This is a genomic window from Prevotella sp. FD3004 (assembly GCF_000746155.1).
In the GTDB taxonomy this organism is placed as follows: Bacteria; Bacteroidota; Bacteroidia; order Bacteroidales; family Bacteroidaceae; genus Prevotella.
In genome coordinates, this window is sequence record NZ_JQKR01000015.1 from 1 (window position 1) to 57,671 (window position 57,671).

Sequence of the window (57,671 nt, forward strand, 5' to 3'; positions counted from 1 at the left end):
GCCGTTATGTTCGAGCACGCTGGTAAGTACCTGTGGGAGGTTCTCAAGTACATGGGTATCCCCGTTGAGGAGATCGACTACAACTTCCCCAAGGGTGATTACTACCCAACAGAGAATCCATTCGCTTAATGCTTTGGAAACTATAAAAGAAAAGGCGCGGCCATTGGGCTGCGCCTTTATCTTTCCTTTAAATATTTAAATCTGGTCTAGAGCCTGTGACAGGTCGGCAATGATATCGTCAATATGTTCCGTTCCTATGCTGAGGCGAACCGTTGACGGAGTAATGTGCTGCTCTGCCAGTTCCTCAGGCGAGAGCTGAGAGTGTGTGGTGGTGTAGGGATGAATCACCAGGCTTTTCACGTCGGCCACGTTTGCCAGTAGTGAGAAGATCTGGAGCGCATCGATAAACTTCCAGGCCTCTTCCTGTCCGCCCTTGATCTCGAAGGTGAAGATGCTGGCGCCGCCATTGGGGAAGTACTTTTGGTAGAGTGCGTGATCGTGGTGACTCTCCAGGGCAGGGTGGTTTACTTTGGCCACTTTCGGGTGCTTGGCAAGGAAGTCGACCACCTTCAGGGCGTTCTCAACATGACGCTCTACACGCAGGCTCAGTGTCTCTACACCCTGCAACAGGATGAAGGCGTTGAATGGTGAGATGGCTGCGCCAGTATCACGCAGAATGACGGCACGGATACGAGTAACATAAGCGGCGGCACCAACTGCATCGGCGAATACGATGCCATGATAAGATGGGTCGGGTTTTGCCAATGTCGGGAACTTGTCGGGGTTGGCTTTCCAGTTGAACTTGCCACCGTCTACGATGACACCGCCGAGCGAGCTTCCGTGTCCTCCGAGGAACTTGGTGGCTGAGTGCACCACGATATCAGCGCCGTGCTCAAGGGGCCTAATTAAATAAGGTGTACCGAATGTGTTGTCAACGATGAAGGGGATGCCGTGCTTGTGGGCTACGGCAGCCACACCTTCAAGGTCGAGTACATCAGAATTCGGATTACCGAAGGTCTCAGCATATACAACCTTCGTGTTGGGTTTGATGGCTGCTTCCAGAGCTGCAAGGTCGTTCACGTTGATGATGGTGTTTGTGATGCCTTGAGTTGCTAAGGTGTGGGTAATCAAGTTATAAGAGCCGCCATAAAGATTGTCGGCTGCCACGATGTGGTCACCAGCCTGTACGATGTTTTGCAGGGCATAAGTGATGGCAGCTGCGCCGCTGGCTACAGCCAGTCCTGCTACACCACCCTCGAGGGCTGCCACACGATCCTCGAATACACCCTGAGTAGAGTTTGTCAGTCGTCCATAGATGTTGCCGGCGTCGCGCAGTCCGAAGCGGTCGGCTGCATGCTGTGAGTTATGGAATACATAGCTTGTTGTCTGATAGATGGGCACGGCGCGGGCATCGGTAGCGGGGTCGGCCTGTTCCTGACCTACATGAAGTTGCAATGTCTCAAAACGATAATTCTTTGTACTCATAATCTTTTCCTTTCTTTTAATTATTATTATTGATTTCTGGGTGCAAAGGTACGGCGTTTGGAATGAATAACCAAATTTCTTCTAAAATTCAGAATATATAGCTTTTTATTGGAATACGGTGGAGTATTATTCCGAAGATAGGGTCATAAGGGTGCCTTAACAGAATATTTCTCCAAAAAGGCCGCTATTATGACAGGAAATGCTTACCTTTGTCAGCGATTACAATAACTAATAATACATTATATATAATATGAGAAGACTTCTAACAATCGTTCTGAGCGTCTGCGCTCTTATGTTGACGGTTCATGTGCAAGGGCAGCCGCTCTTGAAAACCCATGTAGAGACAGGTGACGTTGAGGGTGTGCTTGACGGAACGCTGGCTGTGTACAAGGCTATTCCTTATGCAGCTCCCCCTGTTGGCAACCTCCGTTGGCGCGCTCCACAGCCTGCCAAGGCCTGGGAGGGTGTGCTGAAAGCCGATAAGTTCGGTCCTTGGCCTCCTCAGCCTACACGTCCTGGACGTACGGCAGATATGATGAGCGAGGACTGCCTGTATCTGGGCATTGCCACTCCGGCTACTTCTGTCGACGACCGTCTGCCTGTGATGGTGTGGATTCACGGTGGCGGATTCCAGACGGAACATTATGGTGGCGACCTTTGGAAGCATCTCGCCCTGCGTGGCGTAGTCATTGTGAGCATCGAGTATCGTACGGGAGCCTTAGGCTTCATGGCGCATCCTGAGCTGACCAAGGAATCGAAAGACGGCCATTCGGGTAACTATGGCCTGCTCGATCAGATTTTTGCCCTTCAGTGGGTGCAGCGTAACATTGCCAACTTCGGTGGCGATCCCTCGAAGGTCACCATTTTCGGCGAGAGTGCCGGTGCCATCAGCTGTAGCATGCTGTGTGCTTCTCCGCTGGCTAAGGGTCTCTTCCGTGCAGCCATCAGTCAGAGCGGAGGTTCGTTTGCCCCTTGGAGCGATAAACCGCGCGCCTTGGGCCTGGATGCCTCACAGAAAGGGGCAGAACAGCAGGGACTGGCATTCCAGAAGCATCTTGGGAAGAAGTCGCTGAAGGAGTTGCGCAAGATGGATGCTATGTCGCTCTGCGACGGCAACGTAGGCTTCTCGGGCTTCTGGCCTTGTGTGGACGGCTACGTGATCTGTGACGACCAGTATCGCCTCTATGAGCGTGGTGAGTATAACGATGTGCCAGTCATCGTGATGACCAACTCCGACGAGGGCGCTCTCTTTGCTCCTGGCAATATGACGGCAGAGAACTATCAGAAGTCTATTAAAGGCATCTTCGGTTCGTGGGCCGACGAGGCGCTGAAGTTCTACCCTGGCACTACCGACGATGAGGCTTGGCACGGCTTTGGCGACGCCTTCCGCGATATGGGCTTCGCATGGCCCTCATATGCTTGGGTAAGTCTGCAGAGCAAGACGGGCAAGAGTCCTGCCTATGCTGCCTTCCTCGCACAGCCCTCAGAGCGTAGCTTCTCTGGCGATCCCCGTCGTGTGGGCGTGGCTCATGCTGATGATATCATGTATCTGAATGGCGAGTTCCTCACCCAGCCCGACAAGTATCCCGCTGAGGCTGCTGTGGCTGAGATTATCCAGCAATACTGGGTGAACTTTGCCAAGACCTGTAATCCCAATGGCAAGGGCCTGCCTTACTGGCCTGCGTTCGACGAGTCGAAACCCACCACGATGCAGTTCTCAAACGGTGCCTCGCTCATCATGCGCCCCAATCGTGAACAGATTGATTTCATCGACCGCTACTATAAAGCTAAGCGCGAGGAGACGGAAGGTCAGCGCAGATAGTTAAAGCGTATAAAAGAAAGAATATTACAAATCGGCTCTCAAAACTCACGTCTTTGTCAGCAAGCCGCCCTTTGGCCGCAAATACGCGAGTTTTGAGCCGTTTTTGTAAGTTGTTGAGAACGTGAGCGTTATAGAAAAGCTCCATTTCCACCCCTCGTTCAGACGTCATCTTTCGGAACAAAACAACTTGTTTTGTTCCCGAAGAGACTATCTCCATCCCTTGTGGAGACTACTTGAGCGCGCATAAAACAACTTGTTTTACACAAAAAGGGGTAGACTTTACGCCGAGTAAACCCTAAGTTTACTACCGACAAACCCCAAGTTTCATTACGATAAACCCATAGTTAGTCGTAATGAAACTCTAAAAGCGCTTTCCGCTGCTCTAGATTGAGCTGGTGGAGAGGTGTTTTTTTAGGCATGTTTTCTTTACAATGCGAAAGTCGGTGGAATGTTGGTAATGGGCGTTTTATATCCTTAATGCCAGCATGAGGAGATTTTTTTTCTGTTGTTCTTGCATATTTCGCAAGAAAGTCCTAACTTTGCAGCATGTAAACAGAAATAATGACTAAGTTATGGCAGACGTATTAGATGAAACCGACTTGCAGATACTGAAGACGCTGCAAAGGAATGCAAAACTGACGACCAAGGAACTGGCCGACACCGTGCATCTGACACCAACCCCCGTGTTTGAGCGCCAGAAGCGGTTGGAGCGCCAAGGGTATATCAAGAAGTATGTGGCCATTCTCGACCCAGAGAAACTAGACCAGGGGCTGCTCGTGTTCTGCAAAGTGAAACTGCAGCAGATTAACCACGACATGGCTAATGCCTTCACCCGCAGAATCATGCGCCTCCCAGAGGTGACGGAGTGCTATAACACCTCGGGTTCGTACGACTATCTGTTGAAGGTAAGGGCTCGCGACATGAAGCAGTATCAGGAGTTTGTGCTTAACAAGTTGGGTGACGTGGGTAACATCAGCGCCATCGAGAGCACTTTCGTGATGAGTGAAGTGAAGCAGAACTACGGCATCAATATCTGACGCCAGCACGTCATCGTTTTCGTGGAATAAGGCATCTTTTCCACAATATAATTTGGCTATCTAAGCTATTTTACGTAATTTTGCACCGAATTAGAGAAGATGATTATGCAGACAAGAAGTCATTTATCACGATTGATTCACGATCAGGCCATGAAGTATGGCAACCGTGAGGCGCTGATCTATAAGGATTTTGGCGGCACACAATGGAAGTCGATGTCGTGGAATCAGTTCTCAGCCACGGTCAAGCAAGTGTCTAATGCCATGCTCAACCTGGGCGTCAAGGTGCAGGAGAACATTGGTGTGTTCTCGCAGAACTCTGTGCAGTACCTGTTCTGCGACTTCGGTGCATGGGGCATCAGGGCTGTCACTATACCTTTCTATGCCACAAGCTCTGAACAGCAGATACAGTTCATGGTCAGCGATGCCAAGATCCGTTTCCTCTTCGTGGGTGAGCAGGAGCAGTATGACAAGGCCCTTCGTGTGGCAACGATGTGCCAGACGCTGGAGCGTATCATCGTGTTCGACAGAACCGTCAGGATATCGGAGCACGACGTGAACGCCGTTTACTTCGATGACTTCCTGAAGCTGGGCGAGAACAATCCCCGTCAGTCGGAGGTAGAGCAGTTGCAGGCCTCGGCTTCGATGGATGATATTGCCAACATCCTTTATACCAGTGGAACCACCGGTGACTCTAAGGGCGTTATCCTGACCTGTGGTCAGTATCATGCCGCTATGATTGCTAATGACAAATGCGTGCCGGTAGGAGAGGAAGACCGTGTGCTGAACTTCCTGCCATTTACCCATATCTTCGAGAAGGGCTGGAAAATCCTGTGTCTGACGGAAGGTGCCACGCTGATAGTGAATACCTATCCGCAGGAGGTGCAGCAGTCGATGAAGGAGACACATCCCACCTGTATGTCGAGCGTTCCCCGTTTCTGGGAGAAGGTGTATATGGGTGTGCAGGAGCAGATCGAGAAGGCCAACCCTGCTAAGCGCAAGTTGTTCCGCCATGCCGAGAAGGTAGGTAAGAGACATAATATCGACTATATCTCAAAGGGTAAGCGCCCGCCTTTGGCGCTTCATCTGGAGTATGAGATGCTCAATAAGACGGTGTTCTCTCTGGTTCGCAAGGAGCTGGGACTTGAGAACGCCCACTTCTTCCCCACGGCAGGCGCCACGGTGAATCCCAAAGTCGAGGAGTTCGTACATGCCATCGGTATCAATATGATTGTGGGCTACGGCTTGACAGAGAGTCTGGCTACCGTTAGCTGTAATCATCTTGGCGAGCCGTATACCGTAGGTGGAGTAGGAATCCCCATCGAGGGCATCGACATCAAAATCAGTGATGAGGGTGAAGTGCTCTTGAAGGGCCCCACCATTACTCGTGGCTATTATAACCGCGACGACCTGACAAAGGCTGCCTTTACAGACGACGGATACTTCAAGACAGGCGACTCTGGCTATCTGAAAGGAGGCGAACTGTTCCTGAAGGAACGTATCAAGGACCTTTATAAGACGTCAAACGGTAAGTATATTGCGCCTCAGATGATTGAGTCGAAACTGCTTGTTGATAAGTATATCGACCAGATCGCTATCATCGCCGACCAGCGGAAGTTCGTGTCGGCTCTGATTATCCCAGTCTATCCGTTGCTGGAGGAGTATGCTCGTGAGCATCGTATCGCTTTTGAGAACCGTGAGCAGTTGTGTGCCAATCCCCAGATTTACGAGATGATGAAGGAACGCATAGACACTTTACAGCAGCAGCTGGCTCATTACGAGCAGGTGAAGCGTTTCACTTTGCTGCCTCATCACTTCTCAATGGAGAGGGGCGAACTCACGAATACACTGAAGATTAAGCGCCGAGTGCTGAACGTAAATTATGCGAAGGAAATCGACGCTATGTATGCTGAATAGAATATGATTACACAAGACCAACTGAAAGATGTATTAGAACGTGCAGATGCACTGCACCGTTATCTTGAGATAGATAAGAAGAAGATAGAGTACGAGGAGGAAGATCTTCGTACGCAGGCTCCTGACTTCTGGGAAGACCGTCAGCGAGCAGAAGAACAGATGAAGAAAGTGAAGGGTATCAAGAAGTGGCTTGATGGCTATAAAGAGGTTCGCACCTTTGCCGACGAGCTGCAGTTGGCCTTCGACTTCTATAAAGACGAGATGGTGACTGAGGAGGAGGTGGATGAGAACTACGCCAAAGCCATTAAGGCCATTGAGGAACTTGAATTGAAGAACATGCTCCGTCAGAAAGAAGACCCTATGGACGCAGTGCTGAAGATTAATTCTGGTGCTGGTGGTACCGAGGCTCAGGACTGGGCTTCGATGCTGATGCGTATGTATATGCGCTGGGCTGAGGCTCATGGCTATAAGGTGTCGATCTCGAACATCCTTGATGGCGATGATGCCGGCATCAAGAGTGTCACTATGCAGATAGAGGGTGGCGATTATGCCTACGGCTATCTTAAGAGCGAGAATGGTGTGCATCGTTTGGTGCGTGTCAGTCCGTTTAATGCTCAGGGCAAGCGTATGACGTCGTTCGCTTCTGTCTTTGTATCTCCCCTGGTCGACGATACCATCGAGGTCTATGTCGATCCTGCCAAGCTTTCATGGGATACGTTCCGTAGCTCTGGCGCTGGTGGTCAGAATGTTAATAAGGTGGAGTCGGGTGTCCGTTTGCGCTATTGGTATACCGACCCTGATACTGGTGAAGAAGAGGAAATCCTGATTGAGAATACTGAAACCCGCGACCAGCCGAAGAATAAGGAGCGCGCTCTGACTTTGCTTCGCTCACAGCTCTACGACCGCGCCATGCAGAAACGCCTGGAAGCTCAAGCGAAGATTGAGGCAGGTAAGAAGAAGATCGAGTGGGGTAGTCAGATTCGAAGCTACGTGTTCGATGACCGTCGTGTCAAAGACCACCGCACCAACTATCAGACAACAGATGTTGATGGCGTGATGGATGGTAAGATTGATGATTTCATCAAGGCTTATCTGATGGAGTTCCCCGTCAATGATGATGAACAATAGAAAACAAACAACAAGAATAACAATAAAAACATTTTGAATTATGGCACAGATTGCAAAAGCATCAAAGAGCACCCAGAAAAAGGTGGCTTATCAGAAGAAGCAGGAACAAGGCGGTAAGAAAGTACTCGAATGGATTTTCGGTGTATTGGTAGTTCTCGCCGTTCTGTTTGTCGTCTACTCTATCTTCATCGTATCTTAATGAGCGGACTGGAGATAGAACGAAAGTTTCTGGTTCGTAACGATGATTACAAGCGACAGGCTTTCAGTAGCAGTCGCATCTGTCAAGGTTATATCTGTAGTGGTCACGGTCGTACCGTTAGGGTGCGTATCCGTGACAACCGCGGATATCTGACTATTAAGGGACCTTCGAATGCCGATGGACTGAGTCGCTATGAGTTCGAGAAGGAGATAACCCTCGAGGAGGCAACCCAGTTGATGAAACTCTGCGAACCCGGCAGCATCGATAAGACCCGCTATCTCGTAAAAAGTGGCTCGCATACTTTCGAGGTTGATGAGTTCTATGGCGAGAATGAGGGACTGGTGATGGCTGAGGTAGAACTGCAGTCAGAAGATGAACCCTTCGAAAAGCCAGACTTCATTGGTCGTGAGGTGACTGGCGACCGCCGTTACTATAACGCACACCTGTTGAAGAACCCTTTCACCGCTTGGGGGAAAGGCGAAGAATCAGCAGACCGATAAGCGCGGCAATAGTTACCCCAGTGGCGTTGGCGGCAAAGTCAAGCCAGTCGCCGCTGCGGTGTCCGCCCGTGCAATATTCCTGTAATAGTTCTATGATGCCACTCATGATGATAGGCATCAGCCATGCCCAGAAGAATAGTTTCTCATAATCAGGCTTATTGTGCTTGACAGTATACTCTATCCATAAAATGGTGAAGGTCCCGCCGTACATGACGAAGTGTACCCATTTATCAATGAACCTAACGTTATCGAGTGGTGTCTCCGGGAAAAACGGAACGAGCGAAAGAATCCAGATTGCCAGAATAAACACATCCGAAAAGGGGTATCTCTTTACTAAATGAAACAAAAAACTCATATTTACTTGCGATTTAGGTGCAAAATTAAGAAATAATTTATACTTTTGCAAACGAAAGATGAGAAAAGTTAATATGTCAAAGTTAGAAAGGGCCAGTTTCGGTAGCAAACTTGGCGTTATTCTGGCAACTGCAGGTTCGGCTGTGGGGTTAGGGAATATTTGGCGCTTCCCCTATATGACAGGTCAGAATGGCGGTGCTGTGTTTATCATTATATATATCTTCTGTATTTTGCTCCTTGGCATCCCTTGCATGATTAGTGAGTTTATCATCGGTCGTCACGGGCAGGCAAACACGGCTAGGGCGTTCCGCAAGATGTCAGGAGGTTCCATATGGTCGGTTATCGGCTATATGGGCGTTTTAACGGGATTCCTCATCTCCAGTTATTATGCAGTGGTTTCGGGCTGGTGCTTAGAGTATATATGGGCATCGCTGATGGGTAAGTTGCAGGGTGATCCTGAATATATCAGCAACTATTTTGTGACTTTTTCGCAAGACCCGGTAAAGCCAGTATTCTGGACGTTTCTTATTCTGTTTGCCACTTATATGATTATCGCCCATGGTGTGCGTGATGGTATTGAGCGGGCTTCAAAGCTCATGATGCCCACCTTATTTATACTATTATTGATTATCGTGGCTGCCTCATGCATGCTGCCTGATGCCCAGAAAGGTATCGAATTTCTGTTCAAGCCTGATATGTCAAAGGTAAATGGTGATGTGTTCTTAGCGGCTCTTGGCCAATCGTTCTATTCTCTGAGTATTGCTATGGGCTGTATCTGTACGTATGCCAGCTACTTCTCAAAGCAAACCAATCTGGCTGGTTCGGCTATACAGATAGGAATCATCGACTTCTTGGTAGCTCTGCTCGCGGGATTGGTTATCTTTCCTGCTGCGTTTTCTGTTGGCGTCAATCCAGACAGTGGCCCTTCGCTGATATTCATCACCCTGCCTAATGTGTTTCAGCAGGCTTTCGGTGGCATCTCCAGCCTTGGCTATATCATTGCCGTATTGTTCTATATCCTTCTGTCGATGGCAGCCCTAACTTCACTGATGTCGCTTCATGAAGTGAGCACGGCATTCCTTGAAGAGGAGATGGGAACTACTCGTAAGCGCGCAGCGCTGGCTGTGACGGTGTGCTGTATCCTCCTTGGAATATTCTGTTCATTGTCGTTAGGCTCGCTGAGTGGGTTCCGTTTGTTTGGCATGACGCTCTTCGATTTGTTTGATTTCGTCACAGGACAGTTGTTCTTGCCAATGGTGGGCTTCCTTACCTGCATATTCCTTGGTTGGTTTGTGCCCCATAAGATTGTTCGCGATGAGTTCACTAACATGGGAACGCTTGATAATGGCCGGCTGTTTCATCTCTATCTTTTCTTGGTGAAGTATGTATGTCCTATCTGCATTCTCTTTATCTTCCTACATCAATTCGGACTGCTGTAAATGACGAAGAGAGGTACATTTGGTAGTAGGCTTGCCATCGTTTTGGCAACTGCTGGTTCGGCGGTAGGGTTAGGCAACATCTGGCGATTCCCGTTTATGACGGGACAGAATGGCGGTGCTGCTTTTATTCTTGTTTATTTTGCCTGTGTGCTGCTTTTGGGTATCCCAGGCATGGTGAGTGAGTTCGTTGTAGGTCGTCATGCCCAGACCAATGCCGCACGTGCCTATGCTACTATGGGAGGTCGGCCATGGCGATTTGTTGGCTATCTGGGTATTCTTACCTCAACCATAATTCTGGGTTTCTATGCCGTGGTGGCGGGCTGGTGCCTTCAGTATTTGTATGCATCCATTGCTGGACAACTGGTTGGCGATCCTGCCTATGTGGTAGATTACTTTAAACAGTTCAGTGGCTCCCCTGTTAAACCATGTCTTTGGGCAGTAGCCTTTGTCTTGATTACCCATCTGGTGGTGGCTCAGGGGGTGGAGAAGGGGATTGAACGCGCTTCTAAGCTTCTCATGCCCTTGCTTCTGGTGCTTCTGCTCATTCTGGTGGTGGCCTCCTGCTTGTTGCCTGGTGCCTCTGCGGGTATTGAGTTCTTGTTGAAACCGGATTTCTCGAAGGTGAGCAGTGATGTGTTTCTGGAAGCTTTAGGGCAGGCATTCTTCTCATTAAGTCTTGGAACTGCCTGCCTTTGCACCTATGCTTCATACTTTAAGCGTGATACTAATCTGCTGCACTCGGCTACACAGATTGCTTTACTCGATTCTGGCATCGCTATCCTGGCTGGTCTCATGATTTTCCCTGCAGCTTTCTCTGTCGGTGTGCAACCTGATAGTGGTCCTTCGCTGATTTTTATTACCTTGCCTAATGTATTTCAGCAAGCCTTTGCTTCTATGCCTGTGGTTGGTTACGTCATTGCTATTCTGTTTTATGCCCTGTTGGTATTTGCTGCTCTGACGTCTACCATTTCCATGCATGAGATAGGTACGGCCTTCTTTCATGAAGAACTTCATCTGCCTCGTCGGCGAGCTGCTTGGGTGTTAACTGTAGTTTGTTCGCTGATTGCTGTATTCTGTTCACTGTCAGTGGGAGCTTATAGCCAGTTACGACTCTTCGGTATGTCACTACTTGACTTCTGCGATTTTCTGACCGCCCAGTTGATGCTGCCGTCTGGCGCTTTCCTCACGAGTATTATGCTAGGTTGGTTCGTAAATCGTAAGTTGGTGCAGGATGAGTTCACCAATGGCGGCGTGCTTAAGGAAACATTCTTCAGGGCGTGGTATTTCTCCATCCGATATGTCGTACCCGTTTGTATAGTCCTGATATTCCTCCATCAGTTTGGCGTGTTATGATTCGTGAGTTCTTCTATCTGCAGAAGTCTGATCGTAAAGTTATTCTTTCCGCGCTTTGCGTCATGCTGATTGCTTTTGGAATCATTATTTTCACGGGTAGGGCCGAGAAGGATACCAATACCTTTTCTTCCGCTGACACCATCAGAAAAGAAAAAGAACATCAGGCTTACAAACAACGGTATAAGCAGCATCCACAGATGGTTTATGTATGTACCAAGGTGGTTTATCGCGATACGGCTTTCCGTCGTGGGCATGCGCTGAGCAACCGAGAACATGACTCGCTAGTAGCCCGTTATCAGATAAAGATCAGCGAGGGCGAACATGTTATTTTAAATACAGCCGACACTGCCGCACTCAAGACTGTTCCTGGCATTGGGCCATATTTTGCCCGCAAGATTGTACAATACGGACAACGTCTGGGTGGTTATGTCAGTGTCGACCAACTCGATGAAATCGAGGATTTTCCTTTAGATGCCAAAGACTATCTGGTTGTCCAAAATGCTTCGCCGCATAAACTGAACATCAACCAGCTGAGCCTGAACGAACTCAAGCGCCACCCCTATATCAACTTCTATCAGGCACGAGCTATCACAGACTACCGTCGTCTGCATGGCCCCATTAAATCACTCTACGATTTGAAATTGTCGAAAGACTTTCCTCAGGAGGCCATCAACCGTCTGTTGCCCTATGTTGCGTACTGATTTGTTAATAAATCATAGCGAATGCTTGATTTACCGAGATTTCTTTGTATATTTGCAGAATAAACTAAAAAACTAAAGGAATATGTTTGGATTAGGTATGCAAGAGATTCTTATTATCGCTCTTATCTTTTTGTTATTCTTTGGTGGCAAGAAGATTCCCGAACTCATGAAAGGTCTTGGCAAAGGCGTGAAGAGTTTTAAAGAGGGCTTGAACGAGGTGACGGATCTTAAAGAGGATATAAAGGAAGAGAAGAAAGATGAGTAAGGAGGTGATGACCTTCTGGGATCATCTCGATGAGTTACGCTCGGTCATTATAAGGGTTCTCGTCGTAACGGTGATTGCTGCTGTGGTGGCATTTTGTCTGAAGGATGAGATGTTTGCCATTGTGTTGGCACCGCGATCGAGTGATTTCATTACCTATAGACTGATGGGCGTTGAGCCATTCAATGTCAGTCTGATGAATACGGGTTTGACGGAGCAGTTCTTGATTCACATGAAGACTGCGATGTATGCTGGAGTGCTCGTGGCTTCACCTTATATTATATATATGCTCTTCCGTTTTGTTTCGCCAGCGCTCTATGACAATGAAAGGCGTTATGCCACCTTGCTCTGTGGGAGTGGATATTTGATGTTCATGCTGGGAACAGCCATTAATTACTTCCTGATCTTCCCCCTGACTGTGAAGTTCCTGGGCACTTATCAGGTAAGTCCTGATGTGGTGAATATGCTGACCCTTCAGTCGTATATGGATACGTTGCTGATGATGAGTCTGGTGATGGGCATCGTCTTCGAGTTGCCAGTAGTCAGCTGGATATTGGGGCGGATGGGGTTGGTAAATGCCCAGATGATGCAATCGATGCGAAGACACGCCATTGTGGCGATTCTAGTTGTCGCAGCCATCATTACCCCAACTACCGATGCTTTCACGCTTCTTGTGGTAGCTCTGCCTATATGGTTGCTTTATGAACTCAGCATCGTGATTGTGAAGATTACTAAATAAACAAATGCTTTATAGACTTATGTTACGTAAAATCAGAACGATTCTTGCAGCGGTGTTCTTTGTGCTGATAACCCTGCTCTTCCTCGATTTCACGGGGACGCTTCATCATTGGCTCAGCTGGATGGCGAAGATCCAGTTTCTGCCAGCAGTGATGGCACTCAACCTCGTATTGGTCTTAACACTTATTGCCCTGACGCTTATCTTCGGGCGTATTTACTGTTCTATTATCTGTCCGTTGGGTGTGTTCCAGGATATCCTGGCGCGTTTCCATCGCAAGAAGAATAAGTATTCCTATTCCAAGGAAGTGCGTTGGTTGCGTTATCCCGTGCTGGTAGTATTTGTCATTGCTGGTGTAGCTGGTATAGGTTCTTTGTTCCAGCTGTTAGCACCTTATAGCAGCTATGGTCGTATCGCTACGATGATCTTCCAGCCCTTATGGAAGTTGGGTAATAACCTTCTGGCTATGGTGGCAGAACATTACGAGAGTTATGCTTTCTATAGCGTTGATACATGGATGCGCTCACTACCTGTACTGATCATTGCTGCTGTGACGCTGGTGGCTCTCTTTATTTTAGCTTGGCGAGGCGGACGTACTTATTGTAACACCATCTGCCCTGTAGGTACTATCCTGTCGTTTTTTGCCCGTTTCTCGTGGTTGAAGATTAGCTTCGATGAAGACAAGTGTAGAAACTGCTCACTCTGTTCCAAGAATTGTAAGGCTGCTTGTATCGACTACAAGACACACACTGTTGACTATAGCCGTTGCGTGGTCTGTGGAAATTGCATTGATAATTGTAAGTTTGGAGCACTGAAGTATAAAGCAGGGAAACCAGTGTCAAAGGAAAAATCCAATGATGCTGTCGATGCCTCGAAGCGTTCGTTTTTGCTAGCGTCAGTCTTGGTCTCTAGTGCTGCCCTTGCTCAGAAGAAAGAGAAACTTATGGATGGAGGATTGGCTGAAATCGAGGATAAAGTGGCTCCTAAGCGCCAGACGCCGCTTACACCTCCAGGCTCACTTTCTTTCGATAACTTGGCCAAACGTTGTACAGGTTGCCAACTCTGTATTTCCGAGTGTCCCAACCAGGTGCTTCGCCCGAGTAGTGACTTAATTCACCTCATGCAACCCACTATGTCGTACGAACATGGTTATTGCCGTCCAGAGTGTACCCGTTGCTCTGAGGTTTGCCCAGCTGGTGCCATCCAAAAGATCGACAAACCCGAGAAGACTTCTATTCAGATTGGTCATGCAGTGTGGATTAAGAAAAACTGTGTGGTGCTCACCGACGAGGTGGAGTGCGGCAACTGTGCCCGCCATTGTCCATCTGGTGCTATCGAGATGGTTCAGCTCGATCCTAATGATGACGAATCACCTATGGTGCCTGCTATCAACGAAGCAGCCTGCATAGGCTGTGGTGCTTGTGAGTATGTTTGTCCGTCGCGTCCGTTCTCGGCTATTTATGTCGAGGGACATGAGGTACATCGTAAGATTTAAAAAAGAAGGAAGTTATTTATGGAAAAGAAAAATATATCGCGCCGTTCGTTTCTGAAGATCTTTGGAGCAGGCAGTGTGACCGCAGTAGCTACCTTAGCTGGCTGTAAGGGTGGCAACAAAGCAGGCGTACAGGCCGCTGAGGAATATAAAAACCAGGTGGAGCCTCCCATTGGTAAGATGACATACCGTGAGAATCCCAAGACAAAAGAGAAGGTGTCGGTCTTGGGCTATGGCATGATGCGCCTTCCGACAAAGGTCAACAACAGTGATGAGTTCGATCAGGAGATGATCAACAAGCAGATAGACTATGCCATCGAGCATGGCATGAACTACTTCGACACCTCTCCTGTTTATTGTCAGGGTAAATCAGAGCGCTGTACGGGAATAGCTCTCCATCGTCATAAGCGCAGTGAGTATTTTGTGGCTACAAAACTATCCAACTTCAACCGCGACTACTGGGCTGCTGACAAGGCTAAGGAGATGTATCATAACTCGATGAAGGAGCTTCAGGTCGAGTATCTCGATTATTATCTGCTCCATGCTGTTGGAGGAAGCATGGAGGAGTTCAAGGGCCGCTATGTGGATAATGGTATGATGGATTATCTGCTAAAGGAACGCGAGGCAGGTCGTATCCGCAACCTCGGTTTTTCGTTTCATGGTAAGCAAGAGGTGTTCGACGAGGTCATCGCCTTACACGATAAGTATCATTGGGACTTTGTTCAGATAGAGCTTAACTACCTTGATTGGGATTATGCCAACGAAATCAGTAATAATAACGTTGATGCTAGCTACCTCTATGCCGAACTTTATAAGCGAGGCATTCCTGCTGTCATCATGGAACCCCTATTGGGTGGTCGTCTGGCTAATCTCCCGCAATATCTGGCTGCTGAGTTGAAGAGCCATGCTCCAGAGCGTAGTGTGGCCTCGTGGGCCTTTCGTTATGCAGGAACCCCTGAAGGGGTGCTTACTGTTCTTTCTGGTATGACTTATATGGAGCATCTCAAGGACAATCTCTTGAGCTATTGTCCACTTGTTCCATTATCTGATGATGAGATGCGCTACCTTGATAAGGAGATTGCCCAGAAGATTGTGGGTTTGGAAAACATCCCCTGCAATGATTGTAAGTACTGCATGCCTTGTCCTTATGGTATTGATATTCCTGCCATTTTTGTACATTATAATAAGTGCAAGAACGAAGGTTCGTTACCTATGGGCGTGGGTGATGCAGAATACCGCAAGCATCGCCGCCAATACCTCATCTCGCTCGATCGTGTGGTGCCCCGTAATCGCCAGCCCGACCATTGCATCGGATGCCATCAGTGTGAGCCCCATTGTCCGCAGAGCATCCGTATCACCCGTGAGTTGCATAAGATCAGCGATATGATTGAAAGCCTGAAGCGTGACCCGCTTGGCAAGGGAACCGTTTAATAGATTCAGAGAAAATGGATAAAGGCTATAGGAGCTATGAAAAGGGATGGCAAGATGCTTAATTATTTGTCACTCCGCCAGACCCTCTACAAATTATCTATGATTATAAAACTCAATGGATCTGGTATCAGGGAGGTCCTTATTCCTTTAGAGTTATAGCTGGGAAACCTCATAAAATAACTAAGACTTTGGTCATGGATGAGACCCCGTGGCAGGAGTCCGATGATTCCTGGAAAAGGGAGTAGAAAAAGATAAGACGAAGAATCTATCTTCGTCTTATCTTTTTAATTTACCTATTATAAAAACTAAGGGATGATTTCTATTTCAAACTTAACGGTCTCACCGCAATCCGTGCATTGGTATGGTCCTTTTCTTAGATAACCGCCTCTTCTGAAAGCGTAGACAAATGGGTAAATCGCATTCATTGCAACCATACAAACATTATCACTATGCTCTTTGTCGAGCATACTCCCTTCGAAACAGATAACATCACCAACTTTGTACTTGGGACAGCGACTTTCGATAACAGTCACCTTCACCTTGTTATCTTTATACTTTGTTTCCATATTTTCTCTTGATTTTACTATTAATCATTTTGTGCTGCAAAAGTAATCAAAGAATCTATAATAACAAAGGAATCCTCTGGTTTTTTACAAAAAGAGCTGCTATCCTTCGGCAAAGGTAGCAGCTCTTTTCTTTGTGTTATCTGCTTATTTGAAAAGCAACTGTGCAAACTGGTAGAGGCTGCGACGCCAGGTCTGCCACTCGTGGGCTGTCTCTGGCGAGATGTAGCTGTGTGCGTTGATGCCGATTGCCTTCAGATCCTCTGCCACCTTGCCTACGCTTGTCTCACCTTCTGCCATTCCCTTTTCCTTGCCGCCAGCACTCATGAAGAGCACTTTATTGGTTTTCTTGAAGTCAGGGATATCTGTCAGTTCGTCGGCACCGATGGTACCACCGCTGAAGATTCCTACATAAGCAAACGTGGTGGGGTTGTTGAGCGTGATGCCATGAGTCTGCATGCCACCCATCGACAGACCAGCCATAGCGCGATGATCAGCATCGGCTATCACACGGTAGTTCTTTTCTACTGTAGGGATGATGTCCTTAATCAGCACTTCCTCGAAGGCGCCACCCATGCGACGGGCCATCTTGGCGAAATCGGCCCCACCCATACGTGGACGCTGTCCTTGAGCATTTCCCTGTGGACGCTGCCCCTGAGGAGCACCCTGTGGGCGGGCTCCCTGTGGACGAGGACCGCCAAAGCCCATTGGCTGTTCTCCTGGCTTGCGTGCGTTCAGTCCGTTGTCCATAAAGATGATGAAAGGTACGGCCTTGCCAGCGGCAATCAGGTTGTCCATAATGATACCTGTCTTTCCTTGGGCACTCCAGCCAGTCTCGTTCTCACCCATACCATGCTGCAGATAGAGCACGGGGAATTTCTTCGTGGGATTGGTATAGTATTCTGCGGGCAGATATATGTAGCCGTGACGCATCTCCTGAGTTACTGATGAATAGTAATATACCTCGTTGACAGAGCCCTGAGGCACATTCTTTACTGTATAGAAATCCTCGTCGGCAGCAGGAACGTCGATACCGCTTCCCCAGCGGCTGGCACCATAGTAGTATAAACTGTTTGGATCGGGCACGTTTGCGCCATCGATGTTGAGCTGATAATAGTGAAAACCTTCGTCCTGAGGTTCTGAAGTACCAGTCCATACACCGTTCTCATCCTTGGTCATCTCATAGATTTTGCCAGCAATGTCGAGTCCTACGAATGTAGCCTGAGGTGCCTTAATCTGCGCACGGACCTGGCGCTTAGAGTTAATGGCCGGAAACTGCTTGTTCTCTTGATTGGTTGTGGCAGGCTTGAAGTCCTCGACCTCTGCTTTTACAGAAGGAACAATAGGATTCTGTGCTACTGCTGTGAGGCTTGTGAGAGCCATCAGCGAAATAAATAGCTTTTTCATAAATTAAAGTTTGGTTTTTAAATTTGATAATGAGTTAATTGTTACTTTTACACTTCTGCCTTATTTGACACACCAGAAACCTAAAAGTAAAATTGCTAGCTTTAATCTTATAAAAGATTAACAATTCAAGGAAAGCCTCACCACCTCACATCCCATGAGAAAATATCCAGACAGAGTGTGAGGTTAGTCTGCACGGAGCAAACCGAGACTTTCCTCGGAGTAAAGCGATAGTCGTAACGGAGGGGATTTAGGAACATTTAACGCATGGCGATGCAGGATTCCCCGCACTTTGTCGTTTCCATAGATAGAAGTATCAACTATTAAAAAAATAACAACAGAAATGAAAAGAATGAAACTCTGGGGAATTGTAATTATGATGTTTGCTGCCTTTACTCTCGTCTCATGCGATAAGGCCGACCCGTTTGAAGATACAGATTCAGGTAGGAATACTTTAGGATTCTTTTTGAACGGGAAAAAGGTAGAATACTTTTGGGCACCGCGAATACCACCTGCTGTATATGTCGAATCTGTGGGGGCAAGAGAATACACAGACACTCTCGAAATATGGGCATCTCTCGAGAAGAATGAAGAACTTGAAAAGTCAGAGCATATCGCCATTTGCCTGCCTCTTGAACAAGTAAGACAGGGTGCCGTCTTAGACAACGTAGCAGACATAGAACTGCCCTATCTTGCAGGTTCGGAGCTAAAAGAAGACTCTGTGACGTCACTCTACTATGGACTTCTCGATATCAGTAGTTCACGTGTTACAATCCGCACCTATAAGCAGGGAGAGTTGATTTCCGGAACTTTCTCATTCGAGGGCAACGCAGAGTTTATGGATGGTTCGACGAAACATTGCAGTATTACCAATGGACATTTCGATGTGAAAATAGAGAAATGGGGCGATTATAGATCATATATGGAAAAAGGAAGTGACTAATGAATCAGTCACTTCCTTTTGTTTTGGTCGGGATGAGGCGACTCGAACGCCCGACCCCTACGTCCCGAACGTAGTGCGCTACCAACTGCGCTACATCCCGATTCCTGAATATCTCAGGAGGTTTGCCTTTTAAACCGACTGCAAAGGTACGGCAAAAAAATGAAATACGTGCAGGAAAAGGGATATTTTTTATTATTTATGCTGTCGGTAGTACTTTCTGAACTGCAGAAATTCGTCACATCTGCTGACGTACGCAGGTTCCTCTGGGGTGTTTTCGACCAGATTGAAAAGCCCTTGGTAGGCCCGGAACTGAGGAGATTGACGATGGTATATGGTGACGAAGTCGGAAACTTCCGAGTTCCATGCATTCTCATACCACAATTTGGTGTTTGATGTAGCGGTATAAAGATCGCTGTAGCCCATGGCGAACAGTGCCTTCAGTTTCAGGTCCTTATCCCGGCTCATGGCTGCTTTCTGGAGGTATTCGACAGCTTTCTGCCCGAAGTCGACCTCATTGACACGTATAGTGTCATAACCACTCTTGGTGTCGCGAAGCAACCACCAGCAGTCTCCTTTGATGTTGGCCTGAGCATAGTATGTGGCGAGGTTATAATAACGTTGCTCGAGAGCCTTGCCTTTCAGCAGATTAAGCGAACTTTCCATCATCTGCATCTCCTTACAGAAATCGAGTTTGCGGTGCTTCTCCCACTTGAGATTTCGCTCATAAATCTTGCTCTGTTTTACCCATTGGCGGGTTATCCAAGGTTCTATTGTCCATTTTCGAACAACAGAATAATAGAGATACTCTTTGCTGTGTTTCTCGTTGTAGTAAGAAATTGGTATCTCCTTTAGCCACTGGATAGCCTTATCCCATTGGGCTAAACGCATATATTTCGTTCCAATGAGTTCGATGAGCGTAGAGTCGTTGGCTTTGATGTGACTTTTCAGATATTTATCGAAGGAAGTTTTGCCTGGGGTGTTGCTATAAATAAGGTATTTTTCGAGACGGTCAACACGCATAGTGTCGATGTAGTTGGGGTATTGGCTGTTGTAAGTGACAGACATCAAAGCCAGCAGTTGTTCAGGCTTGTTCTGATAGTGTGGGATGATAACCTGATTGACCAGGCGGGTCTTTGCGCGATAGAAGAAATTGTCTTGAATCTCTTTAGCTCTGAGCCATTCAAGTTCTTCTGTCAGATAATTATCGAATTTATCGCTTGGCTTGGCCAGAGCTGCGGTAATGTATAATTTCAGCACGCGGGCGCTTTCCTTCATACGCTCAGAACCTTCCATCCCCATAGCTGCATTGATGTCCTTGAGGGCTTCCTGTTTTTTGCCAGAAAGATACTCAAGCCAGGCTTTAGCAGTTTTCCACATGATGGGGGCTTCGGTCTTGCCCTCGCGTACTACTAACTCACAGAACTGCTGCATCTGCCATGATTCCTGTTGGTTGATATCACGGATGAAGAGTTTACCACCGAAGGCACCCTCGTTCTTGGCATCGTTAGCTTCTTGGGCATTGTTGACAAAGTCTTGCAACAGGAAGGGTAATACCTTTGAATTAGGATTCTGCTTGTAATGCTGGCTGATGGCAAGGTAGGAGCGCTTCTTATAGAACAGTGTCATCAGACTCTCATAGTCGTCCATCTCTGCAAACATCTCTCCAGCCTCATCCTCACGTCCTGTTTTGTAGAGGGCACCCGCATAAATGTTCTTCATCATGTCTTTATAGACAGTCTCGATATACTTGCTGGCCGTTTGTTCCCAAAAGGTGATGTTGTCTTGGTGACGACCCATCATCATGTTGCAACGCATGTAAAGCAGAGCATGCTGGGAGCGCAGTCTGGTTTTCGTCTTGCTGAGGGCATAGACACGAATAGCATTCAGAAGGGTCTGCTGGGTGGTGATTTCATCTTTGGTGGGGTAGTTCCACTCATTCTGTTTGCGCTGTTCGATACTGACACAATTGAGATATTTGTTCAAGTTCTGCACGTAGCTCACCATCAGTGCATCGCCTTTCTGACGGGCGGCCTTGATGGCATCGTCAGCATTGAACCAGAAATATTCTTCTGTCGAGCCAAGGTAGGCTTTCCAGTTGTCGTTGCAGATGCGTTCTACACGATCTTTGAAGTTGTTGGACGTGTAGATGCTGAATAAATAGGGGTTTTCGGGATCTCCCCAGGCACAAGCGAAAGTGGGCAGTGTGAGAACTGCCAGTAGGTTAATGATGATAAATCTCTTCATAGGTTTTGGGCTTATATCTGTTAATGTTTTCTTTGTCTAAATGATAGGTGATAATGGCATTCTTGAGATCCTTACGCTCTTTTTCCAGTGCCTGTTTTACTTTCAGAATCTCGGCGGCTTCAACAGTATGCTCCACCCTGACCCCTTCGATGTTCCTGATCCATTGGTATACGGGATAGGCTGTAGCAAGGGGTAGGGGGTAATCGTCGAGCTTACTCAGATATGGAAATACATCGCGATAGTCAAGAACGGGGTTTTTGCCTTCTTCGAGTAAGCGACCATCAGTTGAGCGGCGCTCTTTCCACTTACGAGGGTCGCCTGTGTTATAAACCATCAACACGCCATAGTCGGCGGGCGGGATAGCCATCGAGAGTTGGTGAAGGCGGATGGTGGTGGAGAGTGTACCTCCCCAAGCTTGTTTCACCTCTTCGAGAAATTGATAGTAAATGTTTCGGCTTTTCGAGGTGTAGTCGCAGTCTATCTGTATCTCGCTAACGTGTCTGATGTCGTTGGTCTCGTTCATCTGCTGTATGCGCTTTACAATTTTTTTCGCCAGTCCCTGATATGGACGATGCATACAGTCTTCGGTGATGTATACGGTGGGAATGAGCTCGATATTTTCGGGAAGGGTGTCAGAGAACGAGATGGTAGCATTTGGCTTTGGTTCTGTTGCATCGTCATCGCTCATCACTACATCGAAATAGCGGCAATACACCTTGTTGATGTGATGTCGCTGAAGAAAGATTCTCTCGGTAGAATCGAGCTTCAGGTCTGTACGCCAGTAGTAGACGGCATTTACCTTCTCGAGTGTGAATGTCGAGTGCCGATCCTTACAACTGGTAAAAACCAGTAGACAAAGCAGTAATCCCAGCCAAGAGAAAGTGTTGTTCATGTCTAAAGCAGTTCGGGCAATTGGAAGAGTTTGGTACTATTGGAACCTTTGATGAGAATGTACTGGCCTTCTGGGCACTGGGCTTTGATGGCAGCCTTCACTTCTTCTACATCGTTGAACTTATGATAGTCGCACTTGATGTCTTTAAATTCCTCACCCACCAACCAGACGGTTTTGACGTCTGTGGTCTTTAGATAGTCAACAATGCGCTGGTGTTCTTCAGCAGACACTTCACCTAGTTCGCGCATGGCTCCGAGAATTGCCATCTTGTTGTCGGCTTGCATCAGCTTGAAGTTTTCCAATGCTGCCTGCATAGACGAGGGGTTTGCATTGTATGCATCCACAATCAGGTGGTTCTTCTCTGTGATGGTCATCTGGCTGCGGTTGTTTGAAGGTGTATACTCCTCAAGGGCTGCGCAGATTTTCTTTCGGTCAACTCCGAAATTGATGCCTACGGCGATGGCAGCAAGCAGATTGTCGATATTGTAAGAGCCGATAAGCTGTGTCTGTACCTTGTGCCATTTGGTGCTTCGGCCTTCTTCTTCAAGAACCATGAGCGGTTCGCGCCAGCGGAACTTCAAGAAGGGGTCGCACGATATAATCTCGCCACTGATGCATGAATACTGATTGTCAGGATCTGTAGAATAAGGCGAAAGCCAGAGTTCTTCGTCATCGCTGATTTGGTCTACCAAGTGCTCATTATCGGCATTAATGAAGATGAGACTGTCTTTTTGTTTGCGAAGGAAATCGTAGAGCTCACATTTTGTCTTGATTACACCCTCGAAAGAGCCGAAACCCTGTAAATGAGCTTTGCCTACATTTGTTATCAAACCGCAGGTCGGCTCTGCTGTTTCTGCCAGCGTCTTGATGTCACCGGGATGACTAGCTCCCATCTCGATGACAGCAATCTCATGCTCGTTGGAGAGGCGGAATAGGGTCTTGGGAACGCCTACGTCGTTGTTGAAGTTTCCTTGGGTATAGAGTACATTGTATTTCTGAGAAAGTACGGCAGCAATCAGCTCCTTGGTGGTTGTCTTGCCGTTGGTACCAGTAATGCCGATGACAGGGATGTTGAACTGACGGCGATGCTCGCGTGCCAAATCCTTGAAGGTCTGCAGGCAATCCTGAACCACAATGAATCGATTGTCGCTGGCAGGAACAACAGACGCATCGTCGACAATAGCATAGGCACACCCTTTCTCGATAGCTGACGCGGCAAACTTATTGCCATCAAACAACTCGCCTTTCAAGGCCAAGAAAATACTTCCTTGAGGACAGTCACGACTATCAGTCGTGATGCAAGGGTGTTGCTGGTATAACTTGTAGAGTTCCTTTATTTCCATAAACTTCGTGAATTTTGCTGCAAAGATAATGAAAAATCTTAATTCTTCACTCGGCATTGCCGCTTTTTCTTAAAAAAGAGTTCTTAATTCTCAATTATTTTGTATCTTTGTGGGCGAATATGGAATATACACTGAATGTACAAGGGCGGCTGATAGATCTTTCGCAGCCACAGGTGATGGGTATCCTGAATGTGACACCCGACTCTTTTTATGCAGGAAGCAGAATGCAGACAGAACAGGATATTGCGGCTCGGGCTAGTCAGATTATAGCTGAAGGTGGAAGTATGATTGACGTTGGAGCTTATTCTACTCGACCTGGTGGAACAGAGGTCTCGGAAGCAGAAGAAATGGAACGTCTGCGCTTTGGACTGAATATTGTTCGCCGTGAACTTCCCCATTCGGTTGTTTCTGTAGATACCTTCCGCCCAGATGTGGCTCGCATGGCTGTTGAAGAGTTCGGGGTGGATATCATTAACGATGTGAGTGAGGGTAATCAAGAGATGTTCAGAATGGTGTCTCGACTTCGTGTACCTTATATATTAATGTCTGTTCAGGCTACGCTCCGTGAGGTTCAGCTCTCATTTGCAAAGAAAGTGCAGCAGTTGCGTGACCTTGGTGTGAAGGATATTATTCTTGATCCGGGCTTTGGCTTTGGTAAGACTTTAGAGCAGAACTATCAACTGATGAATGAGTTGGATAAACTGCTTGTAATGGATCTGCCCCTATTGGTAGGTATATCGCGTAAGTCAATGATTTATAAGTTGTTGGGCTTTACACCCAATGAGGCACTTAATGGGACAATAGTGTTGAATACCATCTCTTTGATGAAAGGCACTTCAATCCTCCGTGTTCACGATGTGAAAGAGGCCATGGAGTGTGTGAAAATGGTGCAAATGTTAAATGGTAAATAGTAAGACGGAATGTTCTTTGATTTTGGCATAAAGGATATAATCGACATCTTTTTGGTCGCGACGATGCTTTACTACATCTTCAGACTGATGCGTGAATCGCGCTCGATGAATGTGTTTATTGGTATCATGGTGATTATTGTCGTGTGGATTTTTGTGTCGCAAATCATAGAGATGCGCTTATTGGGTTCCATTATGGATAGATTGGTGTCAGTAGGTGTCATCGTGCTGATTGTGATATTTCAGGAAGATATCCGTAAATTCCTTTATAACCTGGGTGCACACCAGCGGGTGAGAGCTTTGAAGAGGTTCTTCTTTAAAGGTGATAACCAGCGCGAAGCTACGATGGAAATGATGACGCGCATCATCCCTATTGTCATGGCGGCCCAGAATATGAGTCGAGGTAAAGTGGGAGCTTTGATTGTTATAGAACGACATGTCCGTCTTGACGATATTATATCAACCGGTTCGCTGATTGATGCCAATGTAAACCAGCAACTCATTGAGAATGTGTTCTTTAAGAATGCACCATTACATGATGGTGCTATGGTAATATCGAAGAAACGTATCAAGGCCGCAGGTTGTATTCTGCCAGTGAGTCATGATTTGAATATTCCAAAGGAATTGGGGCTTCGCCATCGTGCTGCTTTGGGTATTTCTCAAGAGAGCGACGCTATTGCCATTATTGTCTCAGAGGAGACGGGTGGCATCTCTGTTGCCATGGGTGGTGAGTTTCGTTTGCGTTTGTCTGCCGAAGAGTTGGAGAGTATCCTGACGAAAGAATTGGCGTGACCGTAAAGGTTTTCATTCATTTTTCTGAAAAATAATCCTAATCTTGCGTCGTTTTGGATTATTTTTAGTACTTTTGCAATCTCAATGTGGCAAAGTGGTAAAAAAGAACGTTTAATATAACAAATTATGGATCTATTAAGTCAAATTGTAGCGCGTGCTAAAAGCAATAAGCAGCGCATCGTGCTCCCTGAGGCAGAAGAGGAGCGTACACTCTGTGCAGCCGATAAGGCTTTGGCTGACGAACTCGCAGAGATTATTCTGATTGGTAACCCTGCTAAGGTTGAGGCTCTGGCTAAGGAAAAGGGTCTTACCAACATTGGTAAAGCTACTCTCATTGATCCCGAAAATTACGAGGGAAGTGATGGACTGGCAGAGAAACTGGCTGAGATTCGCAAGTCGAAGGGCATGACAATCGAAGAGGCACGTAAGTTGATTAAGAATCCTCTGTATCTTGGTTGCATGATTATCAAAACAGAGGGTGCTGATGGTCAGATTTCTGGTGCTCTCTCAACAACTGGTGATACTCTGCGCCCTGCTCTCCAGATTATCAAATGCGCTCCTGGCATTACATGTGTGAGCGGCGGATTGCTGCTGATTTCTAAGCAGAAACAGTATGGTGAGGATGGCGTTCTTGTGGTTGGTGACGTTGCTGTTACCCCGATGCCTGATGCTGTTCAACTCTCACAGATTGCTGTATGCACCGCTCAGACTGCTAAGGCTGTGGCAGGTTTCGCTGAGCCCCGCGTGGCTATGCTGAGTTTTTCCACAAAGGGAAGTGCTAAGCATGAAGTATGCGACAAGGTGATCGAGGCAACTCGTCTAGCTAAGGAGATGGATCCTACACTGAAAATCGATGGTGAGTTGCAGGCTGATGCTGCGCTCGTTCCTTCAGTTGGTGCCAAAAAGGCTCCTGGTTCAGATATCGCAGGTAAGGCAAATGTACTTGTGTTCCCGAACCTTGAAGTCGGTAATATCGGCTATAAGATGGTTCAGCGTCTGGGTGATGCTATCGCTATCGGTCCAGTTCTTCAGGGTATTGCGCGTCCAGTAAACGACCTCTCTCGTGGTTGCTCTGTTGACGATATCTATTATATGATTGCTATCACAGCTTGTCAGGCAATGGACGCTAAGAAGTGAATGGTGAAAAGCGAATAGTTATGAAGATATTAGTATTGAATTGTGGTTCGTCGTCTATCAAGTATGCCTTGTATAATATGGACGATAAGAGCGTTATGACCAGTGGTGGCGCAGAGCGTGTTGGTCTTGACAATGCTTTTGTAAAGGTGAAGCTTGCCAATGGTGAGAAGAAGCAGATTATGCACGATATTCCTGAGCATACTGAAGGTGTGAAATTTATCTTCTCTCTGCTTACAGATCCTGAGATTGGTGTAATAAAGAGTCTTGATGAGATAGACGCTGTTGGTCATCGCATGGTGCATGGTGGTGAAAAGTTCAACAAATCTGTTGTGCTGACCGATGAAGTGTTGAAGACTTTTGAGGAGTGCTCTGACCTCGCTCCGCTGCATAATCCTGCCAACTTGAAAGGCGTGAACGCTGTAAAGGAACTGATGCCAGGTCTACCTCAGGTCGGTGTGTTTGATACCGCCTTTCATCAGACCATGCCTGCAAAGGCTTATATGTATGCTATCCCTTATGAGCTCTATGAGCAGTTTGGCGTACGTCGTTATGGTTTCCACGGTACCTCTCACCGTTACGTATCAGCTCGTGCCTGTGAGTTTCTGGGCATTAAGGCCGAGGGTACTAAAATGATTACCTGCCACATTGGTAATGGTGGCTCTATCGCTGCTGTTCTGGATGGTAAGTGTATTGATACCTCAATGGGTCTTACCCCACTGGAGGGTCTGGTAATGGGCACACGCTCTGGTGATATCGACGGAGGTGCTGTTACCTTCCTTGAGAAGAAGTTGGGCCTTGATGCTGATGGTATGAGCAACCTGCTCAATAAGAAAAGTGGTGTGGCTGGTATCACAGGTGGTAGTTCCGACATGCGTGACGTTGAGAATGCAGCCAAGGCAGGTGAGCCTCGTGCCGTATTAGCCCAGCAAATGTACTTCTATCGTATTAAAAAGTATATCGGCGCGTATGCCGCTGCTATGGGAGGCGTCGACGTAATAGTCTTCACTGCTGGTGTTGGCGAGAACCAGATCTCTATGCGCTCTGCTGTTTGCAAGGGTCTTGAGTTCTTGGGCGTGAAGTTCGACGAGCAGAAGAACAATGTTCGTGGCGAAGAGGCTATCATCTCAGCCGACGATTCAAAGGTGAAGGTGGTTGTTATTCCTACCGATGAGGAACTGATGATTGCTACCGATACAATGAATTTGTTGTAATAGTTATTGAAGATAACTCGTAAAGGCGACCTTTAATATAAGGCCGCCTTTTTGTAATTTATTGTAAGTTAGGAAGGGGAAAGTATTATCTGCATACAAAAAATAGAGTAAAGATGCATCTGTTTGCAAAAAAAAAGCTAAATTTGCAGCGGATTTTGTATATTCGTAATGATAGGAAATTGATTGGAATGAAAAAGTTTATTTTTTTTGCCATAGCATTCTGTTCTCTATTAGCTTGTAGCTCAGAGCTTGATGATGTAAAGAAAGAGATAGAAGATCTGGAACGTCAGGCCTTGGAACTGCAGCGCCAGAAGGATAGTATTGAGAATGCTATTAAGAACCAACAAGGGGAAAACGACTCCACCCAGGACAAGATAGACCAAACGGAATATAATCTTCATCCGGCTTTTCTGAAGTATATGGAGTTCTTGTCGAGTGACAATCCTGTGCAGATGGTGGAGGACGCTAAATGTGAGATTATTGGCGATAGCGTTGTTGAATGCTGGATAACTAATATTATGGACAACAAGAAGCTCATCCCCCGATTTGTTTATGAGGGTACGGAGATGACCATAGACGGTAAAGAGGTGGTGAGCGGCAAGACGATTGTTGATTTCAGAAAGCCAATATCGTTGGTCGTGAAATCAAAGATGCAGACTAAGTCCTATATAGTTTATGTGCATTCTTATACTGGAATTCCAATGCTTTGGTTGGAAACAGATAAAAGGGAGAATATTGCTCTGACAACAAAATATTATCAGGCAAACCTGAAACTCGTGGAAGATGTGAAGACCCGTGCCGCTGGCGATGTGATAGAAGCAAGAGTTAGGGTCAGAGGAGTTGGGGATATCAGTTGGTATCAGTCAAAAGTACATCCATCTCTTCAGATAGGGAAAAACTCCTATGCTATTTTGTTTAGCGAAGTTGTGTCGTTGTTCGACGAGCCGAAGAATAATGACTGGGAGCTGATGCCTAATGCTGATGATAATACCATGCTCCGTACCCAGACCATGTTCTATATGGGACACCTCAGCAATCTACCTTTTACGCCTCGCTATCATTTCGTGGACTTGATGCTGAATGGACGGTATTATGGTACTTATATGCTGGGTGACAGGATGGAGAATGCCAGCGCAAGAGTGGACGTAGGCTTCAATGGCTACATTCTTAAGATTGATGCAGCCACGACAGGTGTGAACTTCACGACAAGCGAGATTGAACAGCCTTTGAGTATTCTTACTCCGAGTGTTCTTGTAGGCGATAACAATTATAGGTTCATTGCCAGTTATCTGGAATCTGCCGAAGAAGCCTTGTTTGGCGACAATTTCAAAAACGAGAGTGAGGGCTGGCAGAAATATCTGGATATGGATTCTTTTGTAGATTGGTATCTAATAAACGAGATAGCCAAGAACGAAGACGCTTTCCAGGCGGAGTGTTATATGAACATGAAAAAAAGTGGGAAGCTTAGGATGGGACCTCTGTGGAAGGCTGAGAAATCATTCGGTTTTGAGAAATCCGGCTATAGCGGATTCGTGGTTAAGAACACTAAGTGGTATAACAGGTTGTTTCAAGATCCAGCTTTTGTCGCAAAGGTAAAAGAGCGCTTTGCTTATTTCTATAAGCATAAGAATACGATTATTAAGGAAATCAGTGCTAATGCAGAGTATCTGAAACGTTCTGCACAGGAAAATAGTAATAAGTGGGATGTTTTTGATAAGTCAGCAGGAGATACGAAAGTACAGTATCTGAAGACTGTTTCATCTATGAAAGATTGGTTGGAGAAACGAATGGATTGGATGAATACGGAATTTGGTAATATGTAAATGTTAAGGTTAGATGATGAAAAAGATACTCTATATATTGATCGCAGTTTTTGTCTTGTCGGCATGCTCTGAGGATATCTCGGAGTATACGACTCAGGCAGATGGGTTGAGGGATGAGAATGCAGAGAAACAGAAAGAAATCAAAGAGAAACTCGAGAAACTTGAGGCTGAAAAACGCAAGGCAGCACTGCTGAAGCAGAAACTCGATAGTCTGGAAAAGGTAAAGAGTGGCATGTTGCCTGAACCTTTGTTGATGACGATGGAGTTTACGACTGCCGACAATAAGGATTTGAGTAAGGATGCAGTCTGTGTTGTCCATAGCAATGGTATCGTCGATTGCTGGTTGCCAAGCATGCAGGACTCCAAGATGCTGGTTCCTCGTTTTACTTTCGAAGGAACTCTGGTTGCTATGGATAATACTGAGGTGGTGAGTGGCTCCACGCAGATTGACTTTAAAGAGCCTGTAGTATTGTCTGTCATGACGTCTAAGGATAAGAAAGACTATACGGTATATGTACATTCATATACAGGGCTTCCTGTCATGCGAATCGATACGGAGAATGGCGTCAATATTACCTCTAAAGAAGAGTATGTTGCAGCACACATGAAACTGACAGAGGATGTCGTGACTAAGACTCGTGGCGCAGGTGATGTTGTAGATGCAAACCTGCGAATTAGGGGTAGAGGTAATTCCACGTGGGGACTTCCTAAAAAGCCTTATCGTCTGAAATTTGATGAGAAAGTATCTTTGTTAGGTGAGCATAAAGACAAGGACTGGGTGCTGTTGGCTAACTATTCTGATAAGAGTATGTTGCGTAATCATCTGGCTTTTGCCATTGGTAAAATGAGTAACTTGGACTGGACACCGAGTTCTCATTTTGTAGAGGTGGTACTCAATGGCCGATATGACGGCACTTACCAGTTAGTAGAGAAGGTTGAGATATCTAACCATCGTGTGGCTGTTGGTGACGATGGTTTTATCTTGGAAGTGGAAGCCAGAGCTCCGCAAGAGGAAGATTCCAGATTCTTTATGTCTGATTTCATTAATTATGCAATTGATATCAAGGAACCCGAGGTGGAGTATGATGACGAGAACTACAATTATGCAGTGAACTTTGTTAAAGAGGCGGAGAACTGCTTGTTTAGTGGTAACTTTGATCTGCTGTGGAGTCAGTACTTTGATATCAACTCTTTTGTGGATTGGTATATAATACATGAGATTGCCAAGAATGAAGACTCAATGTTCCATTTTAGCTGTTATATGAATTTAAAAAGGAATGGAAAGTTGAGCATGGGCCCTATCTGGGACTTCGATATCGCTTTCGGAAACGTGAAGGAGGACAATACGACAGCCATGTTGCCTGAGGGACTGATGCTTGACTGGTCGGCATGGTATACCCGATTAATGCAGGACTCCAGATTTGTTGCTAAGCTGAAATCCCGTTACGACTATTTCTATAGTCATAAGGCTGAAATCATGAACATGATTAATAATGACGCTTGGTATCTAAGATCGTCTGTTCAGGAGAATCAGAACAGATGGGGGACATGGTATCATTATACTTATAAGCAATGGGACATTTGGGGTAGCTACCAAAACGAGGTGCAGTCACTGAAGACGTGGCTGAACACTCGTATGGAATGGCTGAAGAAGGAGTTTGATAAAATGTAACCCCTTTTATAACTGTTCTTGGAGAACTGTCATAATCTCATCTTCTGTTGAGAGGTTGAAGTCTCCAGGAATTGTGTTTTTTAATGCAGCTGCTGCCAATGAGTAGTTAAGCTGCATTTTTTTGTCGTTGGGGAAGAGCTTGATGGCATGTAGCCATCCGCCCATGAACGCATCCCCCACACCAACGGGATCCACTACGTCAGGTATATTCATAATGGGAGCTTGAAGTAGTTCGCCTTCGCTCCAAAGTAGTGCAGTCAGTGTGTGGTGGTTTGAGTTGACAATGTTGCGCATGCCCATCATCCAATTTTTCAGGCGTGGGAATTGCTTATGCAGTTCGTCAAACCATTCTCCATATTCCTTCATCTGCATGGTGAAGTTAGAGTCTGTAGCAGTGAATGGAGGCTGGGGATGTTGACTCAGCCATTCAAACTCAATGGCATCGCCGAACATCATGTCGCAATGGGCTAACATGCGACTCAGTGTCTCACGTGGAGCGGCTCCCTCATACCGCCACAGATTCTTACGATAGTTAATATCGAAACAGATGGTGGTACCAAGTTCATCGGCGATGTCAAGCGCTTCAAATGTGGCATCGGCGGCTTGTTGTGAGATAGCTGCAGTAATACCTGACACATGAAAGTAAGTACAGTCCTTCAGAATCTTACGCCAGGGAATCATGCCAGGCTTTAAATCAGAATAGGCTGAGTTTGTACGGTCGTAGAATACCTTTGCCGCTCTCATGCCTGCGGGAGGTTCAAAATAATAAGTGCCGATGCGTTGTCCGCCATAAAGTATCTGACTGGTATCTACACCCAACTGTGCCAGGTTCATAGTGCCTGCATGTCCTACGGGCGTATCGGGCAGTCTGGTAATATAAGTTACATCATCCCCTTGTATAGCTAAAGAAACAGCTACATTGGCCTCGCTGCCGCCGTATTTGCTGGTGAATATATCTCCTTGAGTCAGTCTTAATTGTCCGGGTTTCGAGAATCTGAGCAAGAGTTCTCCGAAAGTTACTATCTTTTGTCTTTTCATGTCTGTTCTTGTGAAGTTCCTTATTATGGTTGGCTCTCTCCTTCAATATATTGAGAAACCAGCAGGTGGGTGCCATCGTAGACTACATAAGTGAATTGGCTGATCCAATCTCCAAGAATAATCATACGAGCTTTTTTCGTCAGTTGCAAATCAAGCTCAATATGGCGGTGGCCATAGATGAAGTAGTCTACGTTGGAGTGGTATTGGATGTATTTCTTGGTAAAGAGCACCAGATGTTCGCGATTCTCGCCCATGTAGGCAGGCTCCTCACCGTTGGGACGTTTCATACGGGAGTGCTTGGCCCAGTTTAAACCAAACCACATGCCCCAACGAGGATGAATCCCAGAGAACGCCCATTGGCAGACTTTAGAATGGAATAAGGCACGAATTACTTTAAATTTCTTATCGGGATCGCCAAGCCCGTCGCCATGGGCCAGAAAGAACATCTTTCCATATATTTCTGTTGTCTCTGGCTGCTTGTGAAGAATGACGCCGCATTCTTTCTCCAGATAGTCATATGCCCAGATGTCGTGGTTGCCTGTAAAGTAGTGTACTTCGACCCCCATGTCTGTCAGTTCCGATATCTTGCCAAGGAAACGGGTAAAGCCTTTTGGAACTACATATTTGTATTCGTACCAGAAATCAAACATGTCACCCAGCAAATAGACGGCCGCAGCTTTCTCTTTGATGGAGTCAAGAAATCGCACCAGTCTGCGCTCTTGCATCCGTCTGTGAGGAATGGCAAGCGAACCAAGGTGGGCGTCTGAGAGAAAGTAGATATTCTTCATCGTTTTAAAAAAACTTGTAATCTCTGTGGCTTTAGTCAAAGCCGAGTTCTACTCTTGCCTCTTCACTCATCATGCTCTGATCCCAGGCAGGTTCGAATACTAGGTTGACATTGGCACCTTTCACCCCTTCAACACTTTCTACCTTTGTACGTACGTCTTCTAATATAAAGTCAGCGGCAGGGCAATTCGGTGCTGTAAAAGTCATATCCAATTCTACTGATGAATCGTCTTGCACGTCAATCTTGTAAATCATCCCTAGGTCATAGATGTTGACAGGGATTTCTGGGTCATAGACGGTCTTCAGTACATCCACGATCCGCTCTTCTATTTTCGTCTTATCTTCTTGTGTCATAATTGCTGCAAAGATACAAATAAGTGACCGAAACTCCAAACATTTTTATTATTTTGTTAGCATCTGCCTGACTCATGATAGGAATAGTAGTGACCATCGGTGATAATGACGTGGTCGAGAAAATGAATGCACATGACCTCGCACGCCCTACGAATCCTCTTTGTCAAGTTGTCGTCGTCATTGCTAGGCTTCAGGTTGCCAGAAGGGTGGTTGTGACATACAGCCATAATCGTAGCATTGGAAAGTACAGCCTCTTTCATCATGATACGAATATCAACAGAAACCTCTGTGATACCACCATGTGAGATTCTTACTTTCTTAATGAGACGATAGTCCTGATTCATCAGTAAAATCCAGAACTCCTCGACGTCAAGGTCTTGGAAGATGGGGCGCATGTGATTGTAAATACGGGTTGCAGTGCCGAGGTCTGGACGTTCTTCTGGCGTCTCCATTTGCCGACGTTTGCCTAACTCGCAAGCGGCAAGGATGCTGATGGCTTTCGCGTCTCCAATACCATTGTATTGACAAAGGTCGTGGATTGACATCTTGCCCAATGTGTTTAAGTTGTTGTTACAATCGTTGAGTATGCGTTTCATCAGGTCGACAGCACTTTCTTTGGTCGATCCGGAACCAATAAGGATTGCTAACAACTCCGCACTACTCAACGCCTCAGTGCCAAGTAAGGCCATCTTTTCTCTAGGCCTGTCTTCTATAGCCCATTGGTTGATGTTTAGTTTTTCCATGTTGATTTAAAAGTCTTTGTGATTGATGTTATTTATAGAAGGTCCTCTCAAACGCTTGGAACTCGTCTTTCTTCAGCACGCAGCGCTTCCACCATGACTCTATAAAGCCTAGCCCGTAACCCGTTAACTGTACGAATGCTGCTGGGATGCTTAGTAATCCGACCCAAAGACTCTTGTTGTTGATGCTGGAATCGATGAGGATGAGAATACTATATAATATAATAGGTACGAGCGCGACAGGAAAGACAAGTGCTGCAAGAGTCAGGACAAACGTACCGATGGTGAAGACGGTAGGTAACAGATGAACAATCTTCATGGTGCCAGGGTGGCGCTTCTCCAAATTGATGCGAGCAATGCCACTATTGTAAACCTGACGGAAGAACTTTCGAAAATCCGTGCGACGTTTATGCCATACCCATGCCTCGGTGAAAAGCTGAGGACGGTAGCCTGCTTCTACAATACGATAGGAGAAGTCGATGTCCTCGCCAAAACGCATCTTTGTGAATCCGCCTAGCTTTTGGTATACATCCCTGCGAATACCCATATTGAATGAACGTGGATAAAACTTGTCGAGTTTTGCCTTTCCGCCTCGGATACCACCAGTCGTAAAGAATGAAGTCATTGAGTAAGATATGGCTTTTTGTACAGGTGTGAATGAAGGGTGGGATGCATCAGGACCGCCAAAGGCTTCTGTAGGGTTGGCTGATAACAATTGGTCGATGGCAGTTAGATAGGCGGTAGGTAATACCACATCAGAATCGAGTATCAACAGATATTCACCCTTGGCGCGCTCTGCTCCGTAATTACGACTTTGCCCAGGGCCGCTGTTCTCTTTTGCATAATAATGCAAAACAAGGATGTCTGCGTACTTGTCGCAAACATCCTTGCATGTTTTTATCGATCCGTCTTCTACGATGAGTACCTCAAAGTCCTTCACCGTCTGCATGCATAGACTCTGCAGCAGCTCATCCACTTCGTCGGGACGATTATAGACAGGAACGATGATAGAGAATTTCATTATTCCTTTACGCGCTGCAGATAGCTACCATCGCGAGTATCAACCTGAATCAGATCGCCCTCGTTGATGAACAGGGGCACGCGAACCTCTACACCAGTCTCCAGTGTGGCAGGCTTCAGGGTGTTTGTTGCGGTGTCGCCCTTGATACCTGGCTCTGAGTGTGTGACGCGGAGCACGGTCTTAACAGGCATTTCAGCATACAGAATAGTGCCGTCGGTTGTATCTGAAACAACTTCTACGATATCGCTCTCCTTCATATATTCGTGACCGATAACGAGTTCGTTGTCGATAGGAATCTGCTCGAAAGTCTCCTGATTCATGAAGATACGACCAGACTGGTCCTCATAGAGATACTGGTAGGGGCGGCGCTCGATGATAACATCCTCCAACTTCTCACCGATGTTGAAGCGACGCTCCAGTACGCGACCATCAGAAACGTTCTTCACTTTGATGATCATAATTGTGTTACCCTTACCTGGCTTTCTGTGCTGGAAATCGATGCACACCCAGATGCCACCATCCATACGGATAGCAGTACCTTTTTTAATGTCTTGTGAATTAATCATATACCTAAAAATGTTACTTTTTATCGTTTTCGGGTGCAAAGGTACACCTTTTTTAGTAAAAAACACAAAAAGTTGCACTAAATTTCGCATAAAACTTGCGTAATTCAAAAGAAATGAGTACTTTTGCACCCCAAATCGGTAAATAACAACAAAATAAAATAAGTATAAAGCAATGAAGAGAACATTTCAGCCACACAATCGCCGTCGCGTAAATAAGCACGGCTTCCGTGAGAGAATGGCCACAAAGAATGGCCGTCGCGTACTGGCTGCACGTCGTGCAAAGGGTCGCAAGAAGTTAACAGTTTCTGATGAGAATCACGGAAAGTAAAAATCCGACTTATCAAAGAAAATTTGGTTAAAACAGAAAGAAGTAGAGAAGAATCTTTGCTTCTTTCTGTTTTTTTTGTACCTTTGCGCCATAAATAATATATTAAAATGAAAGCAAAGGATTTCTTTGGGAAGTTTTGCAGTAAATTCCTGCTGGGGCATCTGCTTGCTATGTTGTTGGTGGTGATAGCCTTGGTGATTGGTGTAAAATACGGACTTGATTGGTATACACATCATGGAGAGGGTATCGAAGTGGCTAAGGTTGAAGGTATGTTGTATAAGAATGCTTATAGTCTGATGACGGAAGATGGATTGAATATCGTTGTCAGTGATTCAGGCTATAATAAGCAACTCCCAGCCGATTGCATTCTCTCTCAGAATCCTGGACCGGGTACGAAGGTTAAAAGTGGTCATACTATTTATGTAACGGTCAACTCTCCGTCGTCACCTTCCTTTGCTATTCCCGATGTGGTTGACAATAGCAGTTACCGTGAAGCAGAGGCTAAGTTGATGGCACTGGGATTCAAGTTGCTTCCTCCGAAGTTGGTTGAAGGTGAGAAGGATTGGGTATATGGTATTCTTTGCAGAGGTCGCAGAGTTTCTACAGGTGATCATGTCTCAATAGAAAGCCCTCTCACGTTGATGATAGGTAGTGGTACGTATGATTCTGATGAGGAAATCGACTATATAGAGCCAGAGTATCAGTTGATGCTGAATGGTGATGTGGATGATTTTGAAGAAGTAACAGAATGATAGCAGACGAAGAATTGGATGATATTGACTTGTTGTCAGACGATAGTTCTGGTGAGGTAGAAGACGGAGGGCAATTGTATGAGCACTTTCGCCTAGAGGTTGATAAGGGCCAAGTGCCTGTCCGTATTGATAAGTATATCTCTGAACATCACCCTCATTCTAGTCGTAATAGAATTCAAAAGGCGGCTGAGGCAGGTTTCATTCACGTAAACGGCACTTCCGTAAAGAGCAACTATAAGGTTCGTGGGGGGGACGTAATTACCCTCATGCTGAACCGTCCTCACTACGACACGACTATTGAACCTGAGGATATACCATTGGATGTGGTCTATGAAGACGACGATTTGATGGTGATTAATAAGCCCGCAGGTATGGTGGTTCATCCTGGATGCGGTAACTTTAGTGGGACTTTGGTAAATGCCATAGCCTGGCATTTAAAGGATTTAGAGTCTTATGATCCTAATGATCCAGAGGTCGGATTGGTGCATCGTATTGATAAAGACACTAGTGGCTTGCTAGTTGTGGCTAAGACTCCAGATGCCAAGACTTCTCTCGGTAAGCAGTTCTTCAACAAAACCACCCATCGTAGCTATAATGCGCTGGTCTGGGGTAATTTCGTAGAAGATGAAGGACGTATTGAAGGTAATATCGGTCGCGACATCAGAGATCGTTTGCGTATGGACGTTTTTCCTTCTGATTCTGAAATAGGAAAACCTGCAGTCACTCATTATAAAGTGATGGAGCGTTATGGGTATACGACCTTAGTGGAATGCATTTTGGAAACAGGACGCACCCATCAGATTCGTGCTCATATGAAGCACATCGGCCACCCGCTGTTTGCTGATGAACGCTATGGTGGGATGGAGATTCTGCGAGGTGAGCGTACGGCTAGCTATAAGGCATATATTCAAAACTGTTTTAAACTCTGTCCCCGTCAGGTGCTTCATGCTAAGACGCTGGGGTTTATACATCCTACCACAGGCGAGCAGATGGATTTTACTTCAGAGTGGCCTGCCGACATGACTGCCTTGGTTGACAAGTGGAGGAAGTATGTAAAGGTAAAAGAATAATTAAGGTTATAATGTAAAAGGATACAATGAAAAATTTGAAAAGAACTATTGCCATTGTTTGTGGTGGCGACTCATCAGAGCACGACGTTTCATTGCGCTCAGCACAGGGGCTGTACTCCTTCTTCGATAAGGAACGCTACAATGTATATATTGTTGACATCAAAGGACAGGACTGGCACGTGGAGTTGCCTGATGGCACAACAGCCCAGATTGATCGCAACGACTTTTCGTTTATTGAGAAAGGCGAGGCGCGTTTGTTTGATTATGCTTATATCACCATTCATGGTACACCAGGTGAGAATGGCTTGTTACAGGGCTATTTCGATCTGATAGGGCTGCCTTATTCTACTAGTGGCGTTCTGGTCGAGGCCATAACTTTTGATAAGTTTGTGCTTAATCAGTATCTGCGTAGCTATGGTGTCAGCGTGGCTGACTCATTGCTTATTCGTAAGGGCTATGAAGAACTGGTTTCCGATGATGAGATAGAAGAGCGTATTGGCATGCCATGTTTTGTAAAACCTGCTGCAGATGGTTCTTCGTTTGGTGTTTCTAAGGTTAAGAACAAAGACCAGTTAGCCCCTGCTATCCGTAAGGCTATGATGGAGAGTCCGGAAATTATGGTAGAGAGTTTCCTAGAAGGAACTGAAATTTCTATCGGTGTTTATAAGACAAAGGAGAAATCGGTCGTATTGCCTGCCACAGAGGTCGTAACCAGCAACGAATTCTTTGACTATGATGCAAAATATAATGGTCAGGTACAGGAAATAACTCCTGCCCGTATTCCTCAGGATGTGGCTGATCGTGTGGCAAAGATTACCAGTCATATCTACGATATTCTACATTGTAATGGTATCATCCGTATCGATTATATTATCTCTAAGGAGGGTAAGGTTTCTATGCTTGAGGTGAATACTACACCAGGCATGACAGCTACCAGCTTTATCCCTCAGCAGGTGCGTGCAGCTGGTCTGTCGATGACAGATGTGCTGACAGAGATTGTTGAGAATCAGTTTGATTAATATATGGGAGAAGAATTCGATGAAATCCGACCGTACGAGGCGGAAGAGATGAAACAGGCCTTCGACGACTTGCTCAACGACAGGCAGTTTAATATCGTGATGAAGGGCTTTGCCCCTTGGTTGCCTAAATCGTTGCGTAATGGTTTGTTACGTCTGGCTTTCATGGGTATCAAGACCCCGCTCGATTTCCAGAAGCGTTTCATGAAGCCGGTGGTTAAGTACATCATGCGCAAGCATACCGATGGTTGCTCGTTCTTGGATTCTTCGATTGCTTCTTATGATAAGAGTCAGCGTTACACATTCGTGTCGAATCATCGCGATATTGTGCTCGATTCGGCTTTCCTTGATGTGTTGCTGGTTGAAGCCGGTTATCCCACTACCGTCGAGATAGGTATTGGCGATAACCTGCTTATCTATCCTTGGATTAAGCGTCTGGTACGCATGAACAAGGCTTTTACCGTTCGTCGCGGTCTCTCACTCCGCGAGACGTTGGCTGCCTCGCAGCTGATGAGCCGCTATATCCATTATGCCGTTACCCAGAAGCGCGAGAATATATGGATTGCGCAGCGTGAGGGACGTGCTAAGGACTCAAGCGATCATACGCAGGATGCCGTACTTAAGATGCTAGCGATGGGTGGTGATTTGAAGGAACTGAACATCGTACCACTTACCATCAGCTACGAGTTCGATCCGTGCGACTATCTGAAGGCGCAGGAGTTCCAGCAGAAGCGTGATAATCCTGCGTTCAAAAAGTCGCGTCAGGATGACCTCGACAATATGAAGACGGGTATCTTTGGCTATAAAGGTCGTGTGGTATATCGCCCGGCAACTCCTATCAACACCTGGATCGACGAACTCTCTGAGTTGCCCAAGACGGAGTGGTTTAAGGCTTTGGCCGAGCGTATGGACTGCGAGATACATCGTGGCTACGAACTCTATCCTTGCAATTACATTGCGCTCGATGAATTGAATGGCAACCATGCCTATGCTGCCCATTACACCGAGGCTGACAAGCAGCGCTTCGAACAATATCTGGCTGGTCAGATAGCGAAGATTCAACTGCCTAACAAGGATGAGGCCTTCCTTCGTGAGCGCATGTTGACAATGTATGCTAACCCTGTACGTAACAAAATGGATGCTCAATGAAAAAGGTTCTAGTCTTTATTGTTGTTTGTTTGTTGTGTGGTTGCGAGCAAGATGCCTACGAGAAGGGCGAAGGCAAGTACTCTCTGATGCGTGGCGATTTTGTGGAAGCTCAGATCAATGGTAACAAACAAGTGATGTCTGTCATTACTGACGATGGTGAGCAGTTGCCGCTTACAGAACCTTATACAGCCAAATGGATTACTAAGGCTGACACAGTCTACCGTTGTATGTTATTTTATAATAAGCTAAAATCATTAGGCCGACAAACTGCCGAAATCGTTTCTATGGCTCAGGTTCCCTGTCCTATGGTGAAGCCTCTTAAAGATTTCGACAGAGAGTTTCGTACTGATCCTGTTAAGTTTGAAAGCCTATGGTTGAGCAAATCGGCGAAATACCTGAATATTTATCTTCAGTTGAAGACTGGTGTTACCGACGATACTTCTGCTGTGCAGCAATTAGCAATCCTTACAGATACCGTTATTTCGCATGTCGATGGTACTCGCACCCGACATCTGCTACTTCATCACGACCAGAATCGAGTGCCTGAGTATTACTCAACTAAAGCCTACATCAGTATCCCTACTCAGAAATTGGATGCTGATTCTGTATCTATATTCCTGAATACTTACTCTGGTCCTATTCAGAAAACTCTTTTTCTTCGTAAATAGTTTCTTCTGTAAGTTCGTCCATATAATAAGTGTATTAGGCACATTTATTGTTAAAAACCATCAAAAATGATGTTGTTGTGCCTACACTTATTCGTATAATTATGCTCTTTTCTGCTACTTTTTTGGTTGTAAATTACACTTTGGGAAAAAAGTATCAGTTTCTGTCAATAAAAAGTAGTTATTTTTTTTAAATTTAGTTTAACTTTGCAAGCGTTACAATGTGTTCTAATGAACTATAACTATTAATATTCAAATTTAAAAAGAAACCAAAACGTATGAACCAAAACAATTCTTCTTAACTGTTAGGAGTCTCGTGTACCTTATTTATAGTATAAGCAGACTCGAGGATGTTGTGCACATCAAAATGACTAAAAATGTATTCAATACAAACCAAATTTAATCTATAGTAAATACTTAAGTATGAATCGAAAATTTAAGAAGACAGCGCTGTTGATGAGCACCTTGGCTCTGTTGGGACTTGGTTACTCGTCAAATGCCTATGCCGCAGGAGCTCCTCAGGAGGTTCAGCAGGCAGCGAAGAAGATTACAGGTACTGTAGTCGATGCAATGGGTCCCGTCATCGGAGCCAGTGTAGTGGAAAAGGGTACCACAAATGCTACGGTTACCGACCTTGATGGTAACTTTACACTTAACGTGAAGCCGGGTGCGACGATTGTCGTATCGTTCATCGGCTTTGAGACACAGCAGATTGCCGTTGGCAATCGTGACAACTTCCAGATTACGCTGAAGGATGACAATGCAGTCCTTGAGGAAGTTGTGGTTGTGGGTTACGGTGTCCAGAAGAAAAAGCTGGTTACTGGTGCAACTGTTCAGGTGAAGGGTGAGGAAATCGCCAAACTGAACACGACCAATGCTCTGACCGCCATGCAGTCAAGCACGCCTGGTGTGCAGATCACTCAGAGTTCATCGCAGCCTGGTAAGGGCTTTAAGGTGAATATCCGTGGTGTTGGAACCATGGGAACCTCTTCTCCATTGCTGATCATCGACGGTATCAATTCTGGTACGGCTGACGATGGCCTGAACGGTTTGAACCCGAACGACATCGAAAGCATTGACGTACTGAAAGATGCTGCCTCGGCTGCCATCTACGGTGCCCGTGCCGCTAACGGTGTGATCCTCGTGACCACCAAGCAGGGTAAGGCCGGTAAGGTGCAGGTTCAGTACGATGCCTATGTAGGTTGGTCAAACGCCTACAAAGTGCCAGGCACCGTTAATGCACAGCAGTATATGCAGATTATCAATGAGACCAACTTCAATACATACGGAACTGCTACCAACTGGAGCAGCATCGTTCCACAGGCAATCCTCGACAAGGTGGACAAGGGTTGGGAAGGTACCGACTGGTTCAAGGAGTATGAGAACAAGAACGCCCTGCAGTTCAGTCATGCTGTGACCATGACTGGTGGCTCTGATCGCTCAAAGTTTTCAATGTCTCTGAACTACAGCTCTAACGAGGGTATCATGGGTGCAGACAATGCATCTAACTACAAGCGTTATGGTGGCCGTATCAACTCTGAGCACGTTCTGCTCAAGGCTAATAATCGTGATGTGATCACCATCGGTGAGAATCTGTCTTACTGGTATCACAGAAGCCATGACCTCGCAGAGTCGAATGGTTACTGGAATATCATGCAGGCTGCTTATATCGCCTCTCCTCTGGTAGAGCCTTACGATGCAGATGGCAACCTCGCTTCTTATAAGAACAATGGTGCTGGCTATAGCACGATGATCTATAACAACCCGTTGAACCACTTCCTTAATGGCGGTTTCAACTCTATCAATAAGAACCGTGACTTCGGTTTAGGTGCAACCTTCTACTGGATCATCGAGCCGATAAAGAACCTCCGCTACCGTGGACAGTTCAATACGGGCTACAGTGCCAGCAACTACCGTAGCATCTCTAAGCCATTTAGCTCTAGCTCAACGAGCTCCAGTGCCAACTTTGATCTGAGCATGGGTGAGTATGAGAGCAGTAGCTTCACATTGGAGAACACACTCTCTTATATTCTCCCGAAACTGGGAAAGCATACGATTGATATCCTCGTCGGTCAATCTCTTGAGCGTTCGAATTGGAGCTCTGGTATGAATATGAGCTTCACTGTTGATGAATCGAACTTGAATTCTCTGGTTCGCAACGGATGGGACTACAATATTCCTTCTAACTATGAGACACAGTATATGACTGGTCATGGTGGTTATGACAACCCGATGCAGGGTAGTATTGCCTCATTCTTCAGCCGTTTGAACTGGAACTATGACGAGAAGTATATGGCAACAGCCATCTTCCGTGCCGATGGTTCCAATAACTTCGCCCGCGGTCACCGCTGGGGCTATTTCCCCTCATTCTCTGCTGGTTGGGTGATCAGCAACGAGAAGTTCATGGAGAGCACGAAGAGCTGGATGGACTTCCTGAAGTTCCGTGCTTCTTGGGGTCAGAATGGTAACTGCCAGATTCCTAACTTCTATTATCTCTCTAACATCGCTTTCTCTCCGACAGAATATGCCGACTATGGCTATAAGTTCTCAAGCGATATGGTTAAGACCGTCGATAGCAATATCTATACAACTGGTGCATACGCCAAGAACGCTCCTAACCCTGACGTGACATGGGAGACTTCTGAGCAGATTAATATTGGTTTTGATGCCCTGTTCACCAATGGCAAACTCGGCTTAAACTTCGACTGGTATGTTAAGAAGACCAAGGACTGGTTGCTCAGTGCTCCGATGAATGAGGTGCTTGGTTATGAGGAGCCTGCTATGATCAATGGTGGTGACGTGAAGAATACCGGTTTTGAGCTGGCTCTCTCTTGGCGTGATCAGGTCAATAAGGACTTCAGCTATCATGCCAATGTGAATGTGGCTACTAATAAGAACGAGGTAACCCGTATCGCCAACGCCAATGGATTTATCAATGGCCAGGTTGATGCTATCTTCGAGAATTCTTCTTTTGCTTCTCGTGTAGAGCTTGGTCACCCCATCGGTTACTTCTATGGTATGTCTTATAGCGGTATCTGGCAGAACCAGGCTCAGATTGATGCCGCCAGAGCTGCAGGCAAGGCCATGCTTCCTAATGCTGCCCCTGGCGATCCTATCTGGGATGACTTCAGTGGAGACGGTACCATCGACTATGACGCTGACCGTCATGAGATTGGTAATCCTCATCCCGATGTAACCCTTGGTGTCAGCCTCGGCTGCGAGTACAAGGGTTTCGATTTCGCTGTCACCGGTTCGGGTGCTTTCGGCATGCAGGTGCTGCAGTGCTATCGTACCGCTCTGCTGGCTAACCAGTATAATAGCTATACTGTCGATGCCTTCGACCGTTGGCACGGTGAGGGTACCAGCAACAAGTATCCTCGTCTGACCGTTGGTCAGATTGCTGATCAGTGGGTTTCTACCCGTTATATGCAGGATGCCGACTACTTCAAGATTCAGAACATTACACTGGGCTACAACTTCAATAAGATCTGGAAGAACTCTCCGTTCAGCCAGCTCCGTCTCTATGTACAGGCTCAGAACCTCTACACCTTCACTGGTTATACTGGTGTCGATCCTGAGGTCGGTTCTTCTGGTGGTAAGGATTCTTGGGCACGTGGTATTGATGTAGGTCTGTATCCTTCAGCCCGTACTTTCATCGTAGGTGCAAGTATCAAGTTCTAATAATTTAATAAGGAAGATAAGAATATGAAAAAGATATATTTAATGGCAATCGCGATGCTCTTCGCTGTAGGTCTGACCTCTTGCGAGGACTTCCTCGATTCCGAGAATTACACACAAGCTAATAGCTCTAACTATCCAGCCTCTGCTGGAGACCTGAATAAAGAGCTGGCCGCTCTGTATGGTGTGATGAACCAGTTTAGCACAACTCCGCTGGAGACACCATGGTTCGTTGGTTATATTATGTCTGACGATGCTAACGGTGCCGGTGGTACTGGCGACGTTGAGGCTCATGCTGTTGGTCACCTGATGGCTAACAAGGAAGACTTGTTCGACAATGCTTGGCATAATATCTATGTGGGTATTGCCCGTGCCAATGCGATTATCTATGCCGTTGACGCTTTCGACTGGACCGGTCAGGAGGCAACCCGCAACCAGTTGCTGGGTGAGGCTTACTTCATGCGTGGTCTGTTCTATCTCTGGGGCGTACAGTTCTGGGGTGATATCCCTGCTTACTGGGCTTCAGCTGCTCCTGATCCATGTCCTCAGGAGAGCGCAGAGAATGTGATTATGCCACATATCCTGGCCGACTTCACCAGTGCTGCCAATCTGATGACTCATGGTATGACAACCCGTGGTGACGGTCATGCAACCAAGGGTGCTGCCGAGGGTTACCTGGCTCGTGCCTATATGTTCTATGAGGGCTTCTATAAGAAGGCTGGCGAATTGGCAAATGCCAATCTGGCTGATGTCGCTTTCGACTTTGAGCAGGAAGGTGCCGGTGCTTCTCTGAGCAAGGCTCAGGTTGTGGCTTTCCTTGAGGATGCCATCAACAATGGCGGCTATAAACTCATAGAAGACTTTCGTCTGCTTTGGCAGTACACCAACGAATACACCATCAAGGACTATGCCTTCGTAAATGACCTGGATAAAGCCGGTAAGGTATGGGCAGGTAATGGTAACGAGGAGGAAATGTTCCAGATACAGTATATGAACGCTGGTTCTTGGAATGGTACTATCGGTATGGGATTTGTAAATCAGGTGTCTCTGTATACAGGTTTGCGTTGTGATGACGACGGTGCCGGTACTGCTAATGGTGACGCTAATACTCTTCCATTCGGACAAGGCTGGGGACAGGGTACTATCAATGCTAATCTCTGGGATGAGTGGAGTGACAGCGACCCACGTAAAAAGGCTACTATCCTTGATGCTCAGACAGAGTGTGAGAAATTCGTATTTACCACTTCCTGCTCTGAGGATGCTGGTTACTACAACAAGAAGTGGATGCCTATCACATGCTCAAAGTCAACTTGGGATGATCATAACACGGCTTATACATGGTGGGGCGTTTATCGTACCGAGAACACGAGTGCAGCCAACAACAACAAGAACTCTTTCCAGGGTGACCACTTTGCTGACATCATCTTACTTCGTCTAGCTGATGTGATGCTGATGCATTCTGAGTTGACGGGCGATGCTACTCAGATGAACAAGGTTCGTGCACGTGCAGGTCTGCCTGCTACAACCTACTCTTGGAAGAACATCAAGGATGAGCGTCGCTTCGAGCTTGCCGGTGAGGGCCTGCGCTTCAATGACCTGCGCCGCTGGTCTGGTAAGGACGGTGGAGCTAGCTGCGAGGCTGCTCTGGCTCTGCAGAAGCAGGATGGATCTCGTGTGAACTACACGGGCCACTGGACTGTGATGCATCATGGTCAGGGCGTAGGCGGTAGCAGTTGGGCTCAGCGTTATGCCGATACCGACGGCTTCGTCATGATTCCTCCCCAACAGATCAGTATTGTCGGTAATCCTGAAATCCTGAAACAGAATCCTGGCTGGGGGGCAAGTGCTACTGGTGCTAATATGTCGGGTTGCCCAGTATATGACTAATAAAGAGTTTCGAATTAATCATTAAGAATAAGCAATATGAAAAAATCAATATTATTGTTCGCAGTAGCGCTGGGTATGCTCACGGCCTGTGATCCTATCAAGGAGGACGGAACTTTTGACGTGGACAACTATACATCCAGCAACCTGCTTGATGGTGCTGAGTTTTCGCAGTATGCCGATCAGGCTTGCACGACTCCTCAGGCTGATGGTAACTATATTAAGTATAATATTCCCAATGCATCAGGTATTTATATCTATTATATAAAGGCTGATGGTTCAGAATTTAAGCTTACTAGTGGTGCAAGCGGTGGCGTATTTAACTTTGTTCCTGCTCGTGGTTCTGATCCTAACCAAACAGTTTACTTTAAGTATATCAATGCCAACAACCAAGAAGTTGTGGCTTCTAAGGAGTTTAATGTTGCTGTAGCTGCTGAGCTGAAACCAGAGATTCGTCTTATCGCTTCTAATGCTTATGGCAAGAAGACCTGGACATGGAACACTCATAGTGGCATTAGTGCTGGTGGAGTTGATAACCTTGTCTGGGGTAACTTTGGTGCAGATGGTAGTTGGCGTGGTGAAACCCTTAATGATTTTGTTTGGTGGGGAGTTAACGATGCTGCTGATTTGAAAGATCAGTTGGGTCACTCTGTAACTGGTGCTGCTATCGGTGAGGAGGATAATGGTGCAACGATGGTCTTTACAGAAGACGGTCTCGTGAAGTGCTATGACGCAAATGGCACAGAAATTCGTTCAGGTAGCTATGAGATAAAGGGATGGACTGGTGAAAACCATGATGGATTCAAATATGGTATACTCCATACTTCGGAGGGTGCAACACTCTTCCCTTATGAGATTAATGCTGGTGGACGTTATGTGACGGATTACTGGATTTATTCTCTGACATCGGATAATCTTGTTTTGGTTTATCCAGATAATGGTGCATTCAGTGGCTGGTCTGAAGGAACATATTGGGCATTTAAGAGCGAATCTGACGTCTCTGGTATGATGAACAACTACGGTAGTAAGACTTGGACATGGGATACAGAGAGTGGTATTAGCGCTGGTGGAGTTGATAACCTTCTCTGGGGAAACTTCGGCGCAGATGGTACTTGGCGTAATGAAGACTTTGCTTCCTGCGGCTTCACATGGTGGGGCGTTAATGATGCATCACAGCTGAAAGATCAGCTGGGTCACTCTGTAACGGGTAGCGCAACCGGAGAGGAAGACAATGCTGCTACGATGGTGTTGAATGAAGATGGTAGCGTGAAGTGCTATGATGCCAATGGAACGGAGATTCGTTCTGGAAGCTATGAGATTGACCTCTCAACAGCGGATGTCTGGAAGAAGGGTACATTCAAGACTACAGAAGGTGCAACTCTGTTCCCTTATGAGATTAATGCTGGTGGACGTTATGTAACAGACTTCCAGATTTACAGCATCTCAGATTCTAAGATGGTTCTGACTTATCCTGACAATGGTGCGTTCAGTGGCTGGTCTGAGGGAACATATTGGGCTTTCAAGAAAAAGTAAGTGCTTAGGGACCCTTGTGTACTGCCGCAAGGGTCCCCTATTATAAAACCATAAGAAATATGAAGAAGTATTTATTTGCTTTTTTGTTTTTGTTTGTTGCTCTATCATCTTGGGCAAGGCAGTATGGGCCATATTTTATGTATAATAACACACCAACACCAAGTGGTTATACAAAAGTGGTCTGTTTCTCTAATCCCAACTATATTGGTGTTGGGGTGGTGCTAGTGAATGTTGAGACAAATGAACAGATTCATCTGTCAACGAGTTCTACATATCAGCCAATGTGGTTCTATTTTGTACCAGGAGGTACTTATAGGGTTGTTGCTGTCAATGCTCATATGGCAAAAGTTAAAATCAATGGTTTTGATGTGGGAGAAGGAGACGAGGTCGTGTTCTGCAGAAATGCCAGTGGCAGTCTGATAGCTTTTCCAGATGAATAATGATAGTTAGGGCCTTATTTCTAGAAATACTGCCCCGTAGCATATAATGGCTGCGGGGCGGTTAATTACGAATAATCCATGGATTTGTTTTATATGTAGGAAAGTTATATCTTTGCAACTATTATGAAGCAAGCAATAGCTAGAAAATCTTTTTGAGGTTTTAGTATTTCAGTTGTTCCGTAGCACTTGCTTTGCTGCGGGGCGATGTCTATTTCGCTTGCGTAAAGACTCTTTGCAACTAGATACGAACAATAGAACAAAGCAGCGTATTGACCAAAACTGATAAGGCGTGAAAAAAGTATTTTGGATTCTGATAACACAGTTGATGATACAGCTCCCCCATGCGGTAGGCAGACCTGTCGTTCAAGCGAACGTCCCCATAGTGGCTGAGGATGTGCACGTGGGGTGGTTTTCCTTGGCAACTGAGAAGAAGGCGGTAGCCATATATACAGATGCCAATGATTATAATGTCGTGCAGATTGCAGCAGAGATGCTGGCCGATGATGTGGAAAGAGTAACGGGACTTCGACCTTTACACCAGGCTGTGGGATCACTGCCAAAGGATGCTTGCATCGTGTCGGGTACATTAGGAAAGAGCCAACTAGTAGACAGACTGGTGAAAAGCCTGGAAATAGATGTCAGTGGTATTCGAGGTAAGTGGGAGTCGTATATCATCACCACTGTTCAGCAGCCAGAGGGCAATGCCCCTTTGCTCCTTGTTATCGGCAGCGACCGACGAGGGACTGCTTTCGGACTGACATCTCTTTCTGAGGCTATTGGCGTGTCACCATGGTATTGGTGGGCTGATGTGAAGCCGCTTCGTAAAAAAGTACTTTATGTTGAACCGGGCTTTTTTTGTCAGGGTGAACCGGCAGTACAGTATCGCGGTATCTTTATTAACGACGAGCGCTTTGGCGGATGGGCGCGCTGGGCTGAACATCATTTCGAAAAGGCTGAGGGGAAAGTTGGTCCAAAGACATATCAAAAGGTTTTTGAGTTGTTGCTGCGTCTGAAAGCCAACTACCTTTGGCCTGCCATGCATCCAGGGACCCAAGCCTTCAATGATGATCCGGAAAACGCACGTCTGGCAGACGACTATGCGATCGTGATGGGATCGTCGCACTGTGAACAGATGCTGCGCAATAACGAGGGAGAGTGGAAGGCTGTAAACGAGCGGGCAAAGGCAATAGGTGAGGCCGGACTTGGTAGTTTTAACTATATAACCAACCGCCAGATGATGCAGGATTATTGGGAGGAGCGTATTAAGGTCAACGGGAAATATGAGAACACCTATATCGTTGGTTTGCGCGGTATCCATGATTATCCGATGGAGGGAGCCCATACAACTGCAGAACGTGTGGCTCTGATGCAGCAGGCCATTGACGATCAGCGCAACATTCTGCGCCGTAACATCCATAAGGCAATAGAAGAGATTCCTCAGGTTCTTTGTACTTACGAGGAGGTGCTTGATGCCTATCATCATGGATTGAAGGTGCCCGATGATGTGACGCTGCTCTGGAGTGACGATAAGCATGGCTACTGTCGTAATCTTTGCAACCCAGAGGAGCTACAACGAAAAGGTGGAGCAGGCATATATTACCATTTGTCGTATCATGGTGATCCTGCCAGTTGGATATGGCTCAGTCCGCTCTCGCCCGCCTTTCTCAGTACAGAGCTCACCAAGGCTTACACCTATGGTGCCAGGAAAATCTGGGTGTTTAACGTCGGAGATATCAAACCTGCGGAAAAAGAGATATCCTTTGTGATGGACTTGGCGTGGAATCTTAATCGATGGAAACCTACCGAGGCACACAACTATACAAGATATTGGGCAGCAAAGACTTTCAGCCGGGACCTGGCACCAGAGATCGCCGATATGCTAGCAGGCTACTATCGGTTACAGGCTGCAGGCAAAGATTCCCATGTATGGTTCGTAAATTACAGCGATGAGCAGATTGGGCAGCGTATAGCTCAATGGCGTGCGCTGGCTGCTCATGCAGATGAGTTGTCATCTCGTATCCCGGAACCGTTAAAGGCGGCCTATTTCGAACTGGTGCACTATCCCATTCGTGGTGCTGCCATGATAAATGAATATCAGTTGCTGGCTCGTCGTAGTATGGTGAGGGCAACGACAGGTGATGGTGATGAGGCCATAGCAGATGGCCGACGTGTGGAAGAGATGTTTGACCGGCTGAATGCATGGACAGATCATTATAATAACGGAATCCTTGACGGCAAGTGGGCAGATTTCTTCAATTGGCAGCCCTACCATTGGTTCCGTTCGGAAAAGATAGATCCGCCTTACTGCACGCCAGAGGTGTTGGAACAGGTTCAGAACAGCCCTAAGCCGCGCTTCCTCCCTGTTTGCGAAGCTGTCTCTGTTGAAGGCGTCAGCATTGATAGTGAAATGGAAGGTGATATACCCCTTTGGATAGAGGCATTAACACCTGTTGAGAACTTCTCGAAAGCGGCTCAGGACAACGTATTCTGTCATGTCGTCTCTGACTCGGGTAATTACGATGCCTCGGCGACACCTATTAATAATATATGGCATGCTTCTTATGTCGGTCCGATGTGGAGTCGTGTCGGCATGTTGCACCTGAAGAAAGGTTCTAACCCCCTCGCTATTAACAGTCTGAAACCTGGTACCCGTATCTATAAGATATACATTGGGCTCTATCCTCCGTTTGAAAGAGAGCCTCGCCTCAGGATTCCTGCATCTCTCTATCAGAGCGCACAGGGTGGTATTGAGCGCGTAGAAGGTTTAGGTTATACTGATGGAGTTTTAGCGCAACCTTTTGATACGTCATCTTATCAGCAGATAGAGAAGGCTCCTTTTGTTGAATATGAACTGGATCTATATGATGGTGATACCACAATCGAAGTGCGGACGTTGCCTACACTTCATCTCTATGAGGGGCGTGATGCCCGCTATGCGGTCCAACTCGGTGATACCGTACCGCAGGTGTTCTCTATCCAGACTGAGGATTTTACTGCAGAGTGGCGCTCAAACGTACTGTGTGGCTATGCCTCACGCTCGCTGTCCGTTGCTGCCACAGGTCGTCAACGGCTGCGTATTTACCTGCTCGATCCAGGCATTGTGCTACAAGAGGTCTTAATTCACTCTAAAGAATAGGGAAATGATGAGGGGATTGTGTTTAGTTATCATTCTAATGATCTCAGGATCTTGTAATCAAATGTTGGCAGAACAGCGCCAGTATCTGCATGATAATTGGACGTTCGGGTTAACGCACCAGTCTAGCCGATACCCTGCTGTGGTGCCGGGGGTTGTGCATACAGACCTAATGCGCCAAGGGCTTATAAAGGATCCTTATATAGGGCTAAATGAACGGGACGTTCAATGGGTTGACAAGGAAGACTGGTTATATGAGACTACATTCCGTGTGACTGATGGTGTCTTAGCCGAGGAACATGTTGATCTTTGTTTCGATGGGCTTGACACCTATGCTGATGTTTATCTGAATGATCATAAGATATTAGAGGCGGATAATATGTTTCGCAGATGGCGAATCGATGTCAAGTCGCTGTTAAGAGTCGATAATAACGTGTTACGTGTATATTTCCATTCTCCAATAAAGGTAGATATGCCTAAGTGGGAAAAGCACTCAGGGCTTTATGATGCTGCCAATGATCAGTCGGAGAATGGCGGACTACAGGATAGAAAACTCAGCGTATTTGCTCGTAAGGCAGGCTATCACTATGGTTGGGATTGGGGACCACGACTCGTCACCTCTGGCATTTGGCGTGATGTGTATATGGAGGCTTGGAGCAAGGCCCGTATTACGGATGTCTATCTTCATCAGTGTGAGGTCAGCAAACAAAAAGCAATCGTCAGGGATGAAGTGCAGATAGAGACTGATATTGATATACCTAATGCCGTGATTACTGTGATGGATAATAAAGGTAGGAGTGTAGTCCAAAAAAAGTGTTCATTACGGAAAGGGCAGAACACTGTCTCTGTGGATTTTGTCATTAAGAATCCTCGGCTATGGTGGTGTCGTGGTTTGGGAAAGCCTGAGCGTTACACTTTTATGACGAATGTTGTCGCAGATGGAAAACTTATGGCGCGGAATGAGCAACGTATTGGATTGCGTTCTGTTAGATTAGTGATGGATCCGGATGAAAAAGGTAACAGTCAGTTCTATTTCGTACTTAATGGCGTGAGAGTATTTGCAAAGGGGACCAATTATATACCACAAGATAACTTCCTGACCACTGTTACACCTGAGCGTTATTGGCAGACTTTGCGAGATGCTGTGTTGGCAAACATGAATATGATTCGTGTCTGGGGTGGAGGTATATATGAGAACGATATCTTCTATGATCTCTGTGATGAGATGGGGTTGATGGTATGGCAGGACTTTATGTTTGCCTGCAGCACCTATCCGGCTGAGGGTGACTGGTTGGAAAGTGTGCGTCAGGAAGCTGATGACAATATCCGTCGTTTGCGTAACCATCCTTGTATCGTTCTATGGTGTGGCGGTAATGAATGCCTGGATGCTTGGTATAACTGGGGGTGGAAAGGGCGTATGGAGAAAACCGATCCTGAAGGTGCCAGGCTGGTGGAACAACAGCAGGAACATCTTTACTATGATGTGCTGCAAGAAATAACTAGTCAGTTGGTTCCCGATGATATCTATACTCCAGGATCGCCTTACTCCGTACGTGGGCATGGTAGCGATGGCGTGAACGGTGACCGTCATTTCTATGGCGTCGGGCATCGGCGCATGCCTGTCAGCATGTATAATCAAGAGACTTCCCATTTTTTCTCTGAGTATGGCATGCAGTCATTTCCAGAATATGCTTCGGTACTCCGCTATGCACCTGACACAACTACTCATGATATCGGTAGCCAGTTGATGATGTGGCATCAACGGGGTGGCGTGGAGGCTAATAAGGTCATTGAGTGGTATGTCAACAATGAATATGGTCATCCTCGTGATTTCCGGCAATTCCTCTATGCCTCACAGCTGCTCCAGGGTGATGCCATGCGTACAGCCATAGAATCTCATCGCCGTGATATGCCTCATTGTATGGGGTCATTGCTCTGGCAGCATAACGACTGTTGGCCTGTAGCCTCTTGGTCTACCCGTGATTATTATGGTCATTGGAAGGCGGCTCACTATATGGTGCGCCATGCCTTTGAGCCACTACTCTGTTCTGCAGTTACGAAAGGGGACAGTTTGCTTGTCTATGCAGTCAACGATCTGCAGCTCAGGCAACAGGTGAGATTGAGACTAACTGTCTATACTCTCAGTGGGCAGACGGTTCATACACAGACACAGACAAAGGTGATTTTACCCAATACATCGACTTTGTTACTTAAGCAGTCTTTATCAGAATTGCTGAAAGAACATAAGCGTGAGGATGTCGTCGTAAACATGAGCCTTACAGCCTCGTCTGGAGTCGCATATGAGGCCAATAGCTTCCTTTGTTTACAGAAAGACCTGCGACTACTGCCTGCGAAACTAGCTTTTCAGGTGGATGCAGTCGATGGTGGATGTATCATCACCATCAAGTCTGATAAGTTTGTGCGTGCTTTGGCTATTTCTTTGGATGCAGAGAAGTACTGGTCGGATAAGAACTATTTTGACTTGCTTCCGGGAGTCCCAGTCCAATGCTTTCTGCGTTCATCGTTGTCTCCGGCAGATGTCCGGCAGAGAATGACGTTCATTTCTTTGAATAGTATGAAAGAGCAATAGCGAAGGCCTGTTATTTGATATATTATTTGGTGGAGTCAGAAAATGTTAGTAACTTAGCGGCGTTTATGAATCAGGTGAAAGTGAAATATTTAGACAATGGGTTGTCTTTGTTTGTGGGCATTGGCGTGTTCTTGTTTTGGTATGTGTGGTATCCTCACGCATTGTCATATCAAGAGCAATATCAGTTGTTCCTGTGGACAGGTGACTATTTCATGGAACGTGTGAGTGTGCCTGGTGGCTTTGCTGACTGGTTGGGTGAGTTTATCGTTCAGTTCTATTATGTAGAATGGTTAGGGGCACTGCTGTTAGCGCTTCTGTTTGTTGGCTTTGGATGGTTGGCTGGCTGGATTCCTGCAGCCTTGTTGTTGTGGCTTTTAGGCGATCCAAGTGTCCTGTTAGGTTATGCTATGGCGGTTATGATCGCCGTCGGAGTAAACAGGATGAACAGGCTTTCTGGACGAACGGGCCTGCTGGCTGATATGGCGCTGGTGCCTCTGGTGTATTGGTTGTCGGGACCTTTGGCTTGGATTTATGTGGTGATGCGATGGTTCAAACTTCCTAAGACTGTAGGTTGGCTTCTTCTGTTGTATTTGCTGGCTCTGCAGTTACTGGCCTATCGTTTCCTCTTGCCGCAGTGGACGCATGAGATGGTTTTCCTGCCTGAGCAATATTACCGTATCCCGATGATGTTGCCTGCACTGATGTGGATAATCCCTGTTGTGGTGATCATCGTTTTCGTGGTGCAGTCGCTGATAAAGTCTGTCAGATGGCATATGCCTGTACAGTTTGTGGTGGCTCTGGTATTGGGCTATATAGGTATGACCAGTGGCTATGACAAGGATATGTTTGAACTTATCCGTCAGGACTATCTGGTGAGAAACGAACGATGGGATGATATCGTGAAACGTGCTCAGGAGTATCAGGTAAAAACACCGTTCAGTTCCGTATGTGTGAATCTGGCCTTGTCTCAAAAGCATCAGTTGGCTGATCGGATGTTCGACTTCTATCAGAGTGGTTCGGATGCGTTGATCATGCCTCGTATCCGTGATCTGACCTCGATGCTCCCCTCTGCAGAAACATTCTGGCGGTTGGGTATGGTGAACTCTGCTTTGCGCTATTTCTTTGATACACAAGAGTCTATCCTTAACGGACGGACAAGTGGCCGCTGTACCAAGAGAATAGCGGAATGTATGATTGTGAATGGCCACTATAAGACGGCAAAGAAACAACTTCATCTGTTGAAACGTAGTTTATATTATCATGACTGGGCTGTCGCGACCGAGGCTCTGTTGGCAAATGAGGATGCAATAAACAGACATCCCGTATATGGCAAGCTACGTCGGTTGCGCTATCAGGACGACTTCCTCTATAGTCATCTTGAACTGTACAAAATGTTTGGTATATTGTTTATGAACAACAATAAGAACACCATGGCTCTTGAATACTTTATGGGTCAGATGTTGTTGGAAGGCCAGATGCAGGGATTCATGCAGTATATGCCCGTGGCGGGAAAGTATAGTGGTTATCGGACGATGCCAATTGGGTATCAGGATGCCATGCTGTGCATTCAGAAACGGGGGATTGTCTCCGATTCGCCCTATGCGAGCTATGTAAAACGGATGATGGAAGAAAGGAAAAAAGATGAAAGTAATGATGAAGTTCACTGAAATATCATATAAGTTGTTGGCTATTGGCTGTTGGCTATTAGCTATTGTCGGTTCGTCGTGTACAGATATACCAGAGAATCCGACATTCCTCAATCAACAGCCTTCTATATACCCCGATTATATCGGTGTAACGATTCCTGCCGATATTGCTCCTCTCAATTTTAATTCAGCAGACGAAGATATCGACTGTATGGATGTGATCGTAAAGGGTAGTAAGCAAGGTGAACTGCATGTAAACGGAGAGTGGGCTGACTTTGATATTGACGACTGGCATGCGTTGACTGAGCAGAATGTCGGGGGGGAGTTGTCGTTTACGGTATGCATCAAGAAAGACGGCCAGTGGTTAAAGTATCAGGATTTTAAGATGTTTGTGAGCCCTTATAGACTTGATGAATATGGTGTGACATATCGTCGCATTGCTCCTGGTTATGAGGTTGGAGGCGATATAGGTATCTATCAGCGGGATATACATAGCTTTCAGGAGTCTGCGATCTTGGCAGAGTGTGTTGTTCCTGGTCAGTGTATGAACTGCCATGTGGCCAACCGTGCCAATTCTCACACGTTTAATATGCAGATGCGTGGTTCTTGTGGCGGAACATTGATCTATAAAGACGGGAAGCAGAAATACCTGATAACCAAGACTGATAGTACTGTCGCTAACACGAGTTATTCATATTGGCATCCTGATGGTGACTATTGCGCTTTCTCGACGAACTCCATTCACCAAAGTTTCTTTGTCGGGACAGGTCAGCGCATAGAGGTTTATGATACCTATAGTAATGTTCTCGTCTTAGATACGAGGACTAATGAACTTGTGCTTTGTCCGCTGTTACAGACAGACGACTGGGAAACCTATCCTGCTTTCTCGGCAGATGGGAAGACGTTGTTCTATTGTACAGCTAAACCTTATAATGTGCCTGCAGAATGGAACAAGGTGAAATATAGTCTGTGTAAGATTTCCTTTGATGCCAGAACAGGTACGTATGGTGACCATGTGGATACCTTGTTGAATGCTCGTGTGCTGGATAAGAGTTTTACTTATCCCCGTCCTTCGTATGATGGCAAGTGGTTGATGTATAATGTGACATATTGTGGTAATTTCCCCGTCAACCATCCTGAGGCCGACCTTTGGCTGATGAATCTGGAAACAGGAGAGACCCATCCATTGAAAGATGCAAATAGTGAGGATACGGAGAGCTTTCACAATTGGAGCCTGAATAGCCATTGGTTTGTATTCTCCAGTCGTCGCGAGAACGGGATTTACAGTATGCCGTATATCGCTTTCCTCGATGAGAATGGCCAGGCAGGCAAGCCTTTCTTGCTGCCGCAACGTAATCCAAAGAAGTATTATCTGGAGGAGATGGACTCCTATAACTGTATCGATTTTACAAATGAAAAAGTGCAGTTAGACGCCCGTGAGGTACATAAAAGAGTATTTGAGAATAAGAGAGAACAAGTAAAGATTAGATAAGATATGAAGAAGATTTTATTGTGTGTGATGGCTATGGCTGTGGTGACTATGTTCTATAGTTGTAAACAAAATAGCAATGTGTGTCGGATTCAGGGTGTTGTCAATGGAGAACAGTTTGAGGGCAAACGTATATTCCTTGTACCGTTTACAGGCCCCAAAACCGCAGAGACCGTTGACTCAATGGAGATTAAGGACGGGAAGTTCCATTTCGAGACTGATAGCATGCAGATGTATAAACTCCTTATTGATTTACGATTCCGTGTAGGCATTCAACCCTTGTTGGTAATTGGTGAGCCGGGCGAGGTGAGAGTGGTTATCGACAGCGTGAGTCATGCCATGGGGACACCGCAGAATGACTCACTGGAAAAGTGGAAGGCGCGTACGGAAATCCATAACCGCGAGTTGGGTAAAATGCGCAGATATGTAGCCGACCTGCAGAAACAAGGTGATACGGTGCGGGCCAAGTATATTCAGCAACGTGCCGATAGTTTCCATCTGGTGTATAAGAACTACTCCCGTCAGATGGCAGAGAACCTGAAGGAGGGTGTGTTGCACGATTTCCTGAAGAATATGTTCCCGCTGACGTATCAGCGAAAGTATCCTGACGGAAGAGTCGTAACGATGAATGCTGATACGAATGAAGAGATTACTGAGTAAATACTGGAAGATAGGACTGACCATCCTGTTCGGTTTGGCGGTATTCCTCTTTTGGCGATTCTGCTATCCCTTTGCGCTGGCCTATCAGGAACAGCTGCAACTGTTCCTTTTCGACGACGATTATTTCTTGGAGCGTATGTCGGAGCCTGGTGGATTTGCAAGATACATCGCGGAGTTCCTGATGCAGTTTTATAACATTGTTACCATTGGAGCTGCGATTATTGCCCTGCTCTTTATGCTGATACAGAGGCTCACGTGGCAGTTGTTCTATCCTCGGAAGATAGTGGGCAAACTATACGTAATGAGTTTCATCCCAGTCCTGATGCTCTGGTATGCGATGGGCGATGA

Annotated in this window: 49 protein-coding genes and 1 tRNA gene (1 of these 50 running past the window's edge); 36 read left to right on the forward strand and 14 right to left on the reverse strand. The window is 46.3% G+C overall.

The features are described from left to right. Positions 1–195: 195 nt before the first annotated feature. Entirely contained in the window at positions 196–1,485 is a 1,290-nt protein-coding gene (locus T325_RS06385) for an O-acetylhomoserine aminocarboxypropyltransferase/cysteine synthase family protein (protein WP_036911572.1), read from the reverse strand. Positions 1,486–1,735: 250 nt separating this feature from the next. Here T325_RS06385 and T325_RS06390 point away from each other — a divergent pair, with 250 nt between their 5' ends. From T325_RS06390 to T325_RS06415, 6 genes are all read left to right on the forward strand, one after another. Next, positions 1,736–3,307: a carboxylesterase/lipase family protein gene (locus T325_RS06390; RefSeq protein ID WP_036911574.1), complete on the forward strand. Its 1,572-nt coding sequence runs from the start codon at positions 1,736–1,738 to the stop codon at positions 3,305–3,307. A 572-nt stretch (positions 3,308–3,879) separates the two neighbouring features. Beyond that, positions 3,880–4,344: an Lrp/AsnC family transcriptional regulator gene (locus T325_RS06395; protein WP_036911576.1), complete on the forward strand. Its 465-nt coding sequence runs from the start codon at positions 3,880–3,882 to the stop codon at positions 4,342–4,344. Positions 4,345–4,449: 105 nt separating this feature from the next. Next, a complete protein-coding gene (locus T325_RS06400) occupies positions 4,450–6,258 on the forward strand; it encodes an AMP-dependent synthetase/ligase (protein ID WP_036911713.1) in 1,809 nt (602 codons plus the stop codon). 3 nt (positions 6,259–6,261) lie between these two features. Beyond that, the gene (gene prfB / locus T325_RS06405; RefSeq protein WP_036911578.1) at positions 6,262–7,386 is read left to right on the forward strand and encodes a peptide chain release factor 2; all 1,125 of its coding nucleotides are present in this window, start codon (positions 6,262–6,264) and stop codon (positions 7,384–7,386) included. 40 nt (positions 7,387–7,426) lie between these two features. After that, the gene (locus tag T325_RS12845) at positions 7,427–7,585 is read left to right on the forward strand and encodes a hypothetical protein (protein WP_177172013.1); all 159 of its coding nucleotides are present in this window, start codon (positions 7,427–7,429) and stop codon (positions 7,583–7,585) included. Further along, positions 7,585–8,085, forward strand: coding sequence for a CYTH domain-containing protein (locus tag T325_RS06415; protein ID WP_036911580.1), 501 nt, complete (start codon positions 7,585–7,587; stop codon positions 8,083–8,085). The genes T325_RS12845 and T325_RS06415 overlap by 1 nt, the downstream gene beginning before the upstream one ends. On the opposite strand, the gene T325_RS06420 is transcribed toward T325_RS06415, so the two are convergent. Further along, entirely contained in the window at positions 8,045–8,440 is a 396-nt protein-coding gene (locus T325_RS06420; RefSeq protein WP_036911582.1) for a VanZ family protein, read from the reverse strand. The two genes, T325_RS06415 and T325_RS06420, sit on opposite strands and share 41 nt — an antisense overlap. A 73-nt stretch (positions 8,441–8,513) precedes the next feature. On the opposite strand from T325_RS06420, the gene T325_RS06425 reads away from it, so the two are divergent. From T325_RS06425 to T325_RS06455, 7 genes are all read left to right on the forward strand, one after another. Then, entirely contained in the window at positions 8,514–9,878 is a 1,365-nt protein-coding gene (locus tag T325_RS06425) for a sodium-dependent transporter (protein WP_036911584.1), read from the forward strand. Further along, a complete protein-coding gene (locus T325_RS06430; RefSeq protein WP_036911586.1) occupies positions 9,879–11,231 on the forward strand; it encodes a sodium-dependent transporter in 1,353 nt (450 codons plus the stop codon). After that, positions 11,228–11,932 (forward strand): ComEA family DNA-binding protein, encoded by a 705-nt coding sequence (locus T325_RS06435; RefSeq protein ID WP_036911589.1) that lies wholly within the window; start codon positions 11,228–11,230, stop codon positions 11,930–11,932. The genes T325_RS06430 and T325_RS06435 overlap by 4 nt, the downstream gene beginning before the upstream one ends. A gap of 82 nt (positions 11,933–12,014) precedes the next feature. Beyond that, on the forward strand, positions 12,015–12,197 hold the full coding sequence (tatA, locus tag T325_RS06440; protein WP_036911591.1) for a twin-arginine translocase TatA/TatE family subunit: 183 nt from the start codon (positions 12,015–12,017) through the stop codon (positions 12,195–12,197). Further along, positions 12,190–12,933, forward strand: a complete 744-nt coding sequence (gene tatC, locus T325_RS06445; protein ID WP_036911593.1) for a twin-arginine translocase subunit TatC — start codon at positions 12,190–12,192, stop codon at positions 12,931–12,933. Before tatA ends, tatC begins: the two co-directional genes overlap by 8 nt. A gap of 19 nt (positions 12,934–12,952) precedes the next feature. Continuing rightward, complete coding sequence (locus T325_RS06450) at positions 12,953–14,425, forward strand: 4Fe-4S binding protein (RefSeq protein WP_036911595.1); 1,473 nt, start codon at positions 12,953–12,955, stop codon at positions 14,423–14,425. Between the two features lie 18 nt (positions 14,426–14,443). Beyond that, entirely contained in the window at positions 14,444–15,853 is a 1,410-nt protein-coding gene (locus T325_RS06455) for an aldo/keto reductase (RefSeq protein ID WP_036911597.1), read from the forward strand. Positions 15,854–16,158: 305 nt separating this feature from the next. On the opposite strand, the gene T325_RS06460 is transcribed toward T325_RS06455, so the two are convergent. After that, the gene (locus T325_RS06460) at positions 16,159–16,419 is read right to left on the reverse strand and encodes a TIGR04076 family protein (protein WP_036911599.1); all 261 of its coding nucleotides are present in this window, start codon (positions 16,417–16,419) and stop codon (positions 16,159–16,161) included. A gap of 144 nt (positions 16,420–16,563) precedes the next feature. Continuing rightward, entirely contained in the window at positions 16,564–17,823 is a 1,260-nt protein-coding gene (locus T325_RS06465; protein ID WP_036911601.1) for an alpha/beta hydrolase, read from the reverse strand. Positions 17,824–18,163: 340 nt separating this feature from the next. Here T325_RS06465 and T325_RS06470 point away from each other — a divergent pair, with 340 nt between their 5' ends. Continuing rightward, complete coding sequence (locus T325_RS06470) at positions 18,164–18,763, forward strand: hypothetical protein (RefSeq protein ID WP_036911603.1); 600 nt, start codon at positions 18,164–18,166, stop codon at positions 18,761–18,763. 24 nt (positions 18,764–18,787) lie between these two features. Here the strand turns inward: T325_RS06470 and T325_RS06475 are convergent. The 4 genes from T325_RS06475 to murF form a co-directional block, all read right to left on the reverse strand. Next, positions 18,788–18,863: transfer RNA gene (locus T325_RS06475), tRNA-Pro, on the reverse strand. A 92-nt stretch (positions 18,864–18,955) separates the two neighbouring features. After that, the gene (locus T325_RS06480; RefSeq protein ID WP_036911609.1) at positions 18,956–21,007 is read right to left on the reverse strand and encodes a hypothetical protein; all 2,052 of its coding nucleotides are present in this window, start codon (positions 21,005–21,007) and stop codon (positions 18,956–18,958) included. Further along, complete coding sequence (locus T325_RS06485) at positions 20,985–21,899, reverse strand: hypothetical protein (protein WP_036911611.1); 915 nt, start codon at positions 21,897–21,899, stop codon at positions 20,985–20,987. The genes T325_RS06480 and T325_RS06485 overlap by 23 nt, the downstream gene beginning before the upstream one ends. A gap of 2 nt (positions 21,900–21,901) precedes the next feature. Continuing rightward, the gene (murF, locus tag T325_RS06490) at positions 21,902–23,242 is read right to left on the reverse strand and encodes a UDP-N-acetylmuramoyl-tripeptide--D-alanyl-D-alanine ligase (protein ID WP_036911612.1); all 1,341 of its coding nucleotides are present in this window, start codon (positions 23,240–23,242) and stop codon (positions 21,902–21,904) included. Between the two features lie 119 nt (positions 23,243–23,361). On the opposite strand from murF, the gene folP reads away from it, so the two are divergent. The 6 genes from folP (at position 23,362) to T325_RS06520 (ending at position 30,785) form a co-directional block, all read left to right on the forward strand. Continuing rightward, positions 23,362–24,153 (forward strand): dihydropteroate synthase, encoded by a 792-nt coding sequence (gene folP / locus T325_RS06495; protein WP_036911613.1) that lies wholly within the window; start codon positions 23,362–23,364, stop codon positions 24,151–24,153. Positions 24,154–24,162: 9 nt separating this feature from the next. Beyond that, complete coding sequence (gene cdaA / locus T325_RS06500; protein WP_036911614.1) at positions 24,163–24,942, forward strand: diadenylate cyclase CdaA; 780 nt, start codon at positions 24,163–24,165, stop codon at positions 24,940–24,942. Positions 24,943–25,068: 126 nt separating this feature from the next. Continuing rightward, positions 25,069–26,079, forward strand: coding sequence for a phosphate acetyltransferase (gene pta / locus T325_RS06505; RefSeq protein ID WP_036911615.1), 1,011 nt, complete (start codon positions 25,069–25,071; stop codon positions 26,077–26,079). A 20-nt stretch (positions 26,080–26,099) separates the two neighbouring features. Further along, on the forward strand, positions 26,100–27,290 hold the full coding sequence (locus T325_RS06510; protein WP_036911716.1) for an acetate kinase: 1,191 nt from the start codon (positions 26,100–26,102) through the stop codon (positions 27,288–27,290). Between the two features lie 188 nt (positions 27,291–27,478). Continuing rightward, on the forward strand, positions 27,479–29,113 hold the full coding sequence (locus T325_RS06515) for a CotH kinase family protein (protein WP_036911616.1): 1,635 nt from the start codon (positions 27,479–27,481) through the stop codon (positions 29,111–29,113). 13 nt (positions 29,114–29,126) lie between these two features. Beyond that, on the forward strand, positions 29,127–30,785 hold the full coding sequence (locus T325_RS06520; RefSeq protein ID WP_051949756.1) for a CotH kinase family protein: 1,659 nt from the start codon (positions 29,127–29,129) through the stop codon (positions 30,783–30,785). A gap of 6 nt (positions 30,786–30,791) precedes the next feature. Here the strand turns inward: T325_RS06520 and T325_RS06525 are convergent, their stop codons facing one another. From T325_RS06525 to efp, 6 genes are read right to left on the reverse strand one after another with little or no spacing between them, the layout of a single operon-like run. Further along, positions 30,792–31,823, reverse strand: coding sequence for a sugar kinase (locus T325_RS06525; protein WP_036911617.1), 1,032 nt, complete (start codon positions 31,821–31,823; stop codon positions 30,792–30,794). Positions 31,824–31,846: 23 nt separating this feature from the next. Beyond that, a complete protein-coding gene (locus T325_RS06530; RefSeq protein WP_036911618.1) occupies positions 31,847–32,611 on the reverse strand; it encodes a UDP-2,3-diacylglucosamine diphosphatase in 765 nt (254 codons plus the stop codon). 31 nt (positions 32,612–32,642) lie between these two features. Then, positions 32,643–32,963 carry a metal-sulfur cluster assembly factor gene (locus T325_RS06535; protein ID WP_036911620.1) on the reverse strand — a complete coding sequence of 107 codons (321 nt, stop codon included), beginning with the start codon at positions 32,961–32,963 and terminating at the stop codon, positions 32,643–32,645. A gap of 56 nt (positions 32,964–33,019) precedes the next feature. Continuing rightward, positions 33,020–33,706, reverse strand: coding sequence for a RadC family protein (radC, locus tag T325_RS06540; RefSeq protein WP_036911624.1), 687 nt, complete (start codon positions 33,704–33,706; stop codon positions 33,020–33,022). Between the two features lie 28 nt (positions 33,707–33,734). Continuing rightward, positions 33,735–34,724 (reverse strand): glycosyltransferase family 2 protein, encoded by a 990-nt coding sequence (locus tag T325_RS06545; protein ID WP_036911627.1) that lies wholly within the window; start codon positions 34,722–34,724, stop codon positions 33,735–33,737. Next, positions 34,724–35,290: an elongation factor P gene (gene efp / locus T325_RS06550; protein WP_036911629.1), complete on the reverse strand. Its 567-nt coding sequence runs from the start codon at positions 35,288–35,290 to the stop codon at positions 34,724–34,726. The genes T325_RS06545 and efp overlap by 1 nt, the downstream gene beginning before the upstream one ends. 172 nt (positions 35,291–35,462) lie before the next feature. Here efp and rpmH point away from each other — a divergent pair, with 172 nt between their 5' ends. The 16 genes from rpmH to T325_RS06630 all read left to right on the forward strand — a co-directional run. Then, the gene (rpmH, locus tag T325_RS06555; protein WP_013063965.1) at positions 35,463–35,618 is read left to right on the forward strand and encodes a 50S ribosomal protein L34; all 156 of its coding nucleotides are present in this window, start codon (positions 35,463–35,465) and stop codon (positions 35,616–35,618) included. A gap of 107 nt (positions 35,619–35,725) precedes the next feature. After that, positions 35,726–36,370, forward strand: a complete 645-nt coding sequence (locus T325_RS06560) for a PASTA domain-containing protein (RefSeq protein ID WP_036911630.1) — start codon at positions 35,726–35,728, stop codon at positions 36,368–36,370. Next, positions 36,367–37,440 (forward strand): RluA family pseudouridine synthase, encoded by a 1,074-nt coding sequence (locus T325_RS06565; protein WP_036911633.1) that lies wholly within the window; start codon positions 36,367–36,369, stop codon positions 37,438–37,440. Before T325_RS06560 ends, T325_RS06565 begins: the two co-directional genes overlap by 4 nt. 26 nt (positions 37,441–37,466) lie before the next feature. Next, positions 37,467–38,459 carry a D-alanine--D-alanine ligase gene (locus tag T325_RS06570; protein WP_036911637.1) on the forward strand — a complete coding sequence of 331 codons (993 nt, stop codon included), beginning with the start codon at positions 37,467–37,469 and terminating at the stop codon, positions 38,457–38,459. Positions 38,460–38,462: 3 nt separating this feature from the next. Further along, positions 38,463–39,605 carry an acyltransferase gene (locus T325_RS06575; RefSeq protein ID WP_036911640.1) on the forward strand — a complete coding sequence of 381 codons (1,143 nt, stop codon included), beginning with the start codon at positions 38,463–38,465 and terminating at the stop codon, positions 39,603–39,605. Beyond that, on the forward strand, positions 39,602–40,273 hold the full coding sequence (locus T325_RS06580) for a NigD1/NigD2 family lipoprotein (RefSeq protein WP_036911645.1): 672 nt from the start codon (positions 39,602–39,604) through the stop codon (positions 40,271–40,273). Before T325_RS06575 ends, T325_RS06580 begins: the two co-directional genes overlap by 4 nt. A 420-nt stretch (positions 40,274–40,693) precedes the next feature. Beyond that, positions 40,694–43,951 carry a SusC/RagA family TonB-linked outer membrane protein gene (locus tag T325_RS06585; RefSeq protein WP_036911646.1) on the forward strand — a complete coding sequence of 1,086 codons (3,258 nt, stop codon included), beginning with the start codon at positions 40,694–40,696 and terminating at the stop codon, positions 43,949–43,951. Positions 43,952–43,975: 24 nt separating this feature from the next. Then, a complete protein-coding gene (locus T325_RS06590) occupies positions 43,976–45,835 on the forward strand; it encodes a RagB/SusD family nutrient uptake outer membrane protein (RefSeq protein WP_081911086.1) in 1,860 nt (619 codons plus the stop codon). Between the two features lie 36 nt (positions 45,836–45,871). Beyond that, on the forward strand, positions 45,872–47,365 hold the full coding sequence (locus tag T325_RS06595; protein WP_143058308.1) for a hypothetical protein: 1,494 nt from the start codon (positions 45,872–45,874) through the stop codon (positions 47,363–47,365). 59 nt (positions 47,366–47,424) lie between these two features. Then, on the forward strand, positions 47,425–47,805 hold the full coding sequence (locus T325_RS06600) for a hypothetical protein (RefSeq protein ID WP_091766316.1): 381 nt from the start codon (positions 47,425–47,427) through the stop codon (positions 47,803–47,805). Positions 47,806–48,094: 289 nt separating this feature from the next. After that, positions 48,095–50,941 (forward strand): glycosyl hydrolase 115 family protein, encoded by a 2,847-nt coding sequence (locus tag T325_RS06605; protein ID WP_143058307.1) that lies wholly within the window; start codon positions 48,095–48,097, stop codon positions 50,939–50,941. Between the two features lie 61 nt (positions 50,942–51,002). Continuing rightward, a complete protein-coding gene (locus tag T325_RS06610) occupies positions 51,003–53,528 on the forward strand; it encodes a beta-mannosidase (protein ID WP_231622201.1) in 2,526 nt (841 codons plus the stop codon). Between the two features lie 65 nt (positions 53,529–53,593). Continuing rightward, complete coding sequence (locus T325_RS06615) at positions 53,594–55,195, forward strand: DUF6057 family protein (RefSeq protein WP_036911654.1); 1,602 nt, start codon at positions 53,594–53,596, stop codon at positions 55,193–55,195. Next, on the forward strand, positions 55,170–56,666 hold the full coding sequence (locus T325_RS06620) for a TolB family protein (RefSeq protein WP_231622202.1): 1,497 nt from the start codon (positions 55,170–55,172) through the stop codon (positions 56,664–56,666). The genes T325_RS06615 and T325_RS06620 overlap by 26 nt, the downstream gene beginning before the upstream one ends. Before the next feature lie 3 nt (positions 56,667–56,669). Further along, positions 56,670–57,323 carry a DUF4369 domain-containing protein gene (locus T325_RS12370; protein WP_051949760.1) on the forward strand — a complete coding sequence of 218 codons (654 nt, stop codon included), beginning with the start codon at positions 56,670–56,672 and terminating at the stop codon, positions 57,321–57,323. Next, on the forward strand, positions 57,304–57,671 hold the beginning of the coding sequence (locus T325_RS06630) for a DUF6057 family protein (protein WP_036911658.1). It continues 1,351 nt past the right edge of the window; 368 of the gene's 1,719 nt are visible here — the first part of the coding sequence; its start codon is at positions 57,304–57,306; the stop codon falls past the right edge of the window. Before T325_RS12370 ends, T325_RS06630 begins: the two co-directional genes overlap by 20 nt.

Excerpts from the sequence above, each read along its gene's own strand:
- T325_RS06385 (WP_036911572.1), bottom strand. The coding sequence starts at position 1,485 with ATGAGTACAAAGAATTATCGTTTTGAGACATTGCAACTTCATGTAGGT.
- T325_RS06390 (WP_036911574.1), top strand. The coding sequence starts at position 1,736 with ATGAGAAGACTTCTAACAATCGTTCTGAGCGTCTGCGCTCTTATGTTG.
- T325_RS06395 (WP_036911576.1), top strand. The coding sequence starts at position 3,880 with ATGGCAGACGTATTAGATGAAACCGACTTGCAGATACTGAAGACGCTG.
- T325_RS06400 (WP_036911713.1), top strand. The coding sequence starts at position 4,450 with ATGCAGACAAGAAGTCATTTATCACGATTGATTCACGATCAGGCCATG.
- prfB (WP_036911578.1), top strand. The coding sequence starts at position 6,262 with ATGATTACACAAGACCAACTGAAAGATGTATTAGAACGTGCAGATGCA.
- T325_RS12845 (WP_177172013.1), top strand. The coding sequence starts at position 7,427 with ATGGCACAGATTGCAAAAGCATCAAAGAGCACCCAGAAAAAGGTGGCT.
- T325_RS06415 (WP_036911580.1), top strand. The coding sequence starts at position 7,585 with ATGAGCGGACTGGAGATAGAACGAAAGTTTCTGGTTCGTAACGATGAT.
- T325_RS06420 (WP_036911582.1), bottom strand. The coding sequence starts at position 8,440 with ATGAGTTTTTTGTTTCATTTAGTAAAGAGATACCCCTTTTCGGATGTG.
- T325_RS06425 (WP_036911584.1), top strand. The coding sequence starts at position 8,514 with ATGTCAAAGTTAGAAAGGGCCAGTTTCGGTAGCAAACTTGGCGTTATT.
- T325_RS06430 (WP_036911586.1), top strand. The coding sequence starts at position 9,879 with ATGACGAAGAGAGGTACATTTGGTAGTAGGCTTGCCATCGTTTTGGCA.
- T325_RS06435 (WP_036911589.1), top strand. The coding sequence starts at position 11,228 with ATGATTCGTGAGTTCTTCTATCTGCAGAAGTCTGATCGTAAAGTTATT.
- tatA (WP_036911591.1), top strand. The coding sequence starts at position 12,015 with ATGTTTGGATTAGGTATGCAAGAGATTCTTATTATCGCTCTTATCTTT.
- tatC (WP_036911593.1), top strand. The coding sequence starts at position 12,190 with ATGAGTAAGGAGGTGATGACCTTCTGGGATCATCTCGATGAGTTACGC.
- T325_RS06450 (WP_036911595.1), top strand. The coding sequence starts at position 12,953 with ATGTTACGTAAAATCAGAACGATTCTTGCAGCGGTGTTCTTTGTGCTG.
- T325_RS06455 (WP_036911597.1), top strand. The coding sequence starts at position 14,444 with ATGGAAAAGAAAAATATATCGCGCCGTTCGTTTCTGAAGATCTTTGGA.
- T325_RS06460 (WP_036911599.1), bottom strand. The coding sequence starts at position 16,419 with ATGGAAACAAAGTATAAAGATAACAAGGTGAAGGTGACTGTTATCGAA.
- T325_RS06465 (WP_036911601.1), bottom strand. The coding sequence starts at position 17,823 with ATGAAAAAGCTATTTATTTCGCTGATGGCTCTCACAAGCCTCACAGCA.
- T325_RS06470 (WP_036911603.1), top strand. The coding sequence starts at position 18,164 with ATGAAAAGAATGAAACTCTGGGGAATTGTAATTATGATGTTTGCTGCC.
- T325_RS06480 (WP_036911609.1), bottom strand. The coding sequence starts at position 21,007 with ATGAAGAGATTTATCATCATTAACCTACTGGCAGTTCTCACACTGCCC.
- T325_RS06485 (WP_036911611.1), bottom strand. The coding sequence starts at position 21,899 with ATGAACAACACTTTCTCTTGGCTGGGATTACTGCTTTGTCTACTGGTT.
- murF (WP_036911612.1), bottom strand. The coding sequence starts at position 23,242 with ATGGAAATAAAGGAACTCTACAAGTTATACCAGCAACACCCTTGCATC.
- folP (WP_036911613.1), top strand. The coding sequence starts at position 23,362 with ATGGAATATACACTGAATGTACAAGGGCGGCTGATAGATCTTTCGCAG.
- cdaA (WP_036911614.1), top strand. The coding sequence starts at position 24,163 with ATGTTCTTTGATTTTGGCATAAAGGATATAATCGACATCTTTTTGGTC.
- pta (WP_036911615.1), top strand. The coding sequence starts at position 25,069 with ATGGATCTATTAAGTCAAATTGTAGCGCGTGCTAAAAGCAATAAGCAG.
- T325_RS06510 (WP_036911716.1), top strand. The coding sequence starts at position 26,100 with ATGAAGATATTAGTATTGAATTGTGGTTCGTCGTCTATCAAGTATGCC.
- T325_RS06515 (WP_036911616.1), top strand. The coding sequence starts at position 27,479 with ATGAAAAAGTTTATTTTTTTTGCCATAGCATTCTGTTCTCTATTAGCT.
- T325_RS06520 (WP_051949756.1), top strand. The coding sequence starts at position 29,127 with ATGATGAAAAAGATACTCTATATATTGATCGCAGTTTTTGTCTTGTCG.
- T325_RS06525 (WP_036911617.1), bottom strand. The coding sequence starts at position 31,823 with ATGAAAAGACAAAAGATAGTAACTTTCGGAGAACTCTTGCTCAGATTC.
- T325_RS06530 (WP_036911618.1), bottom strand. The coding sequence starts at position 32,611 with ATGAAGAATATCTACTTTCTCTCAGACGCCCACCTTGGTTCGCTTGCC.
- T325_RS06535 (WP_036911620.1), bottom strand. The coding sequence starts at position 32,963 with ATGACACAAGAAGATAAGACGAAAATAGAAGAGCGGATCGTGGATGTA.
- radC (WP_036911624.1), bottom strand. The coding sequence starts at position 33,706 with ATGGAAAAACTAAACATCAACCAATGGGCTATAGAAGACAGGCCTAGA.
- T325_RS06545 (WP_036911627.1), bottom strand. The coding sequence starts at position 34,724 with ATGAAATTCTCTATCATCGTTCCTGTCTATAATCGTCCCGACGAAGTG.
- efp (WP_036911629.1), bottom strand. The coding sequence starts at position 35,290 with ATGATTAATTCACAAGACATTAAAAAAGGTACTGCTATCCGTATGGAT.
- rpmH (WP_013063965.1), top strand. The coding sequence starts at position 35,463 with ATGAAGAGAACATTTCAGCCACACAATCGCCGTCGCGTAAATAAGCAC.
- T325_RS06560 (WP_036911630.1), top strand. The coding sequence starts at position 35,726 with ATGAAAGCAAAGGATTTCTTTGGGAAGTTTTGCAGTAAATTCCTGCTG.
- T325_RS06565 (WP_036911633.1), top strand. The coding sequence starts at position 36,367 with ATGATAGCAGACGAAGAATTGGATGATATTGACTTGTTGTCAGACGAT.
- T325_RS06570 (WP_036911637.1), top strand. The coding sequence starts at position 37,467 with ATGAAAAATTTGAAAAGAACTATTGCCATTGTTTGTGGTGGCGACTCA.
- T325_RS06575 (WP_036911640.1), top strand. The coding sequence starts at position 38,463 with ATGGGAGAAGAATTCGATGAAATCCGACCGTACGAGGCGGAAGAGATG.
- T325_RS06580 (WP_036911645.1), top strand. The coding sequence starts at position 39,602 with ATGAAAAAGGTTCTAGTCTTTATTGTTGTTTGTTTGTTGTGTGGTTGC.
- T325_RS06585 (WP_036911646.1), top strand. The coding sequence starts at position 40,694 with ATGAATCGAAAATTTAAGAAGACAGCGCTGTTGATGAGCACCTTGGCT.
- T325_RS06590 (WP_081911086.1), top strand. The coding sequence starts at position 43,976 with ATGAAAAAGATATATTTAATGGCAATCGCGATGCTCTTCGCTGTAGGT.
- T325_RS06595 (WP_143058308.1), top strand. The coding sequence starts at position 45,872 with ATGAAAAAATCAATATTATTGTTCGCAGTAGCGCTGGGTATGCTCACG.
- T325_RS06600 (WP_091766316.1), top strand. The coding sequence starts at position 47,425 with ATGAAGAAGTATTTATTTGCTTTTTTGTTTTTGTTTGTTGCTCTATCA.
- T325_RS06610 (WP_231622201.1), top strand. The coding sequence starts at position 51,003 with ATGTTGGCAGAACAGCGCCAGTATCTGCATGATAATTGGACGTTCGGG.
- T325_RS06615 (WP_036911654.1), top strand. The coding sequence starts at position 53,594 with ATGAATCAGGTGAAAGTGAAATATTTAGACAATGGGTTGTCTTTGTTT.
- T325_RS06620 (WP_231622202.1), top strand. The coding sequence starts at position 55,170 with ATGAAAGTAATGATGAAGTTCACTGAAATATCATATAAGTTGTTGGCT.
- T325_RS12370 (WP_051949760.1), top strand. The coding sequence starts at position 56,670 with ATGAAGAAGATTTTATTGTGTGTGATGGCTATGGCTGTGGTGACTATG.